Raw genomic sequence first — 55469 nt, 5'->3', positions numbered from 1 at the left:
GAAGGTCGAGGATTTCTGGCGTTCGCACCAGGTACCGGTATCGAACGCACGCGGCGATGCGGCGCACCGCCAGATCCTCGAAGACTGGATGCGCAGTTACGAGCCGGAAAAACTGTTCGATAAAGGCGGCCATCTCCTGGCGGAGCTCGCGGCGCTGGCACCTACGGGGTCACGACGCATGGGCGCAATCCCCTACGCCAATGGCGGCCTGCTGAAACAGGACCTCGTGCTTCCCGACTGGAAAGGCCTGGCGCTCGACGTACCGCGTCCGGGCGGCACTGTGGGAGAGGCGACGCGCACGGTCGGAAGCTATCTTCGCGACGTGGTCCGCTTGAACGCCGAGGCCAGGAATTTCCGGCTGATGGGACCGGACGAGACATCCTCCAACCGCCTCGACGACGTGTTCGAGGTTACGGACCGCGTCTGGATGGAGCGGATCGAGCCCTACGACGTCCATCTTTCCCGTGACGGCCGCGTCATGGAAGTGCTCAGTGAACATCTTTGCCAAGGCTGGCTGGAGGGCTATCTGCTGACCGGCCGCCATGGCCTGTTCTCGTGCTACGAGGCGTTCGTCCACATTGTCGATTCCATGGTCAACCAGCACGCCAAATGGCTGAAGACCTCCGGCGAACTTGCCTGGCGCAAGCCGGTCGCCTCGCTCAACTACCTGCTGACCTCGCATGTCTGGCGGCAGGATCACAATGGTTTCAGCCATCAGGACCCGGGCTTTGCCGATTTCGTCGCCAACAAGAAGGCCGACACGGTCAGGCTCTATTTCCCGCCCGACGCCAACACGCTGCTGTGGATCACCGACCATTGCCTGAAAACCTACAACCGCATCAACGTCATCGTCGCCGGCAAGCAGCCGGCGCCGCAATGGCTGTCCGCCGAAGACGCGGAAGCGCACTGCAAGGCCGGTGCCGGCATCTGGGAATGGGCCGGGACGGTTGCCAAGGGCGAAGATCCGGATGTGGTTCTCGCTTGCGCCGGCGACGTGCCGACGCTGGAGACGCTTGCCGCAGCCGACATCCTGCGCTCAGGCATTCCGGACCTGCAGATCCGCGTCGTCAATGTCGTCGACCTGATGATTTTGCAGTCGAATTCCGAGCATCCGCATGGCTTTGCCGACGACAGATTCGACGCGCTGTTCACCAAAGCCAAGCCGGTCATCTTCGCCTATCACGGCTACCCCTATCTCATTCACCGCCTGACCTACCGGCGCGCCAACCACGACAACATGCATGTGCATGGCTTTCGCGAGGAAGGCACGACGACGACGCCGTTCGATATGGTGGTGCTCAACCAGCTCGACCGCTATCATCTGGCGCTCGCCGCGATCGCGCGCGTGCCGGGGCTGGCCGAGCGGGCGAAGGATCTTGCCGCGGCGCTGCATGGGAAATTGGCTGAGCACACGGCCTATGTCCGCGAACATGGCGAGGACATGCCCGAGATCCAGAAATGGTCCTGGCCACAGGACAGCGCGACGAGGGCCGGCGATTGATGCGACGATCGATCCTTGCGTTGAATGCCGGCTCGTCGAGCATCAAGTTCCGACTTTACGATCTTGCAGCGTCCGCCGAGCTGGATCTTGCCTCGCGCGGTTCACTGGATCTGGGCGATGCGCCAAGGCTGACCGCGAAAGCCGCCGATGGGGAGCTGCAGTGCGATCGGCCACTTGCCGCAGACGCATCACGCGACATGGGCATCGGCCAGATGCTGCAATGGATCGAGAACGAACTTGGCGGAAGGAAACTGATCGCCGCCGGACATCGCATCGTCCATGGCGGACGCGAGTTCGTCGAACCTGTCCGCCTGATGCCGACAATTATCGAGGCTCTCGACAGGCTGACGCCGCTTGCGCCACTGCACCAGCCGCGCAGCCTCGCGCCGATCCGGGCGCTTGCCGCGTTGCGACCCGACCTGCCGCAGGTCGGATGCTTCGACACGGCCTTCCATCGGACCATCGAGCCTCTGGTCAGCCGTTTCGCGCTGCCGCGCCACTATGAGGCAGACGGCATCCACCGCTACGGCTTTCACGGGCTTTCCTACGAATATGTCGCCGGCCGGCTCAAGCAGATATCGCCCGATCTGGCGGCGAAAAGAACCATCGTCGCCCATCTCGGCAACGGGGCGAGCCTGTGCGCCATGCGCGACGGGCGAAGCGTCGATACGACGATGGGCTTTTCGGCGCTTGACGGCCTGGTCATGGGCACACGCTGCGGCGCCATCGATCCGGGCGTGCTTTTGTACCTGCTATTGGAAAGAGGGATTTCGGGAGAGGCGCTGCAAGACATGCTCTACGAGGAATCCGGCCTGCTCGGCGTGTCCGGCATTTCCGGCGACATGCGCACGCTGGAAGCCAGCGACGACCGCCGGGCGCGCGAAGCGGTGGAGCTTTTCGCCTTCCGCGCCGCCAGGGAGATTGCCGCCCTCGCCAACACGCTGGGCGGGTTCGAATGCCTGGTGTTCACCGGCGGCATCGGCGAGCACTCGGCTCCGGCCCGCAAAGCGATTTGCGACAGGCTTGGCTGGCTCGGCGTGGCGATCGACGAGGCAGCCAACAGCTCCCATGCCGCGCTGATGAGCCAGGCGGAGAGCAAGGTCGAAGTCCGCGTCGTGGCGACCGACGAAGAAGGTGTCATCGCCCGCCACACGCGCAAGGTAATGGAGGGGCCCGGCTGATGCGGATGGCCTCGAATGACCCCGCTTGCGGCAGCCCTGCTCGTGCGGCTACGAAGCGAGCGCGGCCGATCTGTTGAAGACGATGGTCACTCGCGTTCCTTTGCCGGGGGTCGAGTCCACCTCGAACCGGGCTTTGGCGTTCTCGGTCAGCGATTGCGCGATCAACGCTCCGAGCTTGCCGGGTTTCGGCCAGGTCTCGCCTTCGGGCAGGCCGATGCCGTCATCGGCGACAACGATGCGAAAGCCGTCGCCGTCGACAACACTGCGCAGCGTGATTGTCCCGCCTTCGCGACCCAGAAAGGCGTGTTTCAGCGCGTTCGTCAAAAGCTCGTTGACCACCAGGCCGGTTGGCATCGCCACGTTGATGGACACGGGATAGGTGTCGACCTTCATATCCAGCCGGATGCCTTGCACGGCGTGCGACGTCATCACTGCGGAAGCGATCTGGCTGAGATAGACGCCGAGGTCAACTTCGGCCTTCTGTTCGTCGGCCGACAGCGCCTGATAAAGAATTGCGAGTGCATCGACGCGGCCGGCGAGACGCTCGAAGCGTTTCTGATCGGGTGACGCCGCGCTGCGGGCCTCCAACCTGATGAGAGCCGTGATCATCTGGAGATTGTTTTTCATCCGATGCTGCAATTCGCGCAGCAGCATGTCCTTTTCACGGATGCGTTGTTCGAAGGCCTCGCTGTCGCTTGCCTTGTGCGCGGTGACATCGACAAGGGCGACCAGTCGAAAGGACCGTCGCCCGCGCTCGTCCTCGATCAGGTTCGAATAAACGTCGACCATGACCGGCTCTGTGCCGGCACGTTGCATCCTGAAAGTCCCCGCGCGATCGATATCCTCGACGATGGCCCGGGCCAGCGGCCGGTCCTTGTATTCGCCCAAGCCTTGTCCGCTCAGCGCAGCCCAGTTGCGGCGCTCCAGCTCTGCGACGGAAACGCCTGACAGTTTCTGGAACTCGGAATTGACGTAAACAACACGTTCATCGCCGCCCAAATCGGAAATTGCGATCGCAATCGGCAGCTGGTCGAGGAACCTTTTATAACTGTCACTGTCCAGGGCGCCCGCCAGGTCGAGGTTGTCGAGCAATTGCTGGAGCTGCTCGGTTTTTTCGGCTTCGGCGGACATTCCAGGCTTTCGATGTTTCGGGTAGGACCATGGTCAATATCAGGTCGCTCGCCAACTGCGAAGTCCGCTCGTTGCCACCGCGCGGCGAGGCATGGCGGAAAGCCGAGATCGTGGTTGAGAAGCGGCTGAAGGCTCAGCTCGAATGGCTCTGCTCGACCAGATGGTATTTGTACCGGTCGCGAATATGCTCGTTGAAGAACCGGCCCTTCGCCGAGGCTTTGCGGAACGCGGCGTGGACTTGCGGCGGCACGTCCTCGTAATCATAGCGGCTTCCGCTCGGGACGAACCATACGGAGAGTACCCTCGTCGCCGGCTGGTAATCGATGTTTCTGATCGCAGTTGAAGGCATCCTCGACAGGTCCAATGCTCGGCAGTGCTCAATTCCATGCCGTCGTGGGAATAACCCTGCACGGAGAGCGAGGTTCCTTGCTGCCGAAGCAGCCTTGCCGCTACGGGCTGGCTTCACCAAATACGGTTGATGCCATCGCCCAAGACATCGGCTGCAGCCCGCCAGGGCGATCTCTTTGCCGCCGCCGCCGACCTGCCGGAAGGATTCCGCTACCGGCCCGAACTGATCACGCCGGACGAAGAAGCAGCGTTGGCAAGCCAGCTCGCAACCCTGCCTTTTCAGGCCTTCGACTTTCACGGCCATCTCGCAAACCGGCGGGTGGTCGGTTTTGGGCTGCGTTATGATTACGACCGGCGCGAAGTCGTCGAGGCGCCGCCGATACCCGGCTTTCTGCTGCCGCTCAGGGAAAAGGTTGCGGATTTTGCCCGCTTGCCCGCCGAGACCTTCGTGCAGGTTCTGATCAATGAGTACCGGCCGGGCGCCGGTATCGGTTGGCACCGCGACAAGCCTCACTTCGAGGCGGTCGCCGGCGTTTCCCTGCTGGCCGCGTGCAGCTTTCGCCTGCGCCGGAAAAACGGCACGCGATGGGACCGCAAGACGGTCACCGTCGAGCCAAGATCGGCCTATCTGATGACGGACGCCGCGCGCAGTGAATGGGAGCACAGCATCCCGCCGGTTGCCGAGCACCGCTATTCGATCACGTTGCGCACGCTGCGGCCGCAACGCGCTTAAAGCAGAGCGGTGAGGAAGCCCAAGCACTGCCCTTAAGAACTGGGCTGAAACAAATTCATCCGTCGCCATGCCGACTGGCAAAGTCCGCCAACATGGCGCGCTGGCCTTTCAGGATCTTATGGTTGGCTTCAGGCAGGGAGAACCAGCCCGCTCTGTCGACTTCGGCGAATTCCTTCATCGAGCCGGACCTTGGCGGCCATTCCATGACGAAGGTGTTGCTGCTGATGGCGTCGCTGTCGAAATCCGCCTCGACGCACCATGCGATGACGAGCTTGCCGCCCGGCTGCCGGTAGCTGCCAAGGTGTTCGAAACCTCCATCGATGGCGACGCCGAGTTCCTCTTCGGCCTCGCGTTTTGCCGCCGCTAGCTCGTCCTCGTTCTCGTCGATCAAGCCCTTCGGGATCGACCATGCGCCGTCGTCCTTCTTCGCCCAGAATGGGCCGCCCGGATGCACCAGCAAGACCTGGAAATGTCCTTCGCTTCGGCGAAAGATCAGCAACCCTGCGCTGCGTTTGGCCATTGCGCTATTCCCCTGACGAAAATGAAACGAACGTTCTCGTCCGGGCGGGCCTGTGGAATAGCCTGCCACGGCGGAACGATTTCCGCTCGCAGCCGTTCCGTCCGTTCGGCAAATGAGTGATCGACATGGCGACGCCACGAGCTGCCTGGAAGGGCTTTATGAAAGTCGGATCTGTTTCCTGTGGCGTCAAGATCATCGGCGCCGTCAGCGAGGCCGAGAAAGTGCATTTCAGGATCCTGAACCGCAAGGACGGTCTTCCGGTCAAGAGCGCCTATATAGACGAGGAGACCGGCGACACGGTCGAGGCGGCCGAGCAGGTAAAGGGCTACGAGGTCGAAAAGGGCGAGTTCATCCGCATTGAGCCGGACGAAATCAAGAAACTGAAGATGGTATCGCAGCATACGCTCGAGATCGGCGAGTTCGTGCCCGCCGCCGAAATCGACGCACGCTACCTCGAAAAACCCTACTATCTCGTTCCGGCCGACGCGCCCTCCACGGAGCCTTTCGCGGTGATCCGGGACGCCATGGCCAGGAAAAAGGTAGCAGCCCGCTCCTGCGTCGTACTGTACCAGCGTGGCCGAGAGGTGCTGATCCAGCCGCTGGGCAAGGGCATGGTGATGACTGAATTACGCAACCACAATGAAGTGGTCGCGGCGGACGCGGTGTTCGAAGGGCTGAAGGATCGCAAGGTCGATCCGGAGATGCAGGAAATCGCGCAATTGCTGATCGACAAGAAGCCGGCCAAATTCGACCCGTCGAAGTTCGAAGATACTTATGAACAGGCGCTGGTTGCGATGATCGAAGCCAAGCGCAAGGGCAAGAAACCGCCCAAGCCGGCACCCGAGCCGAGGACGAACATCGTCAATCTCGCCGATGTTCTGCGCAAGAGCCTGGCGCAAGAAGGCGGCAAGGCTCCGAGCAAAGGTCCGGGAACGGCCGCGAAACGCAAATCAGCCTGAATGTCCGAAAGCAGACCGAACGGAACCGAAAACGCTCGCGCGCATTTAGATGACGAAGCAATCCGTCGGCAAGCCAAGCGGAGCGGGGGACTGGTGGACGTCGTTGAACTAAAGACTGGCGGAATCCCGCAAGTTTCCTCCGCCGATCTGATGCAGGCGTTGCCTGTGGCCGTCTACACCACCGACAGACAAGGCTACATCACCTTCTTCAACGAAGCCGCTGCCGATCTTTGGGGATATCGTCCGGTTATCGGCCAGGACCGCTGGTGCGGTTCATGGAAGCTTCGCCACCTCGACGGGCGACCGATGGCGCACGACGAATGTCCGATGGCCGTTGCCTTGCTGGAAGAGCGGGACGTTCGTGGGGGCCGGGCGATCGTCGAGCGGCCGGACGGCCAGTTCATCCCGTTCAGCGCGCACCCGGCCCTGCTTCGCGATGCGACCGGCGAGGTCGTCGGCGCCATCAACACCTTGCTCGACCTCCGCACCCAGGCGCTGGCTGACGACGTCGGCATAAGGCTCGCTGCCATCGTCGAATCCTCGATGGACGCGATCGTGTCGAAAGACCTGAACGGCATTATCACCAGCTGGAACGACGCCGCACAACGCCTGTTCGGCTACACGCCCGCCGAGGCGATCGGCCGCCCGGTGACGATCCTCATCCCGTCCGACCACCTGGATGAGGAAGCCATGATTATCAGCCGCATTCGCGCCGGCGAACGGATTCCCTCATACGAGACTATCCGGCAGCGCAAGGACGGCACCCTGGTACCGGTTTCGCTCACCATCTCGCCGATACGCGACGGCATCGGGCGTATCATCGGCGCCTCCAAGATCGCGCGCGACATCAGCCCGCATAAGGAGAGCGAACGGCGCATCCGCACACTCATGCGCGAAGTCAACCACCGCGTCAAAAACCAGTACTCGGTGATCGTCTCGATGATCCGCGAGACCAGCAAGCTGGCGGGGACGCCAGAGGCTTTCCTTTCACAGGTCCGGGAACGCATCATGGCGCTTTCGGAATCGCACGATCTGCTGGTCGATGCCGAATGGCGCGGCGCGACTATCGGCGAATTGATCCATGCCCAGACCAAGGCCTTCGCGACACAGGCCCGTCTGTCGATGAGCGGGCCGATGATCATGCTGCAGCCGAACGCCGTGCAATATCTCGGCATTGCCTTTCACGAGCTGGCCACCAATTCGGTAAAGCACGGAGCGCTGTCGCGCCATGACGGACGGGTCGAGGTCGAATGGACCGTGATGCCAGCCGCCGATGGCAGCGACGGCTTCCGCCTTGTCTGGCGGGAACTGGACGGGCCATTGGTGGATGAAAACACGCGACGCGGTTTCGGAACGGTTGTGCTCAAACGCGTCACGCCGCAGGCGCTCAGCGGCACCGGACGCCTGGAATTCGACAGGAGCGGCATCACCTGGACGCTGGAGGCGCCGCTGCACTTCGTGCAGATGTCGATGACTGGCATCGCGGCTGATTGAAGGCCGCTACACCGGCCGCGGCTTGGCGGCCGTGTGGCAACGCAATCCCTGTGGAGGCAATCAGGAGGAGCAACGATGAGTTGGCTGGGCACCTGGCGGAACCAGTACGGGTCGGTGGTCGAAATAACCGGCGAAGAAGGCGGACGGATCAGCGGAACCTTCAGGACGGCGCTGGAGAACAGCGCCTTCTTCGGCATGACGGTGCCGCTGTTCGGTGCCTGCCATGGAGACGTCATCGGATTCACCTGCGCGGCCGAAGGGCGGGTCGGAGCCGCAGCGGTGAGCTATACCGGCATCCTCAGGAACGGGAAGCTGGAGATGCTGTGGCACACTGTTGCCGATGCCGCTTTGTCGGCGGAAAAGGAAGGGGCGCCGGCCCGAGCCAGGAAACTCCCCGCCTGGCGCGCCTTTGGAACCAGCCTCGACAGTTTTGAACGCGTCTCCTGACGTGTCGCGCCTGCTGCGGCGGCATTCAGCACGCAAGTGAGGGAGCAGGGCGTCCCGTTGTGCATCGGAACTCGCGCTGACTATGGCGCGTTGGTGCGCCAGGAATGCGCTGTTCGTTACGGGGTCGATCCGATGAGCGTGCTGTATCGCGCGGCAAAAATCGCCGAACAGGCCCATGCCGCACAGGCGGACAAGACTGGAAGGCCTTATATCGAACATTGCCGCCGGGTCGTCGATGCCGTCGAAACGCTCGACCAGAAAGCCATCGCCTATCTTCACGACGTCATCGAAAAAGGCGACGGCTGGAACCGCGACCGGCTTGAGGCGGCCGGGTTTGGACCGTCCATCGTATCTGCCGTCGATGCCATGACGCGGCGGCCGAACGAGGACGATGCCGCCTTCGTTCGCAGGGCCGCGGCTAACCCGCTGGCATTGCCGGTCAAGCGCGCCGATCTCGCCGACAATCTATGGCAGGCACGGCAGATCGGTGCCTCGACGGCGAAATACGAAGACGGCCTGCGCATCCTCAAGGAAGAGTTCCCGAGCTGACGGAAAGCTGGCGGCTATCGCCGATGTGGGTCTACTCGGTGACGTGCGGCGTGTGCCGCTTGTCTTCCGCGGGATCGGCCTCGATCCGCGCCCGGTCGGGATCGAACGCACCATGGCGGGCGATCGCCAATGCCGGGGTGTCGGGCGTCTCGTAGGCCCACATGAAGTCTTCTGCCGACGAACCGACCGCATGAACACGCCAATAGCTTGCCGTGCCCTTCAGCGCGCCGTGGCTCGTTGTGTTCGTCTTCTCCAACAGGTCGAAATAGATGTCCTCGAAGGGGATGTAGAAAACCGGATCATGGCCGTCTTCATAGAGCAGCTTTGCCCGCTCGCTCGACGCGATAATGGCATCGGAGAACCGAACGGTCACAGTTCCATCGAACGGGACAATCCTGAGCGGGCCTGGGCGGGGGGCGGAATCTGCGGCTAAGGACTGCATTCGACTTCTCCGTTGACTGCGCTGCCTTCCCGAAACGTGTTGTTGCCCGTCTGAGTTCCAGACCGCGGGCGCGCCGAGGCCGGTGGTGGAACGGTTTTGCAAGGTCGTCGTTGTTTCAGACCTCCGCACGCGCCATAATCGCAATGGCCGCCACTCGCCGACTCAACCGCAAATGGACCACATGCTGGATCGATCGCCTACCCTCCCAAGGTCGCTTGGCGCTGCGCTGCGAAGGGAAGTGCCGCGGTTTACGGCACCCGGCAGTGAAATTTCATGCACCACGGTCGCATCCTACAATGTGCATAAATGCGTCGGCACCGACGGCAGGTTCGATCCGGAGCGGGTCGCGGCCGTGGTCAAGGAGCTCGATGCCGATATCATTGCTTTGCAGGAGGCCGACGAAAGGACCGGAAGCAGGCAGGGATTGCTGGATCTCGCAGCACTCGAGCGCGACAGCGATCTCGTCCCCACACATGTCCCGGAAAACCGCCGCAGCCATGGCTGGCATGGAAATCTGATCCTGGCGCGACGCGGCGTGGTCGAAAGCGTGAACCAGATCCGGCTGCCCGGCCTCGAGCCGCGCGGCGCGGTTATCGCGGACCTGGAGCTGAAGGGCGTCTCGCTCAGGATCATAGCCGCGCATTTCGGCTTGCTGCGGCGCTCGCGCTCGCAGCAAGCCAACGCGCTTGTCGAAGCCACGCACCCGGTTCTGCGGCCGACAATCTTGCTCGGCGATCTCAACGAGTGGCGCGTCCGCAACAGGTCTTCGCTGCTGGCCCTGCTGCCGCATTTCGGTCCGATCGATGCGGTTCTGCCGAGCTTTCCGTCGCGCTTTCCGCTGTTTGCGCTCGACCGCATCCTGGCCAGGCCGCCGCACCTCATTTCCAGCATCGAGGTGCACAAGACGCCGCTGGCGCAGCGCGCCTCCGACCATCTGCCCATCAAGGCCCGCCTGAACCTGGACGCGATAAGGCAGCCGCGACTGCAACCAGAATGAACCTGAAGGGTTGTTAGTCAGATTTTCAGATCGTTTGCTTCGCTGACGTTCGCCGGTGCATTTCATGGATACAGCCATTTCGCGGTTTGCCCAGGACAAGATCGCGGCCGGTAATAGCGGACTGCTGCTGATCGCCGACAATTATGACGCGTTTGCCGCGCGAATCCTTGCCGCGCGCAGTGCTACCAGCAGCCTCGACCTGATGTACTATCTCTGGCACGACGACCATAGCGGCCGGCTGCTTATGCAGGAGGTCGTCAAGGCGGCGGAGCGCGGTGTCCGCGTCCGCCTGCTGCTGGACGATATCAATCCGCGCAACAGCGACGCCGCTTACCTGGCGCTCAACAGCTACAAGAACATCGAGCTGAGGCTATTCAACCCCAGCGGCATGAGGAACGGCAGCATCTTTCGCTCGCTGGAGATGGTCGCCCGGCTGTTTGCGATGACCCGCCGCATGCACAACAAGGCCTGGATCGCCGACGAGAGCCTGGCCATCGTCGGAGGAAGAAACATCGGCGATGCCTATTTCGACGCTGCGGAGACGAATTTTCGTGATCTCGACCTGTTGCTTCTCGGTCCTGCCGTAGGGCAGACGATGCAGATCTTCGAGGCGTTCTGGAATTGCGAGGCGGCAAAGCCGATCCTACTGCTCAATCCGGCTACGGCGGGCTCGCGCGCCGATTTCCTCGACAATCTCGATGCGACCGCGGACGGCCAGCTTTTGAACAGCCTGCGTGCCTGGCGCACGATCACGGAGTTCATTGTAGCGCACAGCGACGTCTGCTGGACGAAAGGCGTTCGCGTCATTTCCGATCCGCCGGAAAAGGTGCGCGGCAAGAGGCGCAGGAACTGGCTGACAAAGGAGCTGCTTCCCGCTATCGCGGCGACCAGGCAGCGCCTCGAAATTGTCTCGCCCTATTTCATCCCCAGCCGCACCGGGTTGGCCATCCTGTCGAAGCTGGTGGACCGTGGCGCCGAGGTTGCAATCCTGACCAACTCGCTCGCCGCGACGGACGTCGCCGCCGTGCACGGCGCCTATGCCAAATACCGCCGCAAGCTGCTTAAAAAGGGTATCCAGCTTTTCGAATTGCAGCCATTCGACCGCCAGGCCAACATCTCCGTTTTCGGCTCAAAGGGAGCCAGCCTCCACACCAAGGCCTTCACGGTCGACGACACGTTGGGGTTTGTCGGTTCCTTCAATTTCGATCCGCGTTCGGTGTCGTTGAATGCGGAAATGGGCGTGCTTTTCCATGATACCAATCTGGTGATGGAGTTGCGCCGGCGGTTCGAGCGCGAAAAGTCGGCGCAGACGAGCTACCAGCTGGTCTTGGACAAAGGCGCCTTGCGGTGGCTCGGCATGGCGGATGGCGAGATGCGGCAATACTCGCATGAACCCGAGGCCAGTCTCTATCGGCGCATCGTTGCAGCGCTGGTTGGATGCCTGCCTATCGAATCGCAATTGTAGAGGCGACGGATTTGCCGGAACGGAACTCTTTGCTGGAACGGAACTCCGGGATGACGAGTTGTAACCGTTGTCCGGAGCATGCCGATGAAGACCACGATATACAGTTTTCTTGCCGAGCTCTTGCCATTCTGGATGGCGCATAAACGCAAAATGCGCGCCGACCGTGTCGCTGAGCGGCCGACACGATCTGCCGCAGATGACGATGTTCGGCCGTCCGGCGACCCGAATCGCGCAACACCAGCGCGACGGCGCAACGCGTCTTAGGGCGGGATGCCTTCAAATTACATCCCGCTCCAACTGTCTGGTTAGCCGCATTTCTGCGACGCCAAATGATTTCCCTGGCTGCAAAACTCTAGCTCCTTGGCGATCACGCTATTGTCAAGTATCGCTATTCGAAATCCGGCGTTGCCAAGCATCCATTTTGCAGCACGTACGTTAATGGCACTACAGTTTGCCGCTACAGGTGAGCCCCATGAGTGATAGTGCGATAGAATTCTTGCAGGACTGGATTCACGAAAACGTTCATGTGCCGCCGCCTCCGATCAGGCTTGAAAGAGAGGCGGAAATCCTCGCCAGGGAATGCGAGGAAGAGGCGGCCGACGCCGGCGTACCCATCGAAGACATCGAGGAAGAGGTTGGCGACCTCAAGGATCTGCTCGTCGCCAAGCTTGAAGACGCAGCCGAGGACGAGGCCCGGCATCTGAATGGCGATGGCCAAAGGGCTTCCATGCCGGCGGCCGAGCAAAAGCCGTCCGTGCAAAGCCGTTCCGGAGCCGCTGTAAGGGTATGAACGAGGTGCGCCGCTTCGGCCTATTGTCCGATCAGCGTCAGCCCGAACAGGATCATCAGCCAAAGCCCGGCAGCAGCGACCGCAAGACACGGCAGGACGCCGGCGCTGGCCAGATGCATGAACAGGATGGCGATGACGGCAGCCTTGGCCGCGGCGATCGTCAGGTTGAGTGCCGAATTGAAGGCGCCAAGCGCCAGGAAGGACGAGCCGACAGTCAGGGCCAGCAAGGCCAGAAGCCCGACATAGGCAAGCGTGAGTTTGCGGAACTCGCTCATCTGTTGATCAGATAGAGGACGGGGAACAGGAAGACCCAGACGATATCGACGAAATGCCAATAGAGGCCGATTGCCTGCACGCGGCGGAACCGGCTGGCCTCGATCGTGCGCGGCCACAGAGCGAGGATGCCGCCGATGACGATTACGCCGCAAATCAGATGCAAGGCATGCAGTGAGGTCATCGCGAAATAGAGGCCGAAGAAGAATTCGGCATGGACAGGATCCGGGCCCTTATAGATGAAAGGCGCGCCGAGCACCGGCGCCAGCCCTTCGCCGAATTCCCTGGCGTACTCCGTCGCCTTGATCGCCAGGAAGACGACGCCGAGCAGCGCCGTCGCAGCCAATGCCCGGCCGGCGGCGCGCCATCGCCGCGCGGCCGTGTACATATGGGCGAGCGCCATGGCGAAACTGCTGGTGATCAGGACGACGGTATTGGCCGTGCCCAGTGGCAGCGACAGATGCTTCGCCGCGCCGGCGAAGGCGTCGCCATAACTCAACCGGGCAAACATGAAGACGAGCAGGATGGCGCCGAACAGCATCGCCTCGGAGCCGATGAACACCCACATGGCAAAGCTGGCGGCTGCCGTTTCGCGAGCCGGCCGGTCGAAGGCGATGCTTGTCATCGGTGACTTCAAACCAGATCCTCCACCGGGTCCGACCGTTTCTCGGTCAGGCCTTTCATCGGATAATCGTAGGCTGGCCTGGTGACGGTCGGCATGCGATCGAAATTATGCGCCGGAGGCGGCGAGCTTGTTTGCCATTCGAGCCCGGTGGCTTGCCATGGATTATCCGGCGCCCGCGCGCCTCGAAACAGCGACCACGCCAAATAGAGCAGCGGCATCAGATAGCCGATCGCCAGCACCACGGCGCCTGCCGACGACAGGATGTGCCAGAAAGCGAATTCCGGCGGATAGGTATGGTAGCGCCGCGGCATGCCCAAAAAGCCGAGCACATATTGCGGAAAAAAAGTCAGGTTGAAGCCGATGAAGGTCACAGCCGCGGCTATACGGCCCCAAATCTCCGAATACATGCGGCCGGTGAGCTTCGGCCACCAGAAATGCAGCCCGGCCATGTAGGCGGTCACCATGCCGCCGACCATGATGTAGTGGAAATGGGCGACGACGAAATAGGTGTCGTGAACGTGGACGTCGACGGCGAGGGCGGCAAGGAAAAGGCCGGCCAGCCCGCCAAAAGTGAATAGCGCCAGGAAGAACAGGGCATAAAGCATCGGCGTCTCGAAGCTGATTTCGCCCTTGCGCAGCGTCAGGCTCCAGTTGAACACCTTTATCGCCGATGGGATCGCGACGCAGAAGGACAGGAACGAAAACACCACGCCGGCATAGGCCGACTGCCCGCTGACGAACATGTGGTGGCCCCAGACGAGAAAGCCGAAGACGGCGATCGCCATTGAAGCCAGGGCGACGGCCTTGTAGCCGAACAGTGGCCGGCGGCTGAAGCACGGCAGCACTTCCGAGACCACCCCCATGCCCGGCAGGATCATGATGTAGACGGCGGGGTGCGAGTAGAACCAGAACAGATGCTGGAACAACAGCGGATCGCCGCCGAGGTCGGGATTGAAGATGCCGATGCCGAAGACGCGCTCCAGCACGATGAGGATCAGCGATGCTGCAAGCACCGGCGTTGCCAGCACCATCACCAGGCTGGTGGCGTACAGCGTCCAGACGAAGATCGGCAGCCGGAACCAGGTGAGGCCGGGCGCCCGCAAGGTGTGGACGGTGACGATGAAATTGATGCCGGTCATGATTGTCGAAAAGCCGACGATGAAAACGCCAAATGCCGCGGTCGAGACAAAGCCGTTGGCATAGAGCGTCGACAGCGGCGTGTAGAAGGTCCAGCCGGTGTCGACGCCGCCCAAAAGCACCGAGGCGAGCGCGAACAGGCTGCCGAACATGAAGACATACCAGCTGGCCAGGTTGAGGCGGGGAAAGGCAAGATCGCGCGCGCCGATCATCAGCGGCAACAGGAAATTGCCGAGCGTCGCCGGGATCGACGGCACCAGAAAGAACCATACCATGATGATGCCGTGCAGCGAAAACAGCCGGTTGTAGACATCGTCGGAGACCAGGTCGCCGGCCGGCGTCGCAAGCTCGATGCGCATCAGCACGGCAAACGCACCGCCGAGGAAGAAGAAGGCCGTCAGCGAGACGAGATAGAGCCACGCTACCCGTTTGTGGTCGGTTGTCAGCAGCCAGGCGCACGGCCAGACACCCTCACTGAGATAGTTTGCCGGCGCCAAATCGCGATTCATTGCGGCGCCTCGCTGTTTGCCGCCGGGAACGAGGGAAATTGGAACGAAAGCGACTTGAGATAGGCCATCAGCATCTGCAACTCGGCTTCATCGACCAGACCGTCGAAGCTCGGCATCACCGGCTGGTAGCCGGCGGCGATTTCCTTGTTCGGGACAAGGATCGAATCGCGCAGATAGCGTTCGTCGGCGATGACCGTCTGCCGGTTCGCCAGCGCCACCGGCCGGCCGAAAATCCCATCGAGGCCGGGCGCCCGCACCTTACTGGAATTGCCATGACAGCCGGAGCAGCCGAGCGCGCGGAACAGTTTCCCGCCGCTCGCGGCGAGGCTTTCGCCTTCATCTTGGCTGCCCAGCCACGACGCATATTGCTCCGGAGCCAGCACCGTTACCCAGCCGCCCATTTCGGAATGCTGGGTGCCGCAATATTCGGCGCAGAACAGATGGTAGCGGCCCGGTTCGGTGGCAATGAACCAGACGTTGGTGGTGCGTCCCGGCACCGCATCCTGCTTCACCCGAAAGGCCGGCACATAGAAGGAGTGGATGACGTCCTGCGATGCCAGCGACACCACCACCGCCTTGCCGACCGGCACGTGCAGCTCGTTGATCTCACGCTGGCCGCCGGAATGGCGGAACTCCCACATCCATTGCTTGCCGAGGCCGGCGATCTCGATAGCGTCCGGCGGCGGATGGTCGCGCCGCACAAACAGGACTGCGCCCCAGCCGAAGAAGATGAAGGCCATCACCAGGCTGGCAATGCTCCATGTCATCTCCAGCGGCAGGCTGCGGGCACGCGCCCCGGTACGGTCGGCGGCGGAGCCGACGCGATATTTGACGGCGTAGCCGACCACGAGAACGGTCAGGAACAGGCCGAGCGCGGCCGCGAAGGCCAGCAATGTATAGAACAACGCATCGATGCTGCTTGCGATCGACGAGGCTTCCGGCGGGAAAAACCGGATACCGAAGCTCACGCCCGCCTCCTGCGCGCCAGCTGCAGTATGGCCATCGCCAACCCCACCACCATCACGATGCTGGCGAGCTTCAAGGCAGCCCAAATCGCCGGCGTATATTGCCCCTTAGAGGTATCGAAGCCGGCGCAGAGCAGGAAGGCATGATCGGCGATCGAGCCGAGCTTGCCGGAAGATGCCTCGACAAGGGCAAGCTTAAGATCGCGCGGCGTGAAGCTCAGCGCCGGCAGCACCTGCGCTATCCGGCCTTTCGGCGTCAGCGCGATGACGGCGATCGGATGGGCGAACTGGTCGATCCTGGCGCGTGTGTCGAAGCTGATGCCAGCCTCCGCCGCAAGGGCGGCACCGGCGCCGTCGGCACTGGTCAGGAACCGCCATGCCGACAGGTTCCTCGCGTCGGCCACAGCGGCGACGGTGGTTTGCGCATCGCTCGCATCACCGGCCGTGTCGGCGGCATCGATCGAGACGAACAAAGCGCGATAGGTTTCGGGATCGAGCGACGTCTTTTTCAAATCCGAAGCGACCGCCTGTTGGGTCACACCACAAAGGTTCGGGCATTTGTCATAGCCGAAAATCAGCAGCGCCGGCCGGCCCACAAGCGTTTGGCCGATCGTGCGCTGCACGCCGGATGCATCACGAAACACCCGGTCGAGGCTGAGCTGTGCGCCGATCTCGGGATCGAAGGCCGGGCGTGCGACGGCTGAGGCGGGCAGCACCACGAGGAGGGAAAAAGCGGTTAGCCAAGCCTTCACGGCCGGCCTCCCTGGCCTGGCGCGGTCCGGCAGCGAGCGGCCTGTGGCGCGCGTGGTATCTCGGCCTCGACCAATCCGCAGTCGGCGCCGGCGGCCGCCGGCGGCTGCCCCCAGTTCGGCAAACCGTGGCTGACGATCGCCCACATGGCGTCCTCGATCGGAATGCGAGCAATGCCGGCGGTGCGGTCGACCCAGCCGACTTTGTTCAGTGCCTGCTCCTCCGCCTTGCGGAAGGCGGCTAGGTCGTCTTCCGGAAAGCGCTGCAAGGCGGGACTGGCTCGGTTGCCGGCCGACGATGGCCCCGGCAGCGGCCACAACGGTCTGGTGTCGAAGACGAGCCCGAGGACGATGGCTGATGCCGCCAGGAACAGCAGCAAGCCGGCCGCGAAGGCAAGCAGCGCGCCCGGCCAGATATCGCGCGTTTCGGGATGGCGGGCCGCCCTAGCCATGCGCCGGCCCCCGGCGCCAGAAGCCGATACCGTCCGGCCGGCCAAGCACGAAAAGCAGCAGCGCAAGCCAGAGGCCGCCGGCTCCTGCCAGCGCGGCAAGGTCGCACCAGAACGCTGTCACACCGCCACCGGCAAGCGGCGGTCTGATCCGCCACAGGACATCGACATAATGGCCGGCCAGCACGATGCCGCAGATCGACAGAAGGCCGGCATGGCTGCGCTTTAGATCCCGGCTGAGCAACCCGGCAAAGGGGATCGCGAATTGCAGCGCAATCAGCAGCCAGAGCAGATATTGCCAGCCATTGCTGCTGCGAATGAGGTACCAGCGGATCTCGTTCGGCAGGTCGCCGCCCCAGGTCACCAGCCATTGCATGAACGACAGGTAGGCCCATAGCAGCACGAAGCCGAACAGCATGTTGGCCAAATCCTCGCTCAGCGCGACATCCTCCTCGCCGCCCGGCATGACCTCGATCGAGCGGTTCGCACACAGCACCGTCATTGCCAGAGCGTAAGCGCCGACGACTTCGGCGGATGCTTCCAGCAGCGCATAGATCGTCGAGGAGAACTCCGGCTCGAGCGAGAGCATCCAGTCGATGGCAAAGATCGTCACCGTCAGCCCATGCGCAATCAATCCAGCGGCATAGGCCTTGCCGCGGCCGGCGCTGCCGCGGCCGCTATCGGTCGTTGTCCAGTCGAGCACGCGCCACGCCAGCACCAGCCAGATCGCAGCGCAGGCGGCAAAGCGCAACAAAAAGAACGGAACGTTCAGATAAGAGAATTTCAGGCGCACCGTCTCGGGCAATGCAGCCGCGTCGGCACTCGCCCAGGGAAAGACCAGGTCGAGCCTGGGCAGAACCGGCAGCAGCAGAAGCAGCGCCAGCGGCAGCGTCGTGACCAAGCCGCGTAGCGGCTGGCGGATTGCCTCGCCCCAGCGGCCACCGGTCAGCCCATGCACCATCAGGATGGTCAGCGCACCGAGCGGCAGGCCGAGCAGGAACAGCGCCGCAGGCAGCCAGCCGGCCAACATGGCTCTGAGGTCGAAGGCCAATCCCGCGGCGCAAAGCACAAGTCCGGCGGCGGCCACGGCAAGCGCCGGCAAAATCAAACGTTCGGTGGCAAGCCGCATCATCGATCTGGCTCCGCATTGAGCTCGGCGCGGAGGCTTTCCGGCAGTTCGGCAATTGGCGCCTCGCGCGAATATTGCAGGGCGCGGATATAGGCGACGATCGCCCAGCGGTCGGCAGGCGGGACGCGCGCCGCGTAGGAAAACATGGCGCCATAGCCGTAGCTGATGACCTCATAGAAATGCCTGTCACTCGCCTTGCGCAGCGCGTCCTGATGATAGGTGGGCGGCGCTGGAAAGCCACGCTCGACGACCATGCCGTGGCCGTCGCCGGTGCGGCCGTGGCAAGGCGAACAGAAGATGTCGAAGCGCTGCCGGCCTCGCCGCAGCAGCGTCATGGTGACCGGATAGGGAAACGTGTCCGGCACCGGCGAAAGATCGGCATCGCGTGCGACCGTGTCCTCGGCCGGCGCCCGCGCCGACATGCCGTTGGCGAACTGGTTGCTCTTTTCGAGCGGATCGTAGCGCGGCTGGTCCTCCATGTCCTGCCGGCAGCCGGCGAGCAGCAAGGCTGCCGCCAGCAGACTCGTGCGCATGTTCACGCCTCCACCTCCTCGACGGTTTCGGCGCCAAGCCGGGTCAGCTGGCCCTTGGTCACGCCCTTGCGGAACTTCGGATCGGCGGCTTCGACGAGCAGGTAGAACTTGCCGCCGCGCGCGTAGGTGAAGCTCGTGGCATTGAAGACCGGGTGGTAATATTCGGGCAGGCGATTGGCGGCCAGCCCGCCGAAGAATGCGGCCAGCGCGGCGCCAAGTATCGCCGCCTCGAAGGCAATGACGAGAAAGGCCGGCCAGGAATGCAGCGGCCGGCCGCCGACATTGAGCGGATAGTCGATCTCGACCGAATAGAGGATCAGCCCGTAGACAAACACCGCGCCAGCGATGGCGCCGCCAAGGATGGCCCACGGCAAGCGCGTTTTGCGCATGCCGAGCATCTCGGCCAACCCACGCACATGGAATGGCGAGAACGCGTCCATGCGCCGGTAGCCACGCGCCCGCATGGTGCGGACCGCCTCGGTCAGCGCTTCCGGATCGGCGAAAGCCGCGATGACGCCGTAAAGGCTCATCCTGTGCTGCCCCTCTCCCCGGCCAGCTTCTCGACCTCGAAGATGGTGATGGCCGGCAGGATGCGGATGAACAGGAAGACCAATGCGAAGAAGGTGCCGATCGAGCCGAACAGGATGCCGAAGTCGAGCCACCTCAATGACTGCTCGCCCCAGGACGACGGCAGGTAATCGCGGCTTGGCCCGGTGACGACGATGACATAGCGCTCGATCCACATGCCGACGTTGATGATGAGTGCAATGGCGAACAGCCCCGGCATGTTGAGGCGCACCCGTCGGAACCAGAGCAATTGCAAAACTGCGCCGTTGCAGGCGAGCATGGCCCAGAACAGCGGCGCATAAGGTCCGAAGGCGCGCTGCCACATCATCGTGCGCTCGTAGATCTCGCCCGAATACCAGGCGAAGAAGGCCTCGGACGCGTAGCCATAGATGACGATCATGCCGGCGGCGATCATCAGCTTGGCGGCATTGTCCATGTGCCGCAGCGTGATCAGATCCTGGACCGAAAACGCCCAGCGCAGCGGGATGGCGATGGTGAGCACCATGGCGAAGCCGGACAGCAGCGCTCCGGCAACGAAATAGGGAGGAAAGATCGTCGAGTGGAAGCCCGGCGTGATGGCGAAGGTGAAGTCGAGCGAGACGATCGAATGCACCGAGACGACCAGCGGCGTGGCCAGTGCCGCCATCAGGAAATAGACCGTCTGATAGCGCGCCCAATGAAAGGCCGAACCGCGCCAGCCGATTGCCAGTATGCCGTAGAACAGCTGCGCCGGGCGCGATTTCGCTCGGTCGCGCAGGACGGCGAGATCGGGCAGCAGGCCCATATACCAGAACATCAGCGAAACGCTGGCATAAGTGGCGATCGCCGCGAAATCCCAGACCAGCGGGCTGCGCCATTGCGGCCAGTGCATATGGGTGTTGGGCAGCGGCAGCAACCAGTAGAAGAACCACGGGCGGCCGAGATGCAGGATCGGGAAAAGCCCGGCCATTGCAACGGCAAACAGCGTCATCGCCTCGGCAAAGCGATTGATCGAGGCGCGCCATGGCTGGCGCAGAAGCAGGAGCACGGCCGAGATCAGCGTGCCGGCATGGCCGATGCCGATCCACCAGACGAAATTGCCGATCATCGTGCCCCAGACGACGGGGACGTTGATGCCGTAGGCGCCAACGCCGACCGAGATCAGATAGGTGATCGAATAGAGGAAGATGAGGACGAAGACGAAGCAGGAAAAAAAAGCTGCCCAGAAATAGCGCGGCAGCCTGCCGTCGAGGACGATCGCACTGATACGGCCGCTGATCTCCGGAAGGTCGTGCCTGCCATGCAGAACGGGCAATGCGCCCGGTTTTGCAGCAAAAGCCTCAGCCATCGGCTTTCCCGCCTGACGAGAGACGGCCATTGATATTTATGATCTTGCCGAGATAGGTGGTGCGCGGTCGCGTATTCAGCTCCTCGAGCAAGGCGTAGTGATGCGGTGCCGCTTTTTCCTGCGCCACCCTGGCGCCCTTGCTGTTGAGATCGCCGAAGACGATCGCCTGCGTCGGGCAGGCCTGCTGGCAGGCGGTCACCACCTCGCCGTCGGCGATGGCGCGGTTTTCGATCTGAGCCTTGATGCGCTTTTCGGAAATGCGCTGGACGCAGTAGGTGCATTTCTCCATCACGCCGCGCGAACGGACGCTGACGTCTGGATTGTGCACGGCCTGTTCAGGTCCCGCGGCATCCTTGTCGAATTCCTGGAAGTCCAGGAAGTTGAAGCGCCGCACCTTGTAGGGGCAGTTCTGCGAGCAGTAGCGCGTGCCAATGCAACGGTTATAGACCTGCGCGTTGAGCCCGTCATGGGTGTGGGTGGTGGCGTTGACCGGACAGACGACCTCGCACGGCGCCTTCTCGCAATGCATGCAAGGCACCGGCTGGAAAAAGACGTCGAGATCGTCGAGCGGGCCGGAATAGTAGCGGTCGATCCGCAGCCAATGCATTTCATGGCCGAGTGCCGACTCGTCCGGCCCGACGGTGGCGATGTTGTTTTCCGCCTGGCAGGCAGAAACACAGGCCATGCAGCCGATGCATGCCGACTGATCGATCGACATGGCCCAGGCTTCCTGGCTGTATTGCCAGTCAGGATAGAGCGACTCGCTTGGCGTCGGCGGCACGCCGTCGCGCACGAAGTGCGGATCTTTGCGAAAGGCATCGAGCGAGGCATGGCGAACGATCGCCCTGCCCTCCATCGCCTGGTGGTGTTGTGTGGTGATGACCCGTGCGCTGCTGTCGCGCGGCGTGATCATGGCGCCATAGACGATCCAGGGAGCCTCAGGGCTTCGCAGCCTGTACGCGTCGTGGCCGTCAGCGAGTGCTGCCACCGAACCGAGCTTCCGGCCGAAACCCAGAGCAAGCGTCACGGTGTCGTCGGGATGGCCAGGCATGATCCAGACCGGCGCATCGATGTCCATGCCGTTCGAGGCGATGTTGACGACCCGGCCGTTTTCCACCTGAAGCCGTCCTGATGTCGCCGGCGACATCAGGGCTGCGTTGCCCCAGACGATCTTGCTCAGCCGCCGCGGCAGCTCCTGCAGCCAGGCCGAATTGGCATTGCGTCCATCGCGCAGCCAGGGATCGGCAACGAAACGGATTTCGACGCCTTTTGCCGCTTCGATGCGCGGCTTCAGGCCGCGCAAATCCGCAGGCATTGCAACATCGACTGGACTGCTGGCACTGCCGGATACAAAGCCGTCGCGAAGCGCCTTTCGCCACGCGGGATCGTCCAGTGCTTGCGCCCAAGTCGTTTGTGCCCATGTCCTGCGGACGAGCGGCAGCGCAGAAACAGCTAATTCACCGCCAAGCACGGCCAGGAGTTCATGCACCGTCCGCCCCTGGTAAAGCGGCCTGATCAGCGGCTGCACGATGGACGCGGTTCCGTCATGGGCGCGCAGGTCACTCCAGCTCTCGAGATCATGCGCAGCAGGGATATGCCAGTGTGCGACGAAGGCGGTTTCGTCGCGGTAGAGACCCCAGTGGACAAGAAGCTTCAGCTGCGAAAACACGTCGCGGACATCAAGTCCCGCAGGCGCAGTGTGGAGAGGATTGGCGCCAAGTATGACAACGGTGTCGATGTCTCGCACGGTGATCGCCTGGCAAAGACGCGCGAGGTCGCCCTCGATGGGCATCGCGTCGGGCGGCTCGATCAGTTCCACGGTGTTGCCAAGCGCACCAAGCCGCGCATTCATGGCAAGAGCGGCGGCATGGACGAACGGTGTTTGATGGGCGCCCGGCACGATCAGCGCCGAGCGGCCGGTCGCCTTCAGGTCGTTCGCGGCGGCAGCCAGCCAGGTCGGGTCCAATGCCAAGGCGCTTGGCGCCGCTTCGCCGCCAAGCACGGCGCTCAGCGCCGCTGCGACGGTTTCGACCTCGCTCGGCCGCACCGGCCGGCGGTGATCGGCGGCAGCGCCGGTGATCGTCGGCGTCGACTCCACCGCATAGAGCCGGCTCATCGTATCGTCCGCCCCGCGGACGCGGCGTCTTGCAGCGAAATCACGGGCGTAGGCGAGACGACCGGGGCCCTCGCCCAGGAAATCCGCGTCGAGACTGAAAATCACCTCGGCGCGATCAAACCGGCAGACCGGTGCAAGCGCCCTGCCGAACAGGATCTGTGTGGCTTCGGTGCCGGACGGCGTCGCCAGGGGATCGTGCCGGAACAGCCTCAGCCTGGGATAGCGCGCGCGCAGCGCCTCGAGCTGCGCCTTCATGGTGGGCGAGGTCGTTGCTTCGATCAGCAGCGCCGTGCCAGCTCCAGCGAGCCGCGAGGTGAGCTCGGCCATGTCGGCAAGGAAGTCGTCATAGGCTGCGGGTTCGCCATGCTTCAGCGGCATGCGCGAGCGATCGGGGTCGAACAGCGACAGCACCGCCGCCTGCATGACAGCGTCCGTCGCGCCGCGCGAGGCCGGATGGTCGGGATTGCCTTCCACCTTGGTCGGCCGGCCCTCATGGCTTTCGACCACCGCACCGATGCCGTAGCCGTCGCTCGACAGCGTGGTCGCGTAATAAAGCGGCCGGCCGGGAACGATGTTTTCCGGCTGGCGGATATAAGGCAGGATGTCTTCGGCCCGGCTGCAGGCGGCAAGCCCGGCCAGCGACAGCGATGCACCCATCAGCTTCAGCAGCGTGCGCCGGTCGAGCCGCGCCGGGATGCGCTCGGCGATCGAAGGAAATTCGGCATCGACGAAGCGGCGGAATTCCGGTGTATCGGCGAGTTCGTCGAGGCTCCGCCACAGCTCCGGACCAGGCGAAAGCCGTTCGCGCAGGCCGGCCATGTCTGGAGCCGCAATCGGCTTGTCAGCGGTGGCAGACATAACAGTCGGTCATGGTCTCGGGGTGGATATCGAGAAGGCTGATGAGCGACCGGCGGATTTCGGCGATGCCGGCCGGCGGCTTCCAGTGCATCAGGAACACGTCCTGCGGCGGACGCAAATTGGGCTCGGGATCGCGATGGCATCCCAGGCACCATTCCATCGACAGCGCGTGCGCCCGCCGTATCAGCGGCATGTCGTCGACCTCGCCATGGCACGTCTCGCAGGCGACGCCTTTGGCGATATGGATCGAATGATTGAAATAGACGAAGTCGGGCACACTGTTCACCCGCTGCCACTGCAATGGCTGCCCGGAGGCAAGGCTCGCCCGTACCGGCGCCAGCATGTCCGCGTTGGTGAAGAGCTGCGAATGGCAGGTCATGCACACCTCCGTCGCCGGCAGACCAGCCGATGACGAAGTCTCGACGCCGCTATGGCAATAACGGCAATCGAGGCCGAGCTCGCCGACATGGTGCCTGTGGCTGAACGGCACTGGTTGCGCCAACGGCCGGCCAACGCCGGTGACGAAGTCCGAACGCAGGATGGCGGTACCGCCGAGAGCCGCAAAGATGGCCATGAAACACGCGCCCCACAGAGCGAAGCGTGAAATGCCGTTGGCGCTCCTTGAAAAGACCTGCGGCATCCCCTCGCCGATTTCACATCCAGCAACCGTATCCACCCCCCAAAGCCCCTAACTGCGGCTGCGTGGGTAAGTTCCGGCCGGGGCAGCGGAGATCACAGAATGGTTACCCCGCCCTGGCCCATCGGGTCGGCTGACCGGAAACCATCGAACACTCCATGCGTTCGGATGAGGTCACGTTTCGTTTCACCCGGACAACCATCATGACCATCCCCGACCTCCATCCCATTCGCCGCTGGGCGCGCGCGGCATGAATCTCGCCGCATCATTCGCCAGGCGTTTCGTCGAAGGCACGCTGGCCGGCTACACAAGCGAACGCCACCCGATAGGGCGACGGTGGATCACCCTCAGCGAGCGCATCCTGTCAATGGCCCGGTCGGACAATGGCATCATGCAAAGCTTCAGGAACGCGGCCTTCAGCGTCGTCGGCCATCTACCGCGGCTGCAACGGCCACTGCTGGAGCGGGTCGCCGGGCTGAAGGAATGAAGTGGTCGCATAAACCTTTTCGCCGGACGTGCGTTGTTGGGTTTCAAGCCAGGGAGATGACCATGCAGATGAAATCGGAAATCGCCGGCGAGGCCGCCAAGCAACGGCACATCCAGCGCCGTATCGACGAGAAGGACAAGTCCAAGTCCAAGGGCAAGCCAAAAGGCGCCATGCAGGCCGGTGCCCGCAAATATCCCGAGCCGCCCTTCCCCGAGCAGCACCAGCCGAAGCCGGGGCATGAATGGGCGATCGAGCCGGCGCCGCTTTACGATGCGCCATTTTATATCGGATCGAAAAAGCTCGACGGCAAAGTGGCCGTCATTACCGGCGGCGATTCAGGCATCGGCCGCGCGGTGGCCGTGCTCTATGCACGTGAAGGCGCCGATGTGGCGATCGTCTATCTGTCGGAGGACAAGGACGCCGAAGAGACCAAAAGGGCCGTCGAAACCGAAGGCCGGCGATGCATCCTGATCAAGGCCGATGTCAGCGAACGCGGCCACTGCCACAACGCGGTGGCTGAGATCGTGCAGCAGTTTGGGCGGATCGACGTGCTGGTCAACAACGCCGCTTTCCAGGTCCATTCCAGCGATTTCAGCGAGCTGACCGAGGAGCATTTCGACACCACGCTGAAGACCAACCTCTACGGCTATTTCCACATGGCGCAGGAGGCCGTTCCGCACATGAAACCCGGTTCGGCGATCATCAACACCGGTTCAGTGACCGGCATCGAGGGATCGAAGCAACTGGTCGATTACTCCATGACCAAGGGCGGCATTCATGCCTTCACCCGCGCGCTCTCGGGCAACCTTGTCGACAAGGGCATAAGGGTCAACGCCGTGGCACCAGGCCCGGTTTGGACGCCGCTCAACCCCTCGGACAAGGAAGCCGGCGATGTTTCGAAATTTGGCGCCGACACACCGATGAAACGACCGGCACAACCGGAAGAGATCGCGCCAGCGTATGTGTTCCTCGCCTCGCCGCACTGCTCGAGCTACATCACCGGCGAGATATTGCCAATCGTCGGCGGCTACTGACGACATGTATTTCATAGCCTTGGCCACCGACTACGACGGCACGCTGGCGCATGAAGGGATTGTCGCCGAAAAGACACTTGCGGCGCTTCAACGCTTCAAGAAGAGCGGCCGCAAGCTCATTCTCGTCACCGGGCGCGAGCTGCCCGACCTGAAACGCGTCTTTCCCGAAGTCGCGATCTTCGACAAGGTGGTCGCGGAAAACGGGGCGCTGATCTACACGCCGGCCAGCGAGGAGGAGCGGACGATATCTCCGCCGCCCGCCCCCGAGTTCATCGCCAAACTCAGGAAACACGGTGTCAAACCGCTTTCGGTCGGACGCTCGATCGTCGCCACCTGGGAACCGCATCAGGTTACCGCGCTCGAGGTCATCAAGAAATTGGGGCTGGAGCTGGAAATCATCTTCAACAAGGGCGCGGTGATGATCCTGCCCAGCGGCATCAACAAGGCGACCGGGCTGACAGCCGCGCTTCAGGACCTCAGATTGTCGCCGCACAACGTCGTCGGTGTCGGCGACGCCGAAAACGACCACGCCTTCCTGCGCGCCTGCGGCTTCAGCGTCGCCGTCGACAACGCACTGCCGGCAGTCAAGGATACGGCGGATCTCGTGACACGAGGCGCGCGCGGAAAAGGCGTCGAGGAACTGATCGCCAAGGTGGTCGAGCGCGATCGCGAGCTTGTGCCAAGCCGCGATGGCATTCTGCTTGGCTCGGACGATGGCAAGGAGGTGTATCTGTCGCCAACCGATACGGTGCTGATCGCCGGCAGCTCGGGCATCGGCAAATCGACCTTGGCGACCGCATTGACGGAGCGTTTTGTCGAGAGAAAGTTCCAGTTCTGCATCTTCGATCCGGAAGGCGACTACGATGGCCTCGAGGGCGCCGTCCGGCTGGGCGACGGCTCGAATGCGCCGACGAAGACGCAGTTGCTCGATCTCCTGGAGAAGCCGGACAACAATCTGGTCGTCAACGGCCTGGCGCTGCGCGTCAACGAGCGGCCGGACTTCTTTGCCGACCTGCTGCCGGGCCTTGGCGGTGTTCGCTTCCGCACCGCGCGACCACACTGGCTGATCATCGATGAGGCGCATCACCTCTTGCCGAAGCGGCGCGACGACACGCCAATGGTTCTGGCGATGGAATTGCCGGGCACGATCCTGATCACCGTTCATCCGGATGCGATCTCAACCGAAGCATTGCGGCTGGTCACCGCCGTCATCGCACTCGGCCCCAAGGCGAAAAAGGTCGTCAAGACGTTCTGTCGCGAGACCGGCACCGAACCGCCAAAGGACAAGGATCTGAGCTCTCCAAAAGACGAGCACGTGCTGTTCTGGCGGCCGCAGGCGCACAAGAAACCTGCCATGGTCGAGCCGATCGAGCCGCGGCAGTCGCTCAAGCGCCATAGCCGCAAATATGCCGAGGGCCAGCTCGACGAGAAGGGCAGCTTCTATTTCCGCGGCCCCGACCATGCGATGAACCTGCGCGCCCATAATCTGATGATTTTCGCCCAGATCGCCGAGGGCATTGACGATAAGACCTGGGAACATCATTTGCGCGCCGGCGACTATTCCAAATGGTTTCGCCACCAGATCAGGGATAAGGAGCTGGCGCGCGAAACCGCCGAAGCGGAGAAAGACGACACACTTTCGGCGCAGGAGAGCCGCAACCACGTCCTGGACGCAGTGCGCCGCCGCTATACCGCGCCCGCCACCGCGCCGAAGGAATAGATGCAAACTGCGCCTAGCCGGTCCGAAGCCGGGCTGAGTTGGAGAGGTCAGACGATCAGGTGATCGATCCTGATCGGCAGGTCGCGAATGCGCTTGCCGGTGGCGTGGTAGACCGCGCTCGCGACCGCCGCGGCGGTCCCGACATTGCCGAGTTCGCCCAAACCCTTGACGCCGGCCGGGTTCACCTCGTGGTCAATCTCCGGAACCAGTATCACTTCCAGCTGCTTCACGTCGGCGTTGACCGGCACGAGATAGTCCTGCAGGTCGCGATTGACGTAGCGCGCATGACGCTTGTCGATTTCCGTCGCCTCGTGCAAGGCTTGGCCGATGCCCCAGATCATGCCGCCCATCAGCTGGCTGCGAGCGGTGCGGGTGTTCATGATGCGCCCGGCGGCAAAGGCGCCGACGATGCGCGGGACGCGGATCTCGCGCGTATGGCTGTTGATGCGCACCTCGACGAATTCCGCGCCAAAGGCGTATTTCACCGAATCCTTGTCCTGGTCGCCGCCGTGGAACTCCGATTGCCCGGCATAGAGCTTCTTCAGCGCCTCCGGTGACGATCCCTTTGGCGCGAATTCGGCATATTCCTCGATCGCACCGATCTGCATCGTCTTGAAAACATCCGACAGCTTGGCCGATTTGCCGTTGTCCGCGACGATTTTCTCTTGGCTCATTTCAAGCTTGGCGTTGCCGGACCCGGCCAGCGGCCCGGCTTCGGCGACGGCCGCGGCGAAGAGCTTTGCGCGGACGGCATCGCAGGCCTTCAGCACCGCCGAGCACACGCTTGCCGTCGAAATCGACCCGCCGGACACCGGTGCCGGCGGCAAGGCGCTGTCGCCCATTTCGACGCTGACCTTGTCCATTTCTATCCCGAGCCGTTCGGCTGCCATCTGCGCTGCCACCGTGCGCACGCCGGTGCCGATCTCATGCGAGCCGCATTGGACGCGAACCTCGCCGTCAGTGGTCAGGCGGACGCGGGCGGCGCATGGCGCAGCCGCCGTCGGATAGATTGCGGTGGCGCAGCCCATGCCGACCAGCCAGTCGCCGTCACGCATCGAGCCAACCGCGGCCTCGCGCTTGGACCAGCCGAAGGCCTCGGCGGCCTGGTCGTAGCATTTCACGAGCGAGCGGCTGGAGAAGGGCTTGCCGCCGATCGGCTCCTTCTGCGGCTCGTTGACGCGGCGGAACTCGACCGGGTCCATGCCGAGCGCCACCGCCATCTCGTCCATGGCATTTTCCAGCGCATAGACATAGGGCGTCTCCGGCGGCGAACGCATGTAGCCAGGCGTATTGCGGTCGGCATGCACCAGCGAGACGTGGGTCAGCACCGAGCCGTAATCGTACATGCGTCCGGTGGCCGAAGTGCCACCGACGACATAGGGATCGGGCCGCGACGTGACTTCCCAGCCTTCGTGTGCAAAGGCGGTGATGCGGCCGTCCTGGTTTGCGCCGATGCGGATGCGGTGCCGGGTCTCCGCCCTGTAGGTCTGCGTGCCGTACGCCTGAATGCGGCTGACGACGCAGCGCACCGGCCGGCCGACGCGGCGGGCCGCAACGGCAACGATCGCCGTGCGGGCCGTCATCGGCCCCTTGGAGCCGAAGGCGCCGCCGACATAGGGACTGACGATCCGCACATTGGCCGGATCGATCTTCAACTGCCGGGCGAGCTCGGCCTTCCAGCCGGTGACGTTCTGGCTCGGTTCATAGACCGTGAGCTGATCGCCCTGCCAGACCGCCGTCGTCGAGAACAGCTCGATCGGGTTGTGGTGCTGGGTCGGCGTCGAATATTTCTCGTCGATCTTCACTGCGGCTGCGGCATAGGCAGCATCGAAGTCGCCGGCTTTGACGTCCTCCTTGAACAACGGACTCTTGCCGGCGGCCGGCTCCATCTCCGTTCCCCTGGAATCGAAGCCGGCGCTGGGCGTCTCTTCGGCGTAGTCGGCGCGGATCAGCGCCGCGGCTTCCTCGGCCGCCTCGAATGTTTCAGCCACCACCAGCGCGATGATCTGGCCGTCGTGGAAAATGGCCTTGTCATGCAGCGGCGCGATCGAACTTGCACCGGTGTTGCCGAATTTCGGCTTGTCGATGCCGTCCATGTCGCCGACGCTGACGATATCGAGAACGCCGGGCACCTTACGCGCCCTTTCGAGCCGGACGGCGGTGATGCTGCCCTTGGCGATGCTGCTGGTAGCAAGTGCGCCATAGGCCATATTGGCGGTTGGAAGATCAGCCGAATAGCCGGCCTGTCCGGTGACCTTCAGGCGGGCATCGATGCGCGGAACGGGATTTCCCATGTTCTCTTTCGGCGCGGGAGCAGCTTGGTTCATGGGTCAGACCTTCATGTCGCGCGTTTCGAGCAGTGCCCGCACAAGCGTGCGCTTGCCGAGCGGTATCTTGAACGCATTGTGTTCGCGCGGTTTCGCCTCGGCGAACGCGGCTTCGGCGGCAGCTTCGGCCGCCTCATCGTCAAGTGCCTTGCCGCTCAGTGCTTCCTCGGCCGCCTTGGCCCGCCATGGCACGGTTGCCACGCCGCCAAGCGCAATGCGCGCCTGGCTGACGGTGTCGCCGTCCATATCCAGAGCCACGGCCGCCGAGGCCAGCGCGAACGCATAGGACTCGCGGTCGCGGATCTTCAGGTAGCGTGAGCGGCGGCTCCAGGCGCCAAGCGGCACCTCGATGGCCGTGATCACCTCGTCGGAGGCCAGTTCGGTCTCAACGTTGGGCGTATCTCCCGGCAGGCGATGTAGCCTCGAAAACGCTATCTTGCGCATACCGCGCCTTGCCTCCACCTCGACCGTCGCGCCGAGCGCGATCAGCGCTTGGGCGAAATCGCCGTGGTAGGTGGCGATGCAGGCGTTGCTGGTGCCAAGGACCGCATGTTGCCGGTTGAAGCCTTCCATGGCCGCGCAGCCGGAGCCCGGCTCGCGCTTGTTGCATGGCCAGGAGGTCTCGCGAAAATACTCGCACCGCGTCCGCTGCAACACATTGCCGGCCAGGCTCGCCATGTTGCGGATCTGGCCGCTGGCGGCGAACTTCAGGCTTTCGGCAAGCATCGGGCAAAGGCGCTTGATCTCGCCTGTGTCAGCAGCCTCGCCCATGCGGACCAGCGCGCCGAAGCGGATGCTGTCGTCGCCGACCTCGATCTGCCGCAGGGCCCTGTCACCGAGACCATTGAGATCGACCAGCCGTTCCGGCCGGGCCACGCCAAGCTTCATGTAGTCGGCCAGATTGGTGCCGCCGGCGATGAATTGCGCGGCGGCCTCGGTCGGCGGAACACCCTCTGCGGCAAAACGGGAAGCAATGGCGGCCGCCGCGGACACGCTGGCCGGTCTCTCGTAAACGAAGGGGCGCATCTCAGGCTTTCCTTGTTTCGTCCCGGGCCTGCACGATGGCCGCGACTATGTTGGGGTAGGCAGCGCAGCGGCAGAGATTACCGCTCATATACTCGCGGATATCGTCCTCGGAGCCGGCATGGCCTTCGTTGATGCAACCGATGGCGGACATGATCTGGCCGGGCGTGCAGTACCCGCATTGGAAGGCGTCATTGTCGATGAAGGCCTGCTGCATCGGATGCAGATTGCCGTCGGCGGAAGCGAGCCCTTCCACCGTGGTGATCTCATGGCCCTTGTTCATCACGGCGAAGCTCAGGCACGACAGCACCCGCTTGCCGTCGACAAGAACGGTGCAGGCCCCGCACTGGCCATGGTCGCAGCCTTTCTTGGTACCCGTCAGGCCGACATGGTCGCGCAGCGCGTCGAGCAGGCTGGTGCGATTGTCGAGGGCGAGATTGTAGGGCTGCTTGTTGATGCGCAGTGAAATCGCCGACAGATCGCGCGGCTCGGCCGAAGCGGCAGGTTGCGGGGCGGCGGCTTTTGCCGACGTGGCCATGAGCGGCCCTGCCGCAGCCGCCGAAACGGATCCGGTCATGAAACTGCGTCGGCTCAGGCTGGCAAGAGGGGTTTCGGACATGGCTGGCTCCCGGCTGGCTGGGTCTCAAGCCGGCCGAACCAGTCACGCAAGGCAAGGTTCCTCCGCCTCACGTGGCTGTGATCCTATGTTCATCCGAACCGTGCCGGGGAACTCTCGAGCCGGCTTGCCGTTCAACCCCGATCGGACAGAACCGAAATGGCGTCTGGAGCGAGATCATGAAGTCACAGATTGTTGCCGAAAGCGCCGGCCAAAGAACGTTCGTCGTTGTGCTTGATCCCGGCGAAGAGGCGTTTGCGCAGCTGACCTCGTTTGCGGCCGACCACGGCGTTGGCAGCGCGTCGCTGAGCGCGCTCGGCGCTTTCGAAAGGGCAACTGTCGGCTGGTTCGACCCTAGGGAAAGGACCTACCGGAAAATTCCCATCCGGGAACAGTGCGAGGTGCTGAGCGCGATTGGCGATGTTGCCATCGGCGACGACGGCAAGCCCAGCCTGCACGTCCATGCCGTGCTCGGATTGAGCGACGGCAGCACAAGGGGCGGCCATCTGCTGGACGCCATCGTTCGCCCGACGCTCGAGGTCACGCTGGTGGAAACGCCTGGACATCTGCGCCGCAGGCACCGTCCCGAGCTCGGTGTCGCGTTGATCGACCTGGAGGCTTGATCCGAGCCGATCACTTCGTTGATTTAACTGCGGTCGTTTCGGGGGCGACTTCCCAACCGAAGACGCTGCGGCCGCCGAGCAGATGCGATTGCTCGAACTCCCCGGCGACGATTTCCTTCAGGCTCGGCCCGGTGGCATAGCGCTCGACTTGCCGCGACTGGTCGTCCAGCCGCCGCAAGGCGCCGACCTCTTCCTCACGGCCGAGCCTGGCCTTCTGGACAGCCGACTTCAGCACGCCGATCGTCTCGTCATAGACCTTCAACGGCACAGGGAACGGATGCCTGTCCTTGCCGCCATGCGCCAGCGAGAAACGTCCTGGATCGGAAAAACGGCATGGCGCGCCATGCACGACTTCGGCGACCAGCGCCAGCGCCCGCACCGTGCGCGCGCCGACATTGGGCACCAGGAGAAGGCCGGCGAAATCCGCCGGGCCGCGCTCGGCCGCCGCCGCGATGTTGCCGTGCAGGCGGCGCATGACGACATCGCTTTCGCGTACATCGTGGTGCGCCGGCATCACCAGATGCGGCAGCAGCTTCTGTGCCGGCTCCGGCACTGGCGCCGAACCCCGCTCCAAAGCGGCAAGCTCCCTCACGATGCGATCCGGTCCAAGATCGTGCAGAAGGTCCAGTTGTCCCTGGCGCGACGCTTCGGCGCGGCGGTCGGTCAGGTTGACGATCTCGCCCTGGTTGGCGCCTTCGATGGCGGCATGCGGCTGGTCGACAAAGCTCTTCAGGCCCTCCGACAGCCAGTGATAGCGGCGCGCCACCTTGCTGTCGCCGTTCATGCCTTGCTGCACCACCACCCACTTGCCGTCATCGGTGACGATGAAGCCGTGCAGATAGAGATCGAAACCGTCCTGGACCGCGGCGCTGTCCACCTTGGCGACAAGCCGGCTGGCAGTCGCCAGGCCCTGCCCGTCGAGGCCGACACGCTCGCCGATCAGGGCAAGCTCGTGCGGGGTCTTGCGCGAATGCGCGCCGCGGCCGCCGCAAACGTGAATGCCGAGCTCGCTGGAAAGCGGCGACAGGCCGCGCTTCAAGGCACCGACGACGCTGGTGGTGATGCCGGAGGAGTGCCAGTCCATCCCCATCACGGCGCCAAAAGACTGGAACCAGAACGGATGCGCCAGCCGGCGCAGCAATTCATCGCGGCCGTAATGGTGGATGATCGCCTCGCACATGACCGCGCCAAGCCGCGTCATGCGGTCGCCGAGCCATTTCGGCACGCGCCCGCCGTGAAGTGGAAGGTCAGCACTTCCCGATCGCTGTGCCACGCTCTTTTGCTTGCTCCTTGAGTCCTGCCTCGACAGATAGGTATCGAAAGTGCCGCGAAGAAGCGATGGCCTGATTCAGGCCGCGATCGTTGCGAGCCGCTAGAGCTGTTCCAGGAAAAGTGTGAAACGGTTTTCCGTCCGGAATTGCGCAGAAACAAAGCGATAGAGCGGTTCGGCGTTTCCGTGAAACGATGAACCGCTCTACCGGGCAGGCTCGCTGAGGAGATCAAACTTCTGGATCTCGCAATGCTCGCCCACCGATGCCAGCAGATCCATTGGCGGTGCGCCAGTGTCGGGCCGCCTCCAACTGATCTCGAACGAGAACACAGGGTCCTTGAGATCTGGGCGCCTCTCTATTGCGACGAGGCGTGCCTGGTAGCCAAGCGGCCCGATGAGCGCATCGAGCTCCTGTCGAGCCGCGGCCTTCCACGTCAGTGCCAACTGGGCATGGTGTTCGCGCGACATTCGAAGGTCCACCCATTTCAGGACCAGCAAAGTGGCCAGCGTCAGCGCCGTGCCGGCCGCGCCCAAGCCGTATTGGCCACCACCGAAAGCCAATCCGATCGCCGTCATCACCCACAACGTGGCCGCTGTGGTGACCCCGCTGACAAGATTGCCGCGGCGAAGAATGGCGCCACCGCCGATAAAGCCGACGCCGGTCAACACGCCCAGCGGAAAGCGCAGGACGTCCATCGATGCAAACGAATCCGGGTGCTTGCCAACGGTCTCCAGCAGAATACTGGCCTGGATCATTGTGATGGCGGCGGCCAATCCCACCAGCACGGTGGTGCGTAGCCCCGCCGCGTGCCCGCGCGCCTCCCTGTTGAGGCCTATCAAAAGGCCTGCGAGCGCGGTCAGAAGCAGCCGTGCCGCGATGTCTTGCCAAACCGGAACAACGAGGAGCATCGCGGTCACCCGTCAGGCCAAGCGCTGCTGGCCTGGATTGGCGCCAGGGTCAAAGCGAACAAGGGTAACAGCGTCTTCATCGCAAATTCTTTTCGTCGATAAGCAACAAACGATGCGCTTAGGTTTTGGTTGCGCAGCCGACGATTCACCTCGGCTATGGGCAGCGACGGAACAAAACCTTCGGCCCGGGGTTGGTGGGTTCACGCCAACGAAGGATTTTCAAACATGGTCCGCTTGCTGGTTGCCGGAGCCGTCGCTTATCTGGCCTATCGCATTACCAAGGAGATCGGCGGGTCCGACGAAGTCGATCCGCTGTCGCCTGCGCCCGACCAGACCGGCCGCAAGGTGGCGAGGCGGCAAAGCAGGGCCCAGGGGAATGGCCGACGGCGGTAGCGAATGCCTCAGCGGCGGCGCGGACCAGCCATGACCGCATTTCCGTTGCCGCTCGACCTTCGTCCGATGGAAGCCAAAGCCGCCGACGCAATTCCTGGCGGCGACGGGCTTTGGCAGTACGAACCGAAATGGGACGGGTTTCGGTGCCTCGTGTTCAAGGGTGACGATGCCGTCGATCTGCGTGCAAAATCGGGCAAGCCGCTTGGCCGCTATTTTCCCGAACTGATCGCGGTGCTGCGCGATGTGAGGTCGCGACGGTTTGTTGCCGACGGCGAGATCGTCATCGAGGTCGACGGATCGTCCTCGTTCGAGGCCCTGCAAATGCGCCTTCATCCAGCCGAAAGCAGGATCCGCAAGTTGAGCCTGGAGACGCCTGCCATGCTGGTCCTGTTCGATATGCTGGCCGAACCCGGCGGCAAGATTATCATCGAACAACCCCTCACCGACAGGAGACGGGCGATCGAGGCCTTTGTCGCGTCGGCGGGACGGCGCGAACTGCGCCTGTCCAAATGCACGCACGATGCCGCTACCGCCGAGCGCTGGCTGCAAGGCGCCGGCCATGGCTCGACCGACGGTGTTGTTGCAAAACTGATCGCCGAGCCATACCAGCCCGGCGAGCGCGCCATGGTCAAGGTCAAGCGGCTGCGCACTGCGGATTGCGTGGTCGGCGGCTTTCGCTATCTCGCCGGCAGCAACGAAGTCGGATCCCTGCTGCTTGGCCTCTACAATAACGAAGGCAGGTTGGACCATGTCGGATTCACCTCGACCATCGGCAAGGACGACAGGGCGGCGCTGACCAGACGGCTGGAAAAACTGCGGGCCAAACCGGGTTTCACCGGCGAGGCGCCGGGCGGGCCAAGCCGCTGGAGCACGGAGCGCAGCGCACAATGGGAACCGATAAAGCCTGAACTGGTGGTCGAGGTTCGTTTCGACCATGTGACAGGCGACCGGTTCCGGCACGGAACCAAGCTGTTGCGCTGGCGGCCGGACAAGGAGCCCCGGCAATGTACGTTCGAGCAGATGGAGTAAGTCCCGCCGGAGGCAACGCTTCAAGGCGCTCTTGGTGTTCCGTTCTGCCGCCTACGACGGAACCGATGCAGAATTCACTGGTTCGCCGCACTAGCCGAGCCTCGGCAATCCATTGCCGAGGCTCGGGATGCAGTCTGAAAATCAAGCGGCTTCTTGCATTGCGCGTTCGTTGACACCGCTTTCGCCGAGCTTGGAAAGCGCTTCGTCGGTCGCGACCTCTTCCTTGAGTGTTGCCCTGAGCAGTTCGACAACGTCGCTCTTGCCGAGTTCTTCCGCCCATGCGATCAAAGTGCCGTAACGAGCGATCTCGTAATGCTCGACGGCCTGCGCCGCGCCGACAAGCCCGGCGTCGAGCGCAGGAGCACCGTTATACTCCTCGAGCACTTCCGAGCCCTCTTCGATGATGCCGTCAATCGCTGGACAGGTCTTGCCGCGGGCCGGCTTGCCGAATTTCTCGAACACCTCCTCCAGGCGATCGACATGTCCTTCGGTTTCCATGTGGTGTTTCTCGAAGGCGGCAGTCACTTCTTCCGACTCCGCGCCCTTGGCCATTTTGGGCAACGCTTTCAGTATCTTCTTCTCGGCGTAGTAGAGGTCTTTGAGCCCGTCGAGGAACAGGTCCTCGAGGCCCTTGCTTGCCGCCTTCGCGGCCTTTTTCGTAGTCGGCATGGTCGTCTCCCGGGAGTTGGTGGCAGCCTCGCAAAGTAGAGGCGTCCGATAACCCTCCGATGGGAAACAAGTTCCCTGACGGTTCAGGAGCTTTGAAAATTTTTCCGACGGCACTTGTGTCGTATCGCAAGGGGCCTCGACCTGCGGTAGCAACAGGCGAGAAAAGCACTCAGCGCTCGCCGGTATGTCCGACCAGGCGGATATATTCGGCCTCGGCCAGGCCGTAGCCGCCATCCGCTAGCGAAACGAGACCATCGCGGTCGCGGATAATGATTTCGCCGCGGCGGGACCGGATGAGCCCTCGGCCCTCAAGCAGCTGGAGCGCGACCGTGACGCCCGGACGTCTTACGCCGAGCATGATCGACAGGAATTCGTGGGTGATCGTCAGCCGGTCGCCGGCCACCCGATCGTCACACATGAGCAGCCAGCGCGCCAGCCGGTCTTCAAGCTTCGATCGCGCGTTGACCAGCGCGGTGTAGCCGGTCTGGATATGCAGACACTGCACGTAGCGCAACAAAAACAGCCGCAATGTCGGGCTTTGCGTCAGCGCTGCCTTGAATGGCTCGGCATCTATCCTGGCGGCTTCTCCCGCCAGTTGCACATAGCAATCATGGACCATGCGGTCGTCGCCCATCACCAAGGCCGAGCCGGTCATACCTTCCAAGCCAATGAGGCCAACTTCCGCATCGCTGCCATTCGGCATTTTCGCAACCACTGAACCAATGCCGTCCTCGACGAAATAGATGGCCTCGATCGGTGATCCGGATACTTCGAGCGATTGCCGCAACTCCAGCGAACAGCGCTCGATGTGCGGCTCGAGAAATGCAAAATCGCCGGCGCTCATCCGGCGCAACAGCTTGTTTTTGAATAGATTTTGATTGGACATAGCTGGGCCCAAAACAGGGCAAGAGCTTTTTGATCTCCCAGCCGTCCGCGCCCGGTATAACCTGCTGACGATACGGCTTATATAAGCGCTGAAAGGTATGGAGCCTACTAAATAAATGAATTCGATGCACGGCAGTTTCTCCTGCCGCTTGCCTACGAAAACATCTGACTGAAAGTTAGAGTTGAAAACGTACCAAAGGTGCTTGGTACGAAATCGATAAATCAAAAATGTCGGGCGCGAAAGAGCCCGTCGCGAGGGATGCAACGGGCTCCATTCGGGCGTCGTGGGCTACGCCCAGTGATCCAAATGAGGGTGGCTTGGATCACTACAATAATGCAGGTGAAAGGCAGTCGTTCCCGATCTGTCCGCTCGGTAATTTCCGTACATTGAGTTTGGAGGCAAGCGGCGCTAATTGAATTTGAGTCATCCACACAGGCATGGCGAGTGGATGCTTGAAAGACGCTTCGCGCTTTCGCCCTTTTCAGGGAGGATGGCATGTCGATGCATGGTGCAGCAACTCCAGCCGAACTGAGCGTGCTGAGAAAAGCGCTCGACGACTGCTGCCGCGAGTTGGGTGTTGCGGACGACAGTCCGGTCCGCGAGCGGTTGGCCGCCCGTATCATGTCGCTGTTCAACGAGGGCGTGCTAAGCGCCGATCTAAAGGAAGCACTGGCCGCCGATCGCCAACACTAAAGCTGCTGCTATGGCGGGGTCCTCGGTGTCGAAGGGTCCGACGCCAGGTCGGCCTTTTTAGCCAGAGTCCTAGAGACTTTTCGTCTATTCACGACAAAACGCCCGCCGCTTATTACCCGGCGGCAGGCGTTTTGTCGTGAGCGTGACGCTAAATGCGCCCAAGCACGACCAAGATGATGACGATGAGCAGCACCAGGCCGAGGCCACCGCCACCGTAATAGCCGGTGCCGTAGAACGGTCCGCCGCCCAAGCCGCTGAAGCCGCCAAGCAAGGCAAGGACCAAGATGATGATGAGAATGGTTCCAAGGCCCATGATGTCTGCTCTCCTTGTTTGCGCTGCCGCCATTCGCATCAGCGCGTTCGCATTGTACAAAGGTATGAACTCGCAAGGAGCATTCCTGTTCCGGCGGGACAGCAAGGCGCACGTTCATGCAGCGAGGAAAACGCCGGGCTGTGCAATGGCGCGCCGGCCACCTTGAACACCTGAGAACATGCTGAATTCATAGGAAATTTGTCGGAACCTTCGCCCGCCCGAACGGTTGTTTTCGTAGTCGCAACGCGACGACCCTCGTAAAAAGGAGAAGCATCATGCTCACGAAAATTCTCGCAGCTTCGGCGCTTACGATCGGTCTGGCCACGTCAGCGATGGCCCAGAACGTCGGCGACCCCTCCGGAGCCGCTGCCGACGGCAGCGGGCGGACGGTCGTAGTCCCGGATAATGGCGGCCCTGACACCGGCACGGATTCGACCATCACCAACAGCATTCGCGATTTCTCAACGACGAATTCGAATGCCGACCGGAATTGCCCGCCGGGCCCGCAGGGGGCTCTGCCCGATGCGACCGGCAAGGCTCCGGGAACGATGGCGCCGACGGTGAACGATAACCACTGCGGCAAGTAAACGCCCTGTGATCATAGCCTGACGCGGCTGCGGAGCGTGCGCTCCGCAGCCTCGTCAGTTTGCCATGAATCAGCCGCCTAACGGCCGCGGTGGTCGAAGCTGACGGCGATCTCCCGACCGTCAAGCGCCCGAACGATGAAGCCAACCAGCTCCTCGTCGGTTTGCCGGCACCAAGGAAAGCGTCTGCGCAAATCGGCTATGACGACGGTGGTCGAGAGAATGTCGCCGGAATGGTAGTCGGCCATGATGGTGTGAACGGCAGCGTCGGTATCAATACCGATTCCTAGCGGCGACCTGATCTGCCCCACGGAAGCCTCCACCCATCTCTCCCAGCCAACGATAGCAAGACTGCGGCAAAGCGAAAGAGCTTGTACGATTCCGTACGATCTCGCGGCTTGCGTTGCACTTTGCGCGACGCGGCCGGCGTCCTTTGTTTTGCCTTTCCAAACCATTGTTTGGCGTCGCAGCGGCTCTGGCCGCCGCGACCAGGCAACCTCGCCGCAGCTTCCGCGTTGAGCCATCGGAGGGATGACATCAGCCTCGGAGAACTTCCATGAAAACACTTCTATCCATCACTGCGGCAGCGCTGATGGCCGGCGCGCCTTTGGCTGCTTTTGCCCAATCGGCGACGCTGACACCTCTGACGACCGACACCATGAGCAAGGTTGACACGGCGACGTTCGTGAAGACGGTGCCCATCGCCAATACATTTGAAATCGAGTCGAGCCGACTTGCACAGAAGCAGGCGACGGCCGACGATGTGAAGGCCTTCGCGGCGCAAATGGTCACGGACCACACCAAGGCCGGCGAGGACTTCAAGGCGGCGCTCAGCAAAGGTCAGACAACTTCGGCCACCACGCCGGCCGGCCCGCCGCTGGACACCAAGCACCAGGCGTTGCTCGACCAACTCAAGGAGGCCAGCGGGGACAGCTTCCAATCGAAATATATCGACATGCAGACCCAGGCGCATAAGGAAGCGGTGGCGCTGTTTTCCGCTTACTCAAATTCCGGCGACGATCCGGCGATGAAGGAGTTTGCCAAGAGGACGCTGCCGGTGCTGCAAATGCACGAACGTCACGTGAAGGATCTCGCTGCTGCGCATCAATGAGGGCGAAGACCGCCTGCGGTCTTGCCAACGGAAACGCCCCGGCATGAATGAAGCGGCTGTCGTCCGGCCCGGAACAAAGCACCGAGAGTGCCGTTATTCACCTGGCTTATTCCGGGGAGTATCCAATGGAAGGCGGCATTCGCGAGGCGCCAAGGGCATTAGCGCTGGGTTTCGGCGCCATCCTGGTCGCCACTGTCACAGGCTGAAATCGCTTTCCGAACGGGACAGGCTGCCTTCATGCGCTACGGCGAGATATTTGCAAATGTTACGGCACTCATGTTGCTGGCCTTGATGATTGGCGGCGTCTTCGTCCTGTTTGGAGAGCCGCTGTGGCCGCGGCACTACGCGAGAATGGTGCTAGTTACGGATATCGAGGGCATGACCACCGCGTCAGTCCGAACAAGCTGCGTGCCCAGTCCATGCCTGCCCGACACCATCGATCACACCGTGCTCACTCCTCGCCCCGAGGACGGACCGTGATCTGCGATTTGCAGCAGACGCGGAGCGAGGAGATGCGGAAAGGGCCGCCACGCGACCTGCGCGACGGACCCTTTGGTTCAATCAAACCGTCTGGCCGCGACTAGGTCAGGATAATCACGATCTTGTAGGTATTCGGGTCGACGATGACGATCCGACCATCGGCGAGCACGAAATACTCATAGCCTTCGTAAGCCGGAACGATCTTGACGATGCGCGCCGGCAGACGATGCAGCCGGACCTTCTTCCGCGGAACCTCGATGCCGACAGAGATGTCGAAATCGACGCTGGAAACGGGTTGGACGTTGGTCTCCTTGATGACCTGAGTGATCTGGGTTTTCTGTTCAACGGTCACATTGCTGATGGAAGCGGTCGAACTCTGGTCCTGCGTCTGCGTAGAAGCATTGCCCTGAGTCTGCTCGGTGGTCGTGGTCCCAGTCTTGCCCTGAGCCTGCTCCTCGGTCTTCATTTTCGTGTTGCCTTGGGCCTGCTCGGTAGTGGTGGTTCCGGTTTTGCCTTGGGCCTGTTCCTCGGTCTTCATCTTGGTGTTGCCCGTGGCCTGCTGGTCGGTCGTGGCGCCGGCCTTGCCTTGGGCTTGCTCGTCGGTCTTCAGCTTCGGTTTGCCCTGCGCCTGTTGATCAGTCGCAGCGCCGGCCTTGCCCTGAGCCTGCTCGTCCATCTTGGCGCCATTCTGGCAATTGGCAGCGCCGGCTGCGCAATTGGCGCCGGACTGGTCGTCGGTCGACTGCTGCGTCTGGGCAAGTGCAGCTCCGCAGCTGACGCTGATTGCTAGCAAGCTGGTGATCAGAACGCCTTTCATGAGAGATCTCCTTGGAAAATGCGTCCCTTCACCGCGTAAAACTGCGGCTAAAAAATTTTGTTCCAAACCAATGGAGCGAAACGGCAAGCGATCCGAGCGGCGGAACAAGCTCCACCTGATGACGTTACCCGCCTATAGCGACCCCGCTGCGAACAGCATGACGCGGCGCAGCGCAGAGGTGGCCCACCACGAAAGGAGACAATCATGAGCATGCATCTTTCGGCAGCCGCGGCTGGGTTCTTGCTGCTTGCGGGTATTGGCGCCGCTGCCGCTCAGGACGTGGTCATCGAACCGCAGCAGGAGACGATCGTACGCGAGTATGTGAAAAAGCAGCCTCTGGCGTCCGTCCAGCTTCCCGGCGTGGAGCTCAATGTCGGCTCGACCGTGCCCGATACCGTCGAGCTTCATGAGGTTCCCGACGTCAAATACCGCTATGTCGTCGTCGACAACCAGACCGTCCTGGTCGATCCGGGCACACGCAGGATCGTGAAGGTCATCCAGTGAGCAATGCGCGTCGTTTTTTGAAGGGACATGCGGCGCGTCCTGCATTGTCGACATCCCAAACTGGTGCCCGTGCCTGGGCATTCGGACGCAGAAAGGCCCGCCGTTCCGACGCACGGCGGGCCTCATAGCGGAGTCAGCGCGCTAGGCGGCAGCGTCCTGTGCTCGCTAGGCCAGAAACTTTGACAGAATATTCCAGGCTCCTCATTTGGCGGGAAATACCGTTCTTTGATCTGGCGATCAGCATTTCCGATGATGCCCGCAAGGCTTCGCATTCCGCTTGGCCGCAATGATTTCAAAACCGATGGGATTGACCATGCCTGGGACTATCAACACTTTGCTTCCATTCTTCTCAGCAACTATAAACCGGCGCGCCGGTCTGGCTGTACTTTTCGCGTCGGCGGTTGCGATTGTCGGCCTTGCTGCGCCGTCGTTCGCCGAAGACAAGACGGCGGTCAAGGTCGGCATCATGAGCGGCGAGGACGAGGATGTGTGGCGGGTCGTGACCGCCCAGGCGGCGGAGAGGGGGCTGACGATCGAGACCGTGGTGTTCAACGACTACACCCAGCCGAATGAAGCACTCGAGCGTGGCGAAATCGACGCCAACGCCTTCCAGCACAAGCCCTATCTCGACAACCAGATCAAGACGCAGGGCTATCACATCGTCCCGGTCGGCTATACCGGGGTCTGGCCGATCGGCCTCTATTCCAAGAAGTACGCGAAGATTGGCGACTTGCCCGAAGGCGCCGTCGTCGGCGTGCCGAACGATCCGTCCAATGAAGGGCGCGCGCTGCGTGTCCTGCAGAGCGAAGGTCTGATCAAGCTCAGGGAAGGAACCGGCATTCTGGCTACGACGACCGACATTGCCGAAAACCCGAAGAAATTGGTCGTCAAGGAGCTCGACGCTGGCATTGTCGGGCGCTCGGTGGAAGATCTCGACGGGGCCGTGGTCAACACGGATTGGGCGCTTAAAAGCGGCCTCACACCGGAGAACCGCATCGCCCAGGAGGCGGTGGCCGACAATCCCTACCGCAACTTCATCGCGGTCAAGGCCGGCAATGAAAACCAGCCCTGGGTAAAGACATTGGTCGCCTCCTACCAGAACGAAAAGGTGAAGGCCGAATTCGACCGGGTCTACAAGGGAACCGGCATCAGCGCCTATTGATACCGAGCTCGACTTGGCGCTGAAGCCCGGCATGATAAAGCGGTCCGCGCTCCAACGCGGACCGCGATCGCGTTTTGCGGGAAACCAATACAGGAACTTTCATGAACCAGCATTTCGCCCCGGTCACCGAAGTCATGCATCCCGTCGGCAGCCGTTCCGCGGGACCGCACGATGTCGTACGCCTCATCGAGCTGAAGCGCCGCTTCGGCGCAACAGCGGCGCTGGACGGCGTATCGCTCAGCGTGCGCCAGGGCGAGATCCTCGGCATCATCGGCCGGAGCGGCGCCGGCAAGTCGACGCTGATACGCTGCCTAAACGGCCTGGAGCGGCCGGATACAGGACAGGTCTTCATCGAAGGCCGCGACATCAGCCGGCTCGGCGAGCGCGAATTGCAGCCGCTGCGCCGGCGTATCGGCATGATTTTCCAGCATTTCAACCTGCTGTCCGCCAAGACGGTCGAAGACAATGTAGCGCTGCCGCTCAAGATCGAAGGCCGGCCCAGGGCTGAACGCCTGGCGCGCGCTGCCGAGCTGCTCGAGCTCGTCGGCCTGTCGGAGAAGGCGAAAGCCTATCCGGCGTCGCTGTCGGGCGGACAGAAACAGCGCGTCGGCATTGCCCGGGCGCTTGCGGCGCGCCCAGCGCTGCTGCTGTCGGACGAAGCGACCTCGGCGTTGGACCCGGAGACGACGCGCTCCATCCTTGCCTTGCTCAGAGACATCAACCGGCAGCTCGGCCTGACCATCCTGCTCATCACCCATGAGATGGAGGTGATCCGTTCGATCGCCGACCGGGTCGCGGTGATCGACGCCGGACGAATCGTCGAGCAAGGGCCGGTGTGGTCGGTGTTTGCCGATCCGAAGTCGGCGATCACACAAAGCCTGCTCGGCGGCATCAGGCCGCAATTGCCGGCGGAGATCGCAAGCCGGCTAACGCAGAACGCCGGCGTGGAGGCGATCCTCAGGATCGACGTGGCGGGTGAGGCCGCGCGAAGCCCGCTTTTGTCCGATCTTGCCTCGGCAGCTCCCGGCTCGTTCCGCCTCGTTCATGGAGGCATCGATCACGTCCAGCAGCAGCCTGTCGGGACGCTGTTCGTCGCGGTCGCCGGTAGCAATGAAGCTCACCTGGCACAGGTGATCGCGTTCTTGAAAGCCCGCAATGCGCGGGTGGAGGTGCTTGGCCATGTCGCCAATTCTGTTTGAACTCCTGCTTCGATCCATCTGGGAAACGATCCTGATGACGGCCGCCTCCGGCCTCATCTCGCTGGTTTTCGGGCTGCCGCTCGGCCTGGCGCTGGTCGCCACCGACCGCGGCGGCATCGCCGAAAACCTGTGGGTGAACCGTGCGCTCGGCGCGGTCATCAACGGTTTCCGCTCGGTGCCTTTCATCATCCTGCTGGTTGCGCTGATCCCGGTGACGCGGCTGATCGTCGGCACCTCGATCGGCACATGGGCCGCCATCGTGCCGCTGTCGATCGCGGCCACGCCCTACTATGCCCGGATCGCCGAAGTGTCGCTGCGCGAGGTCGACCACGGGCTGATCGAAGCGGCGCGCGCCATGGGCGGCAACCGCTGGACGATCATCCGCGAGGTGCTGGTGCCGGAAGCGCTGCCCGGCATCGTCGCCGGCTTCACGGTGACGCTGGTGACGCTTATCGGCGCCTCGGCCATGGCCGGCGCCATCGGCGCCGGCGGGCTGGGCGACCTCGCCATCCGATACGGTTACCAGCGCTTCGAAACGTCAGTCATGATCGCCGTGGTCATCGTCCTGATCGTCCTGGTCTGCGGCATCCAGTGGGCCGGCGACCGGCTGGTCGCGAGGCTGGATCATCGGAACTGAGCGTGGCACAGCGGAGATGCTGGCCAGCATCGTCAGCCGGCGCGCTTCTTTTCGGTCGCTGCCCGGTCAATCGCCAACCCGTTCGCCGACAGCGCGACGCCGAACTTTTCGCCGGCTTCTGCGGGTGTGTAATAGCCTAGGGCGATATCCCGAGCGACCAATTCCGGATCACGCTGCCAGGGATTGCCGTAGCCGCCGCCGCCCGGCGTGCCAACTCGCACGCGGTCGCCGGCCTTCAGCGCGATGTCCTGTTCCTTGGAGAGGTGCGGCGGCACATGGGCCTCACCGTCGCGGAACACGGTCACCGTGTTGACCGCGCCGTCCTTGCCGCCGAGCGCGCCTTGCGGGCCGAAACGGCCATGGTCCATGACGAAGGAGGCGCGGGCGTCGCCACGCAGGATCTCGACCTCATAGGCGAGGCCAAAACCGCCGCGATGCTTGCCGGCGCCACCCGAGCCTTCGCGCAAGGCATAGTGGCGATAGAGCACAGGGAAAGCCTGTTCCATGATCTCGACCGGCGGCGATTTGGAAATGCCGATGGTCGAGCAGCCATTGGTCAGGCCATCATGATCGGCATTGCCGCCATAGCCGCCGCCGGATATCTGGTACATGACGTAGTCGCGGCCACGGAGCGGATCGTTGCCGCCGAGCGCGAAATTGCCGCTGGAGCCGGCGGGAGCCGCAGTCACCCTGTCCGGCAGCGCCTGCACCATGGCCGCGAACACCGCCTCGGCGATGCGCTGCGAAACCTCGGCCGCGCAGCCCGATACCGGCCGCGGATATTTGGCATCGAGGAAGGTGCCTTCTGGCCGCTTGACGATGAGCGGCTCGAAGGCGCCGGCGCTGATCGGCACGTCGGGGAAAATGTGGCGCATGGCGAGGTAGACCGAGGACAAGGTCGTCGCCAGCACGCTGTTCATCGGCCCGGCGCAGGGTTTTGACGAGCCTGAGAAGTCGAAGCGGAGCGTGTCGCCTTTTTTCTCGACGGCAAGCGCAATGGTCAGCGGCTCGTTCACCACCCCATCGGAATCGACGAAGGCCTGCGACCGGTAGATGCCATCGGGAATTGCCGCGATGTTGGCACGCATCTGTTCAGCGGCCCGGCGGCGCAATTCGGCGATTGCTTCGACGACTGTTTCGTCTCCGTAACGATCCGAAATGCCGTTGAGCCGGTCCTGGCCGATCAGCAGTGCTGCCGCTTGCGCGCGGATGTCGCCGATGCGCTGGTCGGCAACCCTGATGTTCGAGCAGATGATGGCGTAGATCTCAGGGTCGAGCACGCCCTTCTTGAACAATTTCACCGGCGGCAGCCGCAAGCCTTCCTGCTCCACCGCAGTCGCCGAGGCGGAGAAGCCGCCCGGCACCGAACCGCCAATGTCGGGCCAATGGCCGGTGTTCGACAGCCAGCAGAATATCTTGCCGTCGCGATAGACCGGCATGGCGAAGCGCACATCCATCAGATGGGTGCCGCCGAGATAAGGATCGTTGACGATGTAGATATCGCCCGGCTCGGGCGGCAGGCAGCGTCCGTCGGCGATCATCTCGATCACCGTTTTGGTCGAATACTGCATGACGCCGACGAACACCGGCAGGCCTTGGCTGCCTTGCGCGATCAGCGAACCATCGACTGCCGAATAGATGCCGTCGGAGCGGTCATTGGCCTCGGCGATGACGGGCGAGAAAGCGGCGCGCGAAAACGTCAGGTCCATCTCGTCACAGACCTGCTGCAGCGCCGCCTGGAGGACCGAAAGGGTGATGGCGTCGAGCTTTTGCATCTCAGGCCTCACCAATGTCGATGATGATGTTGCCGTCGGCATCCGAGCGCGCCCGGTCGCCGGGCTCGAGCACGGTTGTGGCATCCATCTGTTCGAGGATCGCCGGGCCTTCGATGATGGCGTCGAGCGGCAACTTTTCCCTACTGTAGACCGGCGTGTCGTACCAGCACCCGCCATACCAGACCGGCCGGATCTCGCGCCGCGCCTCTTCGAGCGTTTTGGCGCGGCCAGCCGGATCGATCAGCCGCGACAGATCGATCGCCGGCCGCACGCCGGTCACCGAGGTGTTGAGATTGACCAGATTGGCGCGGATTTCCGGCAGCTCGACCTTGAAGCGGGCGAAATAGGCCTTCTCGAACAGTTGCTGCAGGACCTCGCGCGTCACCGCAAACGACGGCAGCGGCACGTTAATAATATGCGTCTGGCCGACGAACTGCATGTCGGCGGAATGCGTGACGCGGATCGTCTCCGGCTTCACCGCTTCCTTGCCGATCAACTCTGCGCCTTCGTTTCGGTGCCGTTCCAATATAGCTTGGAGCTGGGCTTCATCGAGCCCCGCCACCGGCTGGTTGACCGTGTTGACGAAGTCATGGCGCAGATCGGCGACGACGCAGCCGAGCGCATTGGTAATGCCCGGCCGCGCCGGCACCAGCACCCGCGGCAGGCCGAGCTCGCGCGCCAGGGCGGTCGCATGCAGCGGCCCGGCGCCGCCGAAGGCGAACAGCGCGAAATCGCGCGGGTCGTGACCGCGCGACACCGAGACCATGCGGATGGCGCCCGCCATCTTCATGTTGCCCAGCCGCAGCACCGCACCCGCCGCCTCGACGCCGGACAGGCCGGTAGGTCGCCCGATCCTGTCCTCGAATATGCCCGTGACATGTTCGACGGTGACCGGGTTTTCCACCGCCAGCAGCTTTTTCGGCGCCAGCCGGCCGAGCACCAGATTGGCGTCGGTGATGGTCGGCTCCAAGCCGCCGCGGCCGTAGCAGATCGGCCCGGGATTGGCGCCGGCGCTTTCCGGGCCGATCTGGATCAGGCCGGCTGCATCGACGCGGGCGATCGAGCCGCCGCCGGCGCCGACTGTATGCACCGCCACCATCGGCACATGGATCGGCATCGCATATTCGATCTCGATCTCGTTCGACACCGCCGGTTCGGCATTGCGGATCAGCGCCACGTCGGTCGAGGTGCCGCCCATGTCGTAGGTGACCAGGTTTTCGAAGCCGGCGCGCTTGCCGGTATAGGCCGCGGCAATGACGCCGGAGGCGGGGCCGGACATAACGGTCTTGGCCGATTCACGTGTGACAAAGCGGGCCGAGATCATGCCGCCATTGCCGTTCATGATCAGGAAGTCGCGGGCGTAGCCTTTTGACGCCAGCTCCTTGCGCAGCCGTTCGACGTAGCGTTCGAGGATCGGTTGCACCGAGGCGTTGACCGAAGCGGTCACCCCGCGCTCGAATTCGCGCGCTTCCGAAAGCAGCGCATGGCCTGTCGTGATGTAGCCGTTCGGCCAAAGCTCGGCGCCGATCTCGGCCGCGCGCCGCTCATGCGCCGGGTTGGCGTAGGAATGCAGGAAATGGATGACGAGCGATTCGCAGCCGGCTTCGATCAGTTGTGAAATCGCTGCCCGCATCTCGGCCTCGTCGAGCGGTATGCGCACCGCGCCCGAGGCCTCGACCCGCTCCGACACTTCGAGCCGCAGATTGCGCGGAATGATCGGCACAAAGGTGCCTGTCATGCCATAGGCTTGCGGCCGTGTCCGCCGGCCAAGCTCGATGACGTCACGAAAGCCGCGCGTGGTGATCATGCCGGTTTTGGCCAGCCGGCGCTCCAGCACCGCGTTGGTTGTGGTCGTCGTGCCGTGCACGATGAGGTCGATGCCGTCCACGCGAAAGCCGATGGCACCAAGAGCTGCAACGACGCCGAAAGCCTGGTTGTCGACCGTGGTCGGGGTCTTGGCGATATGCACCCGGCCACCATCACGGCCGTCGATCAGAAGCAGATCGGTAAAGGTGCCACCGACATCGATACCGGCGACGACGCTGCCCCTCGAATCCAGAGCTTGCGCCGAAAAATTCTGTTCCATTGTCGAAACCCGAAATGCCCGAACTGCTTACATGCCTCAGTTTGGAAAGCTGTTTTACGGCGACGTCTTGACGCAAATATCGTTTGTATACTAATAAATTCCGGACACAAGAGCTTACCGCTTCGGAGTGTGCAAGGGCACGCAGGAACCTGACCGGTTCGGGCGCGCAGGTGATAATTTGGCCCGGCGCTGAGCTGGCCCAGAAGGTTAGGTTTGATGAACACCACATCCGCGTTCAACACCGACGGCGCCCGGCCGTTGCAGTTCCCGATACCGGCCAATGTCTATGCCGAAACCGTGGTCTCGGTGAAGCACTATACCGACCGGCTGTTTTCGTTCCGCATCACCCGGCCGCAGTCGCTGCGCTTCCGCTCCGGCGAGTTCGTCATGATCGGCCTGCCCAATGCCGAGAAGCCGGTGTTCCGCGCCTATTCGATCGCCAGCCCGTCCTGGGACGACGAGCTGGAATTCTTCTCGATCAAGGTGCCGGACGGCCCGCTTACCTCGGAGCTGCAGAAGATCCAGATCGGCGATACCGTCATCATGCGGCAGAAGTCGACCGGCACGCTGGTGGTCGACGCGCTGACGCCGGCCAAGCGCCTGTTCATGATCTCGACCGGCACCGGCATTGCGCCCTTCGCAAGCCTGCTGCGCGATCCCGACACCTATGAGAAGTTCGGTGAAGTCGTGCTGACCCACACCTGCCGCGACAATGCCGAGCTCATCTACGGCCAGGAACTGGTGGCCGCGCTGGAGAACGACCCGCTGATCGGCGAACTGACCGGCGGCCGCGTCACGCTCTATAATTCGACGACGCGTGAGACGTCCGAACGCATGGGCCGCATCACCGCGCTGATCGGCTCGGGCAAATTCTACACCGATCTCGGCATCGACAAGCTCAATCCCGAGACCGATCGCATCATGATCTGCGGCTCGATGCATATGCTGAAAGACGTGAAGGAACTGGCCGAAAGCCTCGACTTCCAGGAAGGCTCGCTGCATCATCCGGCAAGCTTCGTAGTCGAGCGCGCCTTCGTCGGCTGAGACGCGGCAGTTCAGCGTCCACTGCTTTGAGACCCTGATTTTGACCGGACGGTCAAAAATCGGCTGCCTTGACTGTCTTTTTCCGCTATGACCGCCTGAAGGACTCGTGAAGCGCTGCTTCACGGTCTATCTTCGGCATAAGTCGCTGAACAAGGGGCAGGAGATGAGCAGCACAATCCGCGAAACCGATCTCGGCACGTCCAAGATCACGCCGCTGCCGGCGCGCGCCGCCGCCAATGCGCCGATGCCGCAGGCCCATGCTATTGCTCGCAATCCCGGCATGAGGCTCGATCTTGGCTTCATGGAATCGATGCGCAGCGTCAACCGCTCGGCGCTGGAACGCCGCGTCGCCAGCCTGACCAAAAGACGCTCGATCAAGGCCGATAACCAGGCTGCCTGGCTGCTGCGCGCCGTCGCCTGCATGGACCTGACGACGCTGAACTCGAACGATACGGAAGAGCGCGTGCGCCGGCTCTGTGCCAAGGCGGTCAACCCGTTCCGCCGCGACATTGCCGAGGGGCTCGGCATTGCCGGTGAAAACATCCGTCCGGCGGCGGTCTGCGTCTATCATCCCTTCGTCGCCACTGCCGTCGAAGCACTGCGCGGCAGCGGCATCCGTGTCGCCGCCGTTTCCACGGCTTTCCCGCATGGCCTTGCCCCGCTTTCGACGCGTCTGCAGGAGATCGAAGCATCGGTCCGCGACGGCGCCGACGAGATCGACGTCGTCATCCCGCGCGGCTTGGTTTTTGGGGCGAAATGGCAGGAGCTCTATAACGAGATCGTCTCGATGCGGGCCGCCTGCGGCGAGGCGCATCTGAAGGTGATCCTCGGCACAGGCGACCTCGCCACGCTGCGCAATGTCATGCTCGCCTCGATGGTGGCGATGATGGCGGGTGCGGACTTCATCAAGACCTCGACCGGCAAGGAAAGCGTCAACGCGACACTGCCGGTTGGCCTTGCCATGGTGCGCGCCATCCGCGCCTATTTCGAGGAAACCGGCTATCTCATCGGCTTCAAGCCGGCCGGTGGCATTTCCACGGCAAAAGCCTCGCTCGATTGGCTGGTGCTGATGAAAGAAGAGCTGGGCCGGCCGTGGTTGGAGCCGGAGCTGTTCCGCTTCGGAGCATCGAGCCTTTTGACCGACATCGAGCGCCAGCTCGAGCATCACCTGACCGGCCACTACTCGGCCAATCATCGCCACGCAATGGCGTGATTCGGAGCGCTTCATGAACATTCTCGAACGCTATCACGCCATGGATTACGGCCCGGCGCCGGAGGCCCGCAACGAGGCCGATGCCTGGCTGACGACCCGTGATTTCTCGAAAGCCCTGTTCATCGGCGGCGACTGGAAAGCAGCTGCAAATGGAAAGACCTTCGACACCAGCGATCCCGCCTCCGGCAAATTGCTGGCCAAGGTCTCGGATGCCGGTGCTGCCGATATCGATGCGGCGGTTTCGGCCGCCACAAAAGCGCTGCCGAAATGGAGCGCCAGCACCGGTTATCAACGCGCCAAAGTGCTCTATGCCATCGGCCGCGCCATGCAGCGCCACCAACGGCTGTTCGCGGTGCTGGAATCGATCGACAACGGCAAGCCGATCCGCGAAAGCCGCGACATCGACGTGCCGCTGGCGATCCGTCATTTCATCCATCATGCCGGCTGGGCGCAGGCGCTGGACAGGGACTTTCCAGCCCATAAGGGCGTCGGCGTCGTCGGCCAGATCATCCCGTGGAACTTCCCGCTTTTGATGCTGGCCTGGAAGATCGCGCCGGCGCTCGCTGCGGGCTGCACCGTGGTGCTGAAGCCCGCGGAATTCACGCCGCTCACCGCCATCCTGTTTGCCGAGATCTGTGAACGCGCCGGCGTGCCGAAGGGCGTCGTCAACATCGTCCAGGGCGGGCCGGAAGCGGGTGGGGCAATCGTCAATCATCCCGGCATCCAGAAGATCGCCTTCACCGGTTCGTCCGAGGTCGGCAAGATCATCCGCAAGGCCACCGCCGGTTCGGGCAAGAAACTTTCGCTGGAGCTTGGCGGCAAGTCGGCCTTCGTCGTTTTCGAGGATGCCGATCTCGACAGCGCCGTCGAGGGTCTGGTCGACGGCATCTGGTTCAACCAGGGCCAGGTCTGCTGTGCCGGCTCGCGCCTTCTGGTGCAGGAAGGCATCGCCGACGCCTTCATCGCCAAGGTCAAGACGCGGATGAGCCGGCTGCGCGTCGGCAGCCCGCTCGACAAGAACACCGATATCGGCCCGCTGGTCGATTTGACCCAACTCGACCGCGTCAAGGGCCTGATTGCCGAAGGCGCCAAGCAGGGCGCGATATGCTGGCAGCCGGACTCGGCACTGCCCGCCTCGGGCTATTACCATCTGCCAACGCTGGCGACAGGTGTTTCGCCGGCTAACATTCTGGCCCAGGAAGAGGTGTTCGGGCCGGTGCTGGCGACCATGACCTTCCGCAATACCGAGGAAGCGGTCGAGCTCGCCAACAACACACGCTATGGCCTGGCCGCCTCGGTGTGGAGCGAGAACATCAATCTTGCGCTGCACGTCGCGCCGCAATTGAAGGCCGGCGTCGTCTGGGTCAACGGCACCAACATGTTCGACGCCGCCTGCGGCTTCGGCGGCTATCGCGAGAGCGGCTTCGGCCGCGAAGGCGGGCGCGAGGGCATGTTCGAGTACCTCTCGGCAAAACTGCCGCTCGGCCCGATCATCAAACCGGCTGTGGCCACTGCCCAGCCCATCGAGCGCCCGGAAGGCGATGCCATCGACCGCACGGCAAAGCTGTTCATCGGCGGTAAGCAGGTCCGGCCGGACGGCAATTATTCCCTTGCCGTCGCCAGCGCCAAGGGCAAGCTCGCCGGCGAGGTCGGTCTCGGCAACCGCAAGGATATCCGCGACGCCGTCGCGGCCGCGCGCGCCTGCAAGGCCTGGCCGGAAGCGACCGCCTACAATCGCAGCCAGGTGCTTTACTATCTGGCCGAAAACCTGTCCGGCCGCGCCGACGAGTTTGCCGCCCGTCTGACCCAGCTCACCGGCGCGACGGCCAAGGCGGCGGGTGAAGAGGTCGAGCTGTCGATCGAGCGGCTGTTCCTCTATGCCGGGCTTGCGGACAAGTTCGAGGGCCGCGTCCACCAGCCGCCGGCCCGTGCCGTCACATTGGCGCTGCACGAACCGGTCGGCGTCGTCGGCATCGTCGCGTCGGACAACGCACCTTTGCTCGGCCTGATCTCGCTGGTTGCGCCGGCGCTCGCCATGGGCAACACCGTGGTCGCCGTGCCGTCCGAACGATACCCGCTGCTTGCCACCGACCTTTACCAGGTCATCGAATATTCCGACGTTCCGGCGGGCGCCATCAATATCGTTACGGGCCGTAGCGCCGAGCTGGCCGGCGTGCTGGCCAAGCACGACGATGTCGACGGGCTCTGGATGTTCGCCGATGCCGAGACCTGTGCCAAGGCGGAGGCCGAGTCCATCGGCAATCTCAAGCGTGTCTGGACCGGCAACGGCCACAGCCTCGACTGGGCGTCGGGCGAAGCAGCCGGCGATGCCTTGCTGCGCCGTGCGATCGAGGTCAAGAACGTCTGGGTGCCCTACGGCGACTGAGTGTCCCGGAGGGACGTCCGGGCTTGACGGGCCAAAAGATGTTCTTTACCGAGAAAAAACATTTGGCCGGCAGGGCGAATATCGAAACAGGCGGGATGGTGGTGCCCGTCTGGCACATTGCGCCCCGGCCTTGTGCCGGTAAAAAGCCGAACGATCACAGACGGGCGAGGAGAAAAGCATGGCGGATCTGACAGGCAAGGTCGTTGTCGTCACGGCGGCGGCGCAAGGCATCGGCCGGGCAAGTGCGCTGGCTTTCGCCAAGGCCGGCGCCGTCGTCCATGCCACCGACATCAACGAAGTGGTGCTCGCCGACCTCGGCAAGACCCCCGGTATCAAGACCCGCAAGCTGGATGTCCTAAACGACGAGGCGGTGAACGTCGCTTTTGCCGAGATCGGCGCCGTCGACGTGCTGTTCAACTGCGCCGGCTTCGTCCATTCCGGCTCGATCCTCGAGATGAAGGACGGCGATCTCGACTTTGCCTATGATCTCAATGTCCGCTCGATGATCCGCGCCATCCGCGCCGTGCTGCCCGGCATGCTTGAGCGCGGCGACGGCTCGATCATCAACATGGCGTCGCTGGCCAGCTCGACCAAGGGCGTGCCCAACCGTTTCGTCTATGGCCTGACCAAGGCGGCCGTTATCGGCCTGACCAAATCGGTTGCCGCCGACTATGTCGGCAAGGGCATACGCTGCAATGCGATCTGCCCGGGCACGGTCGAAAGCCCGTCGCTGCACGACCGCATGCACGCGCAGGGCGACTACGAAGCAGCCCGCGCCGCCTTCATCGCCCGTCAGCCGATGGGCCGGCTCGGCACGCCCGAGGAAATCGCCGACCTCGCCGTCTATCTCGCCGGTGCCACCTATACGTCGGGGCAGGCCTATAATATCGACGGTGGCTGGTCGATCTAGGAGTCTGAAAATCCAATTCTGCCGGGCGCCTGGCGCGGCGTCCGCGCTTGCCTAGGCTCACGTACTTTAAGTACGCTCCGCTCCGGTTCTCGAAACCCACGCCATTCGCCGCAGCGGAGCGAGTTTGCAAACGGCCTCTGGTCGCAACTGGGAGAAAACTGCATGAAACTGCTACGCTATGGCGAGGCGGGGAGCGAACGCCCTGGCCTCCTTGATGCGGATGGAACGATCCGCGACCTCTCCGCCCATGTCACCGACATTGCCGGCAGGGCGATCGACCCGGCATCGCTCGAGTCATTGTCGAAGCTCGATCCGAAATCGCTGCCGGCAGTTTCCGGCAAACCGCGCATCGGCGCCTGCGTCGCCGGCACCGGCAAATTCATCTGCATAGGCCTCAACTATTCCGACCATGCCGCAGAAACCGGCGCAACCGTGCCGCCGGAGCCGATCATCTTCATGAAGGCAAGCTCGGCCATTGTCGGGCCGAACGACGACGTGCTGATCCCGCGCGGCTCGGTGAAGACCGATTGGGAAGTCGAGCTCGGCGTGGTCATCGGCAAGACCGCTAAATATGTCACCGAAGCCGAGGCGCTGGACTATGTCGCCGGCTACTGCGTCGCACATGACGTCTCTGAACGCGCCTTCCAGGCCGAGCGGCAGGGCCAGTGGACCAAGGGCAAGTCCTGCGACACATTCGGGCCGATCGGCCCGTGGCTGGTGACCAAGGACGAGGTCAAGGACCCGCAGAACATTCCGATGTGGCTGACGGTCAACGGCAAGACCATGCAGAACGGCTCGACCAAGACCATGGTGTTCGGCGTCGCTTATCTCGTGTCTTATCTCAGCCAGTTCATGTCGCTGCATCCAGGCGACATCATCTCGACCGGCACGCCGCCCGGCGTCGGCCTCGGCATGAAGCCGCCGGTGTTCCTGAAGCCCGGCGATGTGGTCGAGCTCGGTATCGAAGGGCTGGGTATCCAGAAGCAGACGTTCAGGGCGGATGCGTAGAAACCTTCCCTTCTCCCCTTGTGGACCTGTTGGGCAGTCATGAGCAAAGCTTGCGGCGGCGGGGTTGCGGCGGTTGTTCGCTTGTTTGCGGGGGATTTGACGTCTTGTTTGGGGTTTCAGGCGGTCGTCC

At 63.0% G+C, this 55469-nt stretch carries 57 protein-coding genes (1 of these 57 running past the window's edge); 29 read left to right on the top strand and 28 right to left on the bottom strand.

Annotated features, from left to right (window positions below):
* Positions 1 to 1501, top strand: partial view of a phosphoketolase family protein gene (locus NKI50_RS20995; RefSeq protein WP_352481445.1) — the 3' portion only. 911 nt of this gene lie to the left of the window's left edge; the window shows 1501 of its 2412 coding nt (coding positions 912–2412); its start codon lies beyond the left edge, outside the window; it ends in the stop codon at positions 1499 to 1501.
* Positions 1501 to 2682 carry an acetate/propionate family kinase gene (locus NKI50_RS20990; RefSeq protein WP_023720510.1) on the top strand — a complete coding sequence of 394 codons (1182 nt, stop codon included), beginning with the start codon at positions 1501 to 1503 and terminating at the stop codon, positions 2680 to 2682. The genes NKI50_RS20995 and NKI50_RS20990 overlap by 1 nt, the downstream gene beginning before the upstream one ends.
* A gap of 48 nt (positions 2683 to 2730) precedes the next feature.
* On the opposite strand, the gene NKI50_RS20985 is transcribed toward NKI50_RS20990, so the two are convergent.
* On the bottom strand, positions 2731 to 3813 hold the full coding sequence (locus NKI50_RS20985) for a sensor histidine kinase (protein ID WP_023720511.1): 1083 nt from the start codon (positions 3811 to 3813) through the stop codon (positions 2731 to 2733).
* Positions 3814 to 3946: 133 nt separating this feature from the next.
* Positions 3947 to 4162, bottom strand: coding sequence for a KTSC domain-containing protein (locus NKI50_RS20980; RefSeq protein WP_023720512.1), 216 nt, complete (start codon positions 4160 to 4162; stop codon positions 3947 to 3949).
* A gap of 129 nt (positions 4163 to 4291) precedes the next feature.
* Here NKI50_RS20980 and NKI50_RS20975 point away from each other — a divergent pair, with 129 nt between their 5' ends.
* Positions 4292 to 4894, top strand: coding sequence for an alpha-ketoglutarate-dependent dioxygenase AlkB (locus NKI50_RS20975; RefSeq protein WP_023720513.1), 603 nt, complete (start codon positions 4292 to 4294; stop codon positions 4892 to 4894).
* A 55-nt stretch (positions 4895 to 4949) separates the two neighbouring features.
* Here NKI50_RS20975 and NKI50_RS20970 read toward each other — a convergent pair whose 3' ends face one another.
* Positions 4950 to 5414 (bottom strand): NUDIX hydrolase, encoded by a 465-nt coding sequence (locus NKI50_RS20970; protein ID WP_023720514.1) that lies wholly within the window; start codon positions 5412 to 5414, stop codon positions 4950 to 4952.
* Positions 5415 to 5539: 125 nt separating this feature from the next.
* Here NKI50_RS20970 and ku point away from each other — a divergent pair, with 125 nt between their 5' ends.
* The 4 genes from ku (at position 5540) to NKI50_RS20950 (ending at position 8863) form a co-directional block, all read left to right on the top strand.
* Positions 5540 to 6373, top strand: a complete 834-nt coding sequence (gene ku, locus NKI50_RS20965) for a non-homologous end joining protein Ku (protein WP_352640334.1) — start codon at positions 5540 to 5542, stop codon at positions 6371 to 6373.
* 93 nt (positions 6374 to 6466) lie between these two features.
* A complete protein-coding gene (locus NKI50_RS20960; protein WP_352717465.1) occupies positions 6467 to 7867 on the top strand; it encodes a PAS domain-containing HWE histidine kinase family protein in 1401 nt (466 codons plus the stop codon).
* A 75-nt stretch (positions 7868 to 7942) separates the two neighbouring features.
* Positions 7943 to 8314 (top strand): avidin/streptavidin family protein, encoded by a 372-nt coding sequence (locus NKI50_RS20955; protein ID WP_352717463.1) that lies wholly within the window; start codon positions 7943 to 7945, stop codon positions 8312 to 8314.
* Between the two features lie 132 nt (positions 8315 to 8446).
* Entirely contained in the window at positions 8447 to 8863 is a 417-nt protein-coding gene (locus NKI50_RS20950; RefSeq protein WP_023720518.1) for an HD domain-containing protein, read from the top strand.
* A 31-nt stretch (positions 8864 to 8894) separates the two neighbouring features.
* Here the strand turns inward: NKI50_RS20950 and NKI50_RS20945 are convergent, their stop codons facing one another.
* Positions 8895 to 9305, bottom strand: a complete 411-nt coding sequence (locus NKI50_RS20945) for a DUF427 domain-containing protein (RefSeq protein ID WP_023720519.1) — start codon at positions 9303 to 9305, stop codon at positions 8895 to 8897.
* Between the two features lie 181 nt (positions 9306 to 9486).
* Between NKI50_RS20945 and NKI50_RS20940 the strand changes: the two genes are divergently transcribed.
* From NKI50_RS20940 to NKI50_RS20930, 3 genes are all read left to right on the top strand, one after another.
* On the top strand, positions 9487 to 10302 hold the full coding sequence (locus NKI50_RS20940) for an endonuclease/exonuclease/phosphatase family protein (RefSeq protein ID WP_023720520.1): 816 nt from the start codon (positions 9487 to 9489) through the stop codon (positions 10300 to 10302).
* 64 nt (positions 10303 to 10366) lie between these two features.
* Positions 10367 to 11767, top strand: a complete 1401-nt coding sequence (locus NKI50_RS20935; RefSeq protein WP_352717461.1) for a phospholipase D family protein — start codon at positions 10367 to 10369, stop codon at positions 11765 to 11767.
* Between the two features lie 472 nt (positions 11768 to 12239).
* Positions 12240 to 12557: a DUF768 domain-containing protein gene (locus NKI50_RS20930; protein WP_023720522.1), complete on the top strand. Its 318-nt coding sequence runs from the start codon at positions 12240 to 12242 to the stop codon at positions 12555 to 12557.
* Between the two features lie 20 nt (positions 12558 to 12577).
* On the opposite strand, the gene NKI50_RS20925 is transcribed toward NKI50_RS20930, so the two are convergent.
* From NKI50_RS20925 to NKI50_RS20870, 12 genes are read right to left on the bottom strand one after another with little or no spacing between them, the layout of a single operon-like run.
* Positions 12578 to 12832 carry a cytochrome C oxidase subunit IV family protein gene (locus tag NKI50_RS20925; RefSeq protein WP_023720523.1) on the bottom strand — a complete coding sequence of 85 codons (255 nt, stop codon included), beginning with the start codon at positions 12830 to 12832 and terminating at the stop codon, positions 12578 to 12580.
* Positions 12829 to 13455 carry a cytochrome c oxidase subunit 3 gene (locus tag NKI50_RS20920; RefSeq protein WP_352495088.1) on the bottom strand — a complete coding sequence of 209 codons (627 nt, stop codon included), beginning with the start codon at positions 13453 to 13455 and terminating at the stop codon, positions 12829 to 12831. Before NKI50_RS20920 ends, NKI50_RS20925 begins: the two co-directional genes overlap by 4 nt.
* 8 nt (positions 13456 to 13463) lie before the next feature.
* Positions 13464 to 15101: a cytochrome c oxidase subunit I gene (ctaD, locus tag NKI50_RS20915; RefSeq protein WP_352548024.1), complete on the bottom strand. Its 1638-nt coding sequence runs from the start codon at positions 15099 to 15101 to the stop codon at positions 13464 to 13466.
* Positions 15098 to 16069: a cytochrome c oxidase subunit II gene (gene coxB, locus NKI50_RS20910; RefSeq protein WP_023720526.1), complete on the bottom strand. Its 972-nt coding sequence runs from the start codon at positions 16067 to 16069 to the stop codon at positions 15098 to 15100. Before coxB ends, ctaD begins: the two co-directional genes overlap by 4 nt.
* Positions 16066 to 16818 carry an SCO family protein gene (locus tag NKI50_RS20905; protein WP_352717459.1) on the bottom strand — a complete coding sequence of 251 codons (753 nt, stop codon included), beginning with the start codon at positions 16816 to 16818 and terminating at the stop codon, positions 16066 to 16068. The genes coxB and NKI50_RS20905 overlap by 4 nt, the downstream gene beginning before the upstream one ends.
* A complete protein-coding gene (locus NKI50_RS20900) occupies positions 16815 to 17267 on the bottom strand; it encodes a hypothetical protein (RefSeq protein WP_023720528.1) in 453 nt (150 codons plus the stop codon). The genes NKI50_RS20905 and NKI50_RS20900 overlap by 4 nt, the downstream gene beginning before the upstream one ends.
* Positions 17260 to 18396, bottom strand: coding sequence for a hypothetical protein (locus tag NKI50_RS20895; protein ID WP_352481432.1), 1137 nt, complete (start codon positions 18394 to 18396; stop codon positions 17260 to 17262). The genes NKI50_RS20900 and NKI50_RS20895 overlap by 8 nt, the downstream gene beginning before the upstream one ends.
* Positions 18393 to 18926 carry a c-type cytochrome gene (locus NKI50_RS20890; RefSeq protein WP_352481518.1) on the bottom strand — a complete coding sequence of 178 codons (534 nt, stop codon included), beginning with the start codon at positions 18924 to 18926 and terminating at the stop codon, positions 18393 to 18395. Before NKI50_RS20890 ends, NKI50_RS20895 begins: the two co-directional genes overlap by 4 nt.
* Positions 18927 to 18928: 2 nt before the next feature.
* A complete protein-coding gene (locus NKI50_RS20885; protein ID WP_352481431.1) occupies positions 18929 to 19456 on the bottom strand; it encodes a DUF3341 domain-containing protein in 528 nt (175 codons plus the stop codon).
* A complete protein-coding gene (gene nrfD / locus NKI50_RS20880) occupies positions 19453 to 20820 on the bottom strand; it encodes an NrfD/PsrC family molybdoenzyme membrane anchor subunit (protein ID WP_352481430.1) in 1368 nt (455 codons plus the stop codon). The genes NKI50_RS20885 and nrfD overlap by 4 nt, the downstream gene beginning before the upstream one ends.
* Positions 20813 to 23794 carry a TAT-variant-translocated molybdopterin oxidoreductase gene (locus NKI50_RS20875; protein ID WP_352640336.1) on the bottom strand — a complete coding sequence of 994 codons (2982 nt, stop codon included), beginning with the start codon at positions 23792 to 23794 and terminating at the stop codon, positions 20813 to 20815. The genes nrfD and NKI50_RS20875 overlap by 8 nt, the downstream gene beginning before the upstream one ends.
* Positions 23778 to 24434, bottom strand: a complete 657-nt coding sequence (locus NKI50_RS20870; protein ID WP_023720534.1) for a cytochrome c3 family protein — start codon at positions 24432 to 24434, stop codon at positions 23778 to 23780. Before NKI50_RS20870 ends, NKI50_RS20875 begins: the two co-directional genes overlap by 17 nt.
* A 247-nt stretch (positions 24435 to 24681) precedes the next feature.
* On the opposite strand from NKI50_RS20870, the gene NKI50_RS20865 reads away from it, so the two are divergent.
* The 3 genes from NKI50_RS20865 (at position 24682) to NKI50_RS20855 (ending at position 27672) form a co-directional block, all read left to right on the top strand.
* Positions 24682 to 24918, top strand: a complete 237-nt coding sequence (locus NKI50_RS20865; protein ID WP_352548013.1) for an FAD-dependent monooxygenase family protein — start codon at positions 24682 to 24684, stop codon at positions 24916 to 24918.
* Positions 24919 to 24980: 62 nt separating this feature from the next.
* Positions 24981 to 25952 carry an SDR family oxidoreductase gene (locus NKI50_RS20860; protein ID WP_352481428.1) on the top strand — a complete coding sequence of 324 codons (972 nt, stop codon included), beginning with the start codon at positions 24981 to 24983 and terminating at the stop codon, positions 25950 to 25952.
* 4 nt (positions 25953 to 25956) lie between these two features.
* Positions 25957 to 27672, top strand: a complete 1716-nt coding sequence (locus NKI50_RS20855) for an HAD family hydrolase (RefSeq protein WP_023720538.1) — start codon at positions 25957 to 25959, stop codon at positions 27670 to 27672.
* A 47-nt stretch (positions 27673 to 27719) separates the two neighbouring features.
* Here NKI50_RS20855 and NKI50_RS20850 read toward each other — a convergent pair whose 3' ends face one another.
* Genes NKI50_RS20850 through NKI50_RS20840 form a run of 3 tightly spaced genes read right to left on the bottom strand, consistent with a single transcriptional unit; the run spans position 27720 to position 31641 of the window.
* Positions 27720 to 29999, bottom strand: a complete 2280-nt coding sequence (locus tag NKI50_RS20850; RefSeq protein WP_352591979.1) for a xanthine dehydrogenase family protein molybdopterin-binding subunit — start codon at positions 29997 to 29999, stop codon at positions 27720 to 27722.
* 3 nt (positions 30000 to 30002) lie between these two features.
* The gene (locus tag NKI50_RS20845; RefSeq protein ID WP_352481425.1) at positions 30003 to 31025 is read right to left on the bottom strand and encodes an FAD binding domain-containing protein; all 1023 of its coding nucleotides are present in this window, start codon (positions 31023 to 31025) and stop codon (positions 30003 to 30005) included.
* Position 31026: 1 nt separating this feature from the next.
* A complete protein-coding gene (locus tag NKI50_RS20840) occupies positions 31027 to 31641 on the bottom strand; it encodes a (2Fe-2S)-binding protein (protein ID WP_352548009.1) in 615 nt (204 codons plus the stop codon).
* 176 nt (positions 31642 to 31817) lie between these two features.
* Here NKI50_RS20840 and NKI50_RS20835 point away from each other — a divergent pair, with 176 nt between their 5' ends.
* A complete protein-coding gene (locus tag NKI50_RS20835; RefSeq protein WP_352481423.1) occupies positions 31818 to 32261 on the top strand; it encodes a PPC domain-containing DNA-binding protein in 444 nt (147 codons plus the stop codon).
* A 10-nt stretch (positions 32262 to 32271) separates the two neighbouring features.
* Here the strand turns inward: NKI50_RS20835 and NKI50_RS20830 are convergent, their stop codons facing one another.
* Both NKI50_RS20830 and NKI50_RS20825 read right to left on the bottom strand, forming a co-directional pair.
* Positions 32272 to 33534 (bottom strand): DUF763 domain-containing protein, encoded by a 1263-nt coding sequence (locus NKI50_RS20830; protein ID WP_352481422.1) that lies wholly within the window; start codon positions 33532 to 33534, stop codon positions 32272 to 32274.
* 201 nt (positions 33535 to 33735) lie between these two features.
* Positions 33736 to 34440, bottom strand: a complete 705-nt coding sequence (locus NKI50_RS20825; RefSeq protein ID WP_031194456.1) for an MgtC/SapB family protein — start codon at positions 34438 to 34440, stop codon at positions 33736 to 33738.
* Positions 34441 to 34665: 225 nt separating this feature from the next.
* Here NKI50_RS20825 and NKI50_RS20820 point away from each other — a divergent pair, with 225 nt between their 5' ends.
* A complete protein-coding gene (locus NKI50_RS20820) occupies positions 34666 to 34833 on the top strand; it encodes a hypothetical protein (RefSeq protein WP_023720543.1) in 168 nt (55 codons plus the stop codon).
* A gap of 30 nt (positions 34834 to 34863) precedes the next feature.
* On the top strand, positions 34864 to 35862 hold the full coding sequence (locus NKI50_RS20815; RefSeq protein WP_023720544.1) for an ATP-dependent DNA ligase: 999 nt from the start codon (positions 34864 to 34866) through the stop codon (positions 35860 to 35862).
* 141 nt (positions 35863 to 36003) lie between these two features.
* Here the strand turns inward: NKI50_RS20815 and NKI50_RS20810 are convergent, their stop codons facing one another.
* On the bottom strand, positions 36004 to 36531 hold the full coding sequence (locus tag NKI50_RS20810) for a YciE/YciF ferroxidase family protein (RefSeq protein WP_023720545.1): 528 nt from the start codon (positions 36529 to 36531) through the stop codon (positions 36004 to 36006).
* 169 nt (positions 36532 to 36700) lie between these two features.
* A complete protein-coding gene (locus tag NKI50_RS20805) occupies positions 36701 to 37417 on the bottom strand; it encodes a Crp/Fnr family transcriptional regulator (protein ID WP_352548102.1) in 717 nt (238 codons plus the stop codon).
* Between the two features lie 495 nt (positions 37418 to 37912).
* On the opposite strand from NKI50_RS20805, the gene NKI50_RS20800 reads away from it, so the two are divergent.
* Positions 37913 to 38110, top strand: coding sequence for a hypothetical protein (locus NKI50_RS20800; protein ID WP_023720547.1), 198 nt, complete (start codon positions 37913 to 37915; stop codon positions 38108 to 38110).
* A 148-nt stretch (positions 38111 to 38258) separates the two neighbouring features.
* Here NKI50_RS20800 and NKI50_RS20795 read toward each other — a convergent pair whose 3' ends face one another.
* Positions 38259 to 38423: a DUF3309 family protein gene (locus NKI50_RS20795; RefSeq protein WP_023720548.1), complete on the bottom strand. Its 165-nt coding sequence runs from the start codon at positions 38421 to 38423 to the stop codon at positions 38259 to 38261.
* 275 nt (positions 38424 to 38698) lie between these two features.
* Between NKI50_RS20795 and NKI50_RS20790 the strand changes: the two genes are divergently transcribed.
* Positions 38699 to 39010 carry a hypothetical protein gene (locus NKI50_RS20790; RefSeq protein ID WP_023720549.1) on the top strand — a complete coding sequence of 104 codons (312 nt, stop codon included), beginning with the start codon at positions 38699 to 38701 and terminating at the stop codon, positions 39008 to 39010.
* Positions 39011 to 39087: 77 nt separating this feature from the next.
* On the opposite strand, the gene NKI50_RS20785 is transcribed toward NKI50_RS20790, so the two are convergent.
* Positions 39088 to 39318 (bottom strand): hypothetical protein, encoded by a 231-nt coding sequence (locus NKI50_RS20785; RefSeq protein ID WP_156948137.1) that lies wholly within the window; start codon positions 39316 to 39318, stop codon positions 39088 to 39090.
* Positions 39319 to 39599: 281 nt separating this feature from the next.
* On the opposite strand from NKI50_RS20785, the gene NKI50_RS20780 reads away from it, so the two are divergent.
* Together NKI50_RS20780 and NKI50_RS20775 are read left to right on the top strand one after the other, a co-directional pair.
* Entirely contained in the window at positions 39600 to 40118 is a 519-nt protein-coding gene (locus NKI50_RS20780) for a DUF4142 domain-containing protein (RefSeq protein ID WP_352643806.1), read from the top strand.
* Between the two features lie 237 nt (positions 40119 to 40355).
* Positions 40356 to 40598: a hypothetical protein gene (locus NKI50_RS20775; protein WP_023720552.1), complete on the top strand. Its 243-nt coding sequence runs from the start codon at positions 40356 to 40358 to the stop codon at positions 40596 to 40598.
* Between the two features lie 100 nt (positions 40599 to 40698).
* Here the strand turns inward: NKI50_RS20775 and NKI50_RS20770 are convergent, their stop codons facing one another.
* Positions 40699 to 41523 carry a DUF1236 domain-containing protein gene (locus NKI50_RS20770; protein WP_502896335.1) on the bottom strand — a complete coding sequence of 275 codons (825 nt, stop codon included), beginning with the start codon at positions 41521 to 41523 and terminating at the stop codon, positions 40699 to 40701.
* A gap of 96 nt (positions 41524 to 41619) precedes the next feature.
* Between NKI50_RS20770 and NKI50_RS20765 the strand changes: the two genes are divergently transcribed.
* From NKI50_RS20765 to NKI50_RS20750, 4 genes are all read left to right on the top strand, one after another.
* Complete coding sequence (locus tag NKI50_RS20765; protein ID WP_023720555.1) at positions 41620 to 41919, top strand: DUF1236 domain-containing protein; 300 nt, start codon at positions 41620 to 41622, stop codon at positions 41917 to 41919.
* A gap of 313 nt (positions 41920 to 42232) precedes the next feature.
* Positions 42233 to 43081: a MetQ/NlpA family lipoprotein gene (locus tag NKI50_RS20760; protein WP_352481419.1), complete on the top strand. Its 849-nt coding sequence runs from the start codon at positions 42233 to 42235 to the stop codon at positions 43079 to 43081.
* A gap of 134 nt (positions 43082 to 43215) precedes the next feature.
* On the top strand, positions 43216 to 44280 hold the full coding sequence (locus tag NKI50_RS20755) for a methionine ABC transporter ATP-binding protein (RefSeq protein WP_352643810.1): 1065 nt from the start codon (positions 43216 to 43218) through the stop codon (positions 44278 to 44280).
* The gene (locus NKI50_RS20750; protein WP_023720558.1) at positions 44261 to 44917 is read left to right on the top strand and encodes a methionine ABC transporter permease; all 657 of its coding nucleotides are present in this window, start codon (positions 44261 to 44263) and stop codon (positions 44915 to 44917) included. Before NKI50_RS20755 ends, NKI50_RS20750 begins: the two co-directional genes overlap by 20 nt.
* 32 nt (positions 44918 to 44949) lie before the next feature.
* Here the strand turns inward: NKI50_RS20750 and NKI50_RS20745 are convergent, their stop codons facing one another.
* Positions 44950 to 46692 (bottom strand): hydantoinase B/oxoprolinase family protein, encoded by a 1743-nt coding sequence (locus NKI50_RS20745; RefSeq protein ID WP_023720559.1) that lies wholly within the window; start codon positions 46690 to 46692, stop codon positions 44950 to 44952.
* Between the two features lies 1 nt (position 46693).
* Positions 46694 to 48778, bottom strand: coding sequence for a hydantoinase/oxoprolinase family protein (locus tag NKI50_RS20740; protein WP_352643807.1), 2085 nt, complete (start codon positions 48776 to 48778; stop codon positions 46694 to 46696).
* A 216-nt stretch (positions 48779 to 48994) separates the two neighbouring features.
* Here NKI50_RS20740 and NKI50_RS20735 point away from each other — a divergent pair, with 216 nt between their 5' ends.
* From NKI50_RS20735 to NKI50_RS20715, 5 genes are all read left to right on the top strand, one after another.
* Complete coding sequence (locus tag NKI50_RS20735; protein WP_352717451.1) at positions 48995 to 49822, top strand: ferredoxin--NADP reductase; 828 nt, start codon at positions 48995 to 48997, stop codon at positions 49820 to 49822.
* A gap of 163 nt (positions 49823 to 49985) precedes the next feature.
* The gene (gene deoC, locus NKI50_RS20730; protein WP_031194457.1) at positions 49986 to 51035 is read left to right on the top strand and encodes a deoxyribose-phosphate aldolase; all 1050 of its coding nucleotides are present in this window, start codon (positions 49986 to 49988) and stop codon (positions 51033 to 51035) included.
* 13 nt (positions 51036 to 51048) lie between these two features.
* Positions 51049 to 53421 carry an aldehyde dehydrogenase family protein gene (locus NKI50_RS20725; RefSeq protein WP_352643809.1) on the top strand — a complete coding sequence of 791 codons (2373 nt, stop codon included), beginning with the start codon at positions 51049 to 51051 and terminating at the stop codon, positions 53419 to 53421.
* A 178-nt stretch (positions 53422 to 53599) separates the two neighbouring features.
* Positions 53600 to 54331, top strand: coding sequence for an SDR family oxidoreductase (locus NKI50_RS20720; RefSeq protein ID WP_023720564.1), 732 nt, complete (start codon positions 53600 to 53602; stop codon positions 54329 to 54331).
* A 162-nt stretch (positions 54332 to 54493) separates the two neighbouring features.
* On the top strand, positions 54494 to 55339 hold the full coding sequence (locus NKI50_RS20715; protein ID WP_023720565.1) for a fumarylacetoacetate hydrolase family protein: 846 nt from the start codon (positions 54494 to 54496) through the stop codon (positions 55337 to 55339).
* Positions 55340 to 55469: the final 130 nt, after the last annotated feature.

The organism is Mesorhizobium sp. M0563, assembly GCF_040321065.1.
Lineage (GTDB): Bacteria > Pseudomonadota > Alphaproteobacteria > Rhizobiales > Rhizobiaceae > Mesorhizobium.
This window is presented reverse-complemented; position numbering and strand designations above follow the sequence as displayed.

Bases quoted from the DNA above. Each gene is read 5' to 3' on its own strand.
- NKI50_RS20860 (WP_352481428.1), top strand. From the start codon at position 24,981: ATGCAGATGAAATCGGAAATCGCCGGCGAGGCCGCCAAGCAACGGCAC.
- NKI50_RS20950 (WP_023720518.1), top strand. From the start codon at position 8,447: ATGAGCGTGCTGTATCGCGCGGCAAAAATCGCCGAACAGGCCCATGCC.
- NKI50_RS20855 (WP_023720538.1), top strand. From the start codon at position 25,957: ATGTATTTCATAGCCTTGGCCACCGACTACGACGGCACGCTGGCGCAT.
- NKI50_RS20980 (WP_023720512.1), bottom strand. From the start codon at position 4,162: ATGCCTTCAACTGCGATCAGAAACATCGATTACCAGCCGGCGACGAGG.
- NKI50_RS20895 (WP_352481432.1), bottom strand. From the start codon at position 18,396: ATGATGCGGCTTGCCACCGAACGTTTGATTTTGCCGGCGCTTGCCGTG.
- NKI50_RS20835 (WP_352481423.1), top strand. From the start codon at position 31,818: ATGAAGTCACAGATTGTTGCCGAAAGCGCCGGCCAAAGAACGTTCGTC.
- NKI50_RS20765 (WP_023720555.1), top strand. From the start codon at position 41,620: ATGAGCATGCATCTTTCGGCAGCCGCGGCTGGGTTCTTGCTGCTTGCG.
- NKI50_RS20820 (WP_023720543.1), top strand. From the start codon at position 34,666: ATGGTCCGCTTGCTGGTTGCCGGAGCCGTCGCTTATCTGGCCTATCGC.
- NKI50_RS20760 (WP_352481419.1), top strand. From the start codon at position 42,233: ATGCCTGGGACTATCAACACTTTGCTTCCATTCTTCTCAGCAACTATA.
- NKI50_RS20900 (WP_023720528.1), bottom strand. From the start codon at position 17,267: ATGGCTAGGGCGGCCCGCCATCCCGAAACGCGCGATATCTGGCCGGGC.
- NKI50_RS20775 (WP_023720552.1), top strand. From the start codon at position 40,356: ATGCGCTACGGCGAGATATTTGCAAATGTTACGGCACTCATGTTGCTG.
- NKI50_RS20810 (WP_023720545.1), bottom strand. From the start codon at position 36,531: ATGCCGACTACGAAAAAGGCCGCGAAGGCGGCAAGCAAGGGCCTCGAG.
- NKI50_RS20870 (WP_023720534.1), bottom strand. From the start codon at position 24,434: ATGCCGCAGGTCTTTTCAAGGAGCGCCAACGGCATTTCACGCTTCGCT.
- NKI50_RS20800 (WP_023720547.1), top strand. From the start codon at position 37,913: ATGTCGATGCATGGTGCAGCAACTCCAGCCGAACTGAGCGTGCTGAGA.
- NKI50_RS20815 (WP_023720544.1), top strand. From the start codon at position 34,864: ATGACCGCATTTCCGTTGCCGCTCGACCTTCGTCCGATGGAAGCCAAA.
- NKI50_RS20990 (WP_023720510.1), top strand. From the start codon at position 1,501: ATGCGACGATCGATCCTTGCGTTGAATGCCGGCTCGTCGAGCATCAAG.
- NKI50_RS20740 (WP_352643807.1), bottom strand. From the start codon at position 48,778: ATGGAACAGAATTTTTCGGCGCAAGCTCTGGATTCGAGGGGCAGCGTC.
- NKI50_RS20780 (WP_352643806.1), top strand. From the start codon at position 39,600: ATGGCCGGCGCGCCTTTGGCTGCTTTTGCCCAATCGGCGACGCTGACA.
- ku (WP_352640334.1), top strand. From the start codon at position 5,540: ATGGCGACGCCACGAGCTGCCTGGAAGGGCTTTATGAAAGTCGGATCT.
- NKI50_RS20850 (WP_352591979.1), bottom strand. From the start codon at position 29,999: ATGAACCAAGCTGCTCCCGCGCCGAAAGAGAACATGGGAAATCCCGTT.
- NKI50_RS20825 (WP_031194456.1), bottom strand. From the start codon at position 34,440: ATGCTCCTCGTTGTTCCGGTTTGGCAAGACATCGCGGCACGGCTGCTT.
- NKI50_RS20840 (WP_352548009.1), bottom strand. From the start codon at position 31,641: ATGTCCGAAACCCCTCTTGCCAGCCTGAGCCGACGCAGTTTCATGACC.
- NKI50_RS20875 (WP_352640336.1), bottom strand. From the start codon at position 23,794: ATGTCTGCCACCGCTGACAAGCCGATTGCGGCTCCAGACATGGCCGGC.
- NKI50_RS20795 (WP_023720548.1), bottom strand. From the start codon at position 38,423: ATGGGCCTTGGAACCATTCTCATCATCATCTTGGTCCTTGCCTTGCTT.
- NKI50_RS20715 (WP_023720565.1), top strand. From the start codon at position 54,494: ATGAAACTGCTACGCTATGGCGAGGCGGGGAGCGAACGCCCTGGCCTC.
- deoC (WP_031194457.1), top strand. From the start codon at position 49,986: ATGAGCAGCACAATCCGCGAAACCGATCTCGGCACGTCCAAGATCACG.
- NKI50_RS20945 (WP_023720519.1), bottom strand. From the start codon at position 9,305: ATGCAGTCCTTAGCCGCAGATTCCGCCCCCCGCCCAGGCCCGCTCAGG.
- NKI50_RS20885 (WP_352481431.1), bottom strand. From the start codon at position 19,456: ATGAGCCTTTACGGCGTCATCGCGGCTTTCGCCGATCCGGAAGCGCTG.
- NKI50_RS20975 (WP_023720513.1), top strand. From the start codon at position 4,292: ATGCCATCGCCCAAGACATCGGCTGCAGCCCGCCAGGGCGATCTCTTT.
- NKI50_RS20745 (WP_023720559.1), bottom strand. From the start codon at position 46,692: ATGCAAAAGCTCGACGCCATCACCCTTTCGGTCCTCCAGGCGGCGCTG.
- NKI50_RS20790 (WP_023720549.1), top strand. From the start codon at position 38,699: ATGCTCACGAAAATTCTCGCAGCTTCGGCGCTTACGATCGGTCTGGCC.
- nrfD (WP_352481430.1), bottom strand. From the start codon at position 20,820: ATGGCTGAGGCTTTTGCTGCAAAACCGGGCGCATTGCCCGTTCTGCAT.
- NKI50_RS20735 (WP_352717451.1), top strand. From the start codon at position 48,995: ATGAACACCACATCCGCGTTCAACACCGACGGCGCCCGGCCGTTGCAG.
- NKI50_RS20805 (WP_352548102.1), bottom strand. From the start codon at position 37,417: ATGTCCAATCAAAATCTATTCAAAAACAAGCTGTTGCGCCGGATGAGC.
- NKI50_RS20865 (WP_352548013.1), top strand. From the start codon at position 24,682: ATGAATCTCGCCGCATCATTCGCCAGGCGTTTCGTCGAAGGCACGCTG.
- NKI50_RS20925 (WP_023720523.1), bottom strand. From the start codon at position 12,832: ATGAGCGAGTTCCGCAAACTCACGCTTGCCTATGTCGGGCTTCTGGCC.
- NKI50_RS20890 (WP_352481518.1), bottom strand. From the start codon at position 18,926: ATGCGCACGAGTCTGCTGGCGGCAGCCTTGCTGCTCGCCGGCTGCCGG.
- NKI50_RS20750 (WP_023720558.1), top strand. From the start codon at position 44,261: ATGTCGCCAATTCTGTTTGAACTCCTGCTTCGATCCATCTGGGAAACG.
- ctaD (WP_352548024.1), bottom strand. From the start codon at position 15,101: ATGAATCGCGATTTGGCGCCGGCAAACTATCTCAGTGAGGGTGTCTGG.
- NKI50_RS20920 (WP_352495088.1), bottom strand. From the start codon at position 13,455: ATGACAAGCATCGCCTTCGACCGGCCGGCTCGCGAAACGGCAGCCGCC.
- NKI50_RS20720 (WP_023720564.1), top strand. From the start codon at position 53,600: ATGGCGGATCTGACAGGCAAGGTCGTTGTCGTCACGGCGGCGGCGCAA.
- NKI50_RS20725 (WP_352643809.1), top strand. From the start codon at position 51,049: ATGAACATTCTCGAACGCTATCACGCCATGGATTACGGCCCGGCGCCG.
- NKI50_RS20930 (WP_023720522.1), top strand. From the start codon at position 12,240: ATGAGTGATAGTGCGATAGAATTCTTGCAGGACTGGATTCACGAAAAC.
- NKI50_RS20985 (WP_023720511.1), bottom strand. From the start codon at position 3,813: ATGTCCGCCGAAGCCGAAAAAACCGAGCAGCTCCAGCAATTGCTCGAC.
- NKI50_RS20935 (WP_352717461.1), top strand. From the start codon at position 10,367: ATGGATACAGCCATTTCGCGGTTTGCCCAGGACAAGATCGCGGCCGGT.
- NKI50_RS20845 (WP_352481425.1), bottom strand. From the start codon at position 31,025: ATGCGCCCCTTCGTTTACGAGAGACCGGCCAGCGTGTCCGCGGCGGCC.
- NKI50_RS20955 (WP_352717463.1), top strand. From the start codon at position 7,943: ATGAGTTGGCTGGGCACCTGGCGGAACCAGTACGGGTCGGTGGTCGAA.
- NKI50_RS20970 (WP_023720514.1), bottom strand. From the start codon at position 5,414: ATGGCCAAACGCAGCGCAGGGTTGCTGATCTTTCGCCGAAGCGAAGGA.
- NKI50_RS20755 (WP_352643810.1), top strand. From the start codon at position 43,216: ATGCATCCCGTCGGCAGCCGTTCCGCGGGACCGCACGATGTCGTACGC.
- NKI50_RS20940 (WP_023720520.1), top strand. From the start codon at position 9,487: ATGCTGGATCGATCGCCTACCCTCCCAAGGTCGCTTGGCGCTGCGCTG.